General features: G+C 65.5%; 46 protein-coding genes (2 of these 46 running past the window's edge). 25 read left to right on the top strand and 21 right to left on the bottom strand.

All coding sequences use genetic code 11. From position 1 onward, the window contains the following. From KVF90_RS09380 to KVF90_RS09370, 3 genes are all read right to left on the bottom strand, one after another. Positions 1 to 269, bottom strand: the 5' end (the start) of a protein-coding gene (locus KVF90_RS09380; RefSeq protein ID WP_264391328.1) for an SDR family NAD(P)-dependent oxidoreductase. 553 nt of this gene lie to the left of the window's left edge; only the first 269 of its 822 coding nucleotides appear in the window; the start codon lies at positions 267 to 269; the stop codon falls past the left edge of the window. Between the two features lie 141 nt (positions 270 to 410). Beyond that, positions 411 to 7250, bottom strand: coding sequence for an autotransporter-associated beta strand repeat-containing protein (locus tag KVF90_RS09375; RefSeq protein WP_264391327.1), 6840 nt, complete (start codon positions 7248 to 7250; stop codon positions 411 to 413). Positions 7251 to 7354: 104 nt separating this feature from the next. Further along, on the bottom strand, positions 7355 to 8389 hold the full coding sequence (locus KVF90_RS09370; RefSeq protein ID WP_264391326.1) for a chemotaxis protein CheB: 1035 nt from the start codon (positions 8387 to 8389) through the stop codon (positions 7355 to 7357). A 231-nt stretch (positions 8390 to 8620) separates the two neighbouring features. On the opposite strand from KVF90_RS09370, the gene KVF90_RS09365 reads away from it, so the two are divergent. Further along, entirely contained in the window at positions 8621 to 10525 is a 1905-nt protein-coding gene (locus KVF90_RS09365) for a methyl-accepting chemotaxis protein (RefSeq protein WP_264391325.1), read from the top strand. Positions 10526 to 10633: 108 nt separating this feature from the next. Further along, the gene (locus KVF90_RS09360) at positions 10634 to 11905 is read left to right on the top strand and encodes an HD-GYP domain-containing protein (RefSeq protein WP_264391324.1); all 1272 of its coding nucleotides are present in this window, start codon (positions 10634 to 10636) and stop codon (positions 11903 to 11905) included. A gap of 14 nt (positions 11906 to 11919) precedes the next feature. Here the strand turns inward: KVF90_RS09360 and KVF90_RS09355 are convergent, their stop codons facing one another. Then, entirely contained in the window at positions 11920 to 12951 is a 1032-nt protein-coding gene (locus tag KVF90_RS09355) for a DUF2332 family protein (RefSeq protein WP_264391323.1), read from the bottom strand. Positions 12952 to 13242: 291 nt separating this feature from the next. Here KVF90_RS09355 and KVF90_RS09350 point away from each other — a divergent pair, with 291 nt between their 5' ends. The 11 genes from KVF90_RS09350 to KVF90_RS09300 all read left to right on the top strand — a co-directional run bounded on the left by KVF90_RS09350 (position 13243) and on the right by KVF90_RS09300 (position 25259). After that, on the top strand, positions 13243 to 15744 hold the full coding sequence (locus tag KVF90_RS09350; protein WP_264391322.1) for a TonB-dependent receptor domain-containing protein: 2502 nt from the start codon (positions 13243 to 13245) through the stop codon (positions 15742 to 15744). A gap of 42 nt (positions 15745 to 15786) precedes the next feature. Then, the gene (locus tag KVF90_RS09345) at positions 15787 to 17565 is read left to right on the top strand and encodes a methyl-accepting chemotaxis protein (RefSeq protein ID WP_264391321.1); all 1779 of its coding nucleotides are present in this window, start codon (positions 15787 to 15789) and stop codon (positions 17563 to 17565) included. Positions 17566 to 17656: 91 nt separating this feature from the next. Further along, entirely contained in the window at positions 17657 to 19138 is a 1482-nt protein-coding gene (locus KVF90_RS09340; RefSeq protein WP_264391320.1) for a methyl-accepting chemotaxis protein, read from the top strand. A gap of 49 nt (positions 19139 to 19187) precedes the next feature. Then, positions 19188 to 19445, top strand: coding sequence for an STAS domain-containing protein (locus tag KVF90_RS09335; RefSeq protein ID WP_264391319.1), 258 nt, complete (start codon positions 19188 to 19190; stop codon positions 19443 to 19445). Then, positions 19442 to 21568: a chemotaxis protein CheA gene (locus KVF90_RS09330; protein WP_264391318.1), complete on the top strand. Its 2127-nt coding sequence runs from the start codon at positions 19442 to 19444 to the stop codon at positions 21566 to 21568. The genes KVF90_RS09335 and KVF90_RS09330 overlap by 4 nt, the downstream gene beginning before the upstream one ends. A gap of 2 nt (positions 21569 to 21570) precedes the next feature. Continuing rightward, the gene (locus KVF90_RS09325; protein WP_264391317.1) at positions 21571 to 22464 is read left to right on the top strand and encodes a CheR family methyltransferase; all 894 of its coding nucleotides are present in this window, start codon (positions 21571 to 21573) and stop codon (positions 22462 to 22464) included. Continuing rightward, positions 22461 to 23522 (top strand): chemotaxis-specific protein-glutamate methyltransferase CheB, encoded by a 1062-nt coding sequence (gene cheB / locus KVF90_RS09320; protein WP_264391316.1) that lies wholly within the window; start codon positions 22461 to 22463, stop codon positions 23520 to 23522. Before KVF90_RS09325 ends, cheB begins: the two co-directional genes overlap by 4 nt. A 5-nt stretch (positions 23523 to 23527) precedes the next feature. Then, positions 23528 to 24088 (top strand): chemotaxis protein CheD, encoded by a 561-nt coding sequence (locus KVF90_RS09315; RefSeq protein WP_413677027.1) that lies wholly within the window; start codon positions 23528 to 23530, stop codon positions 24086 to 24088. Positions 24089 to 24106: 18 nt separating this feature from the next. Beyond that, positions 24107 to 24490 carry a response regulator gene (locus tag KVF90_RS09310; RefSeq protein WP_264391314.1) on the top strand — a complete coding sequence of 128 codons (384 nt, stop codon included), beginning with the start codon at positions 24107 to 24109 and terminating at the stop codon, positions 24488 to 24490. A 22-nt stretch (positions 24491 to 24512) separates the two neighbouring features. Next, complete coding sequence (locus KVF90_RS09305; RefSeq protein ID WP_264391313.1) at positions 24513 to 24953, top strand: chemotaxis protein CheW; 441 nt, start codon at positions 24513 to 24515, stop codon at positions 24951 to 24953. Positions 24954 to 24956: 3 nt separating this feature from the next. After that, a complete protein-coding gene (locus KVF90_RS09300; protein WP_264391312.1) occupies positions 24957 to 25259 on the top strand; it encodes a hypothetical protein in 303 nt (100 codons plus the stop codon). A 9-nt stretch (positions 25260 to 25268) separates the two neighbouring features. On the opposite strand, the gene KVF90_RS09295 is transcribed toward KVF90_RS09300, so the two are convergent. Continuing rightward, complete coding sequence (locus tag KVF90_RS09295) at positions 25269 to 26687, bottom strand: M20/M25/M40 family metallo-hydrolase (RefSeq protein ID WP_264391311.1); 1419 nt, start codon at positions 26685 to 26687, stop codon at positions 25269 to 25271. Positions 26688 to 26807: 120 nt separating this feature from the next. Between KVF90_RS09295 and ettA the strand changes: the two genes are divergently transcribed. Together ettA and KVF90_RS09285 are read left to right on the top strand one after the other, a co-directional pair. Continuing rightward, positions 26808 to 28481: an energy-dependent translational throttle protein EttA gene (gene ettA, locus KVF90_RS09290; RefSeq protein ID WP_264391310.1), complete on the top strand. Its 1674-nt coding sequence runs from the start codon at positions 26808 to 26810 to the stop codon at positions 28479 to 28481. A 135-nt stretch (positions 28482 to 28616) separates the two neighbouring features. Continuing rightward, a complete protein-coding gene (locus tag KVF90_RS09285; protein WP_264391309.1) occupies positions 28617 to 29273 on the top strand; it encodes a GGDEF domain-containing protein in 657 nt (218 codons plus the stop codon). A gap of 8 nt (positions 29274 to 29281) precedes the next feature. On the opposite strand, the gene KVF90_RS09280 is transcribed toward KVF90_RS09285, so the two are convergent. Next, positions 29282 to 29872 (bottom strand): pyridoxamine 5'-phosphate oxidase family protein, encoded by a 591-nt coding sequence (locus KVF90_RS09280; protein ID WP_264391308.1) that lies wholly within the window; start codon positions 29870 to 29872, stop codon positions 29282 to 29284. Positions 29873 to 30047: 175 nt separating this feature from the next. Between KVF90_RS09280 and KVF90_RS09275 the strand changes: the two genes are divergently transcribed. Beyond that, complete coding sequence (locus tag KVF90_RS09275; protein ID WP_264391307.1) at positions 30048 to 31343, top strand: RcnB family protein; 1296 nt, start codon at positions 30048 to 30050, stop codon at positions 31341 to 31343. Between the two features lie 66 nt (positions 31344 to 31409). Here KVF90_RS09275 and KVF90_RS09270 read toward each other — a convergent pair whose 3' ends face one another. Then, positions 31410 to 31967 carry a cytochrome b gene (locus KVF90_RS09270; protein ID WP_264391306.1) on the bottom strand — a complete coding sequence of 186 codons (558 nt, stop codon included), beginning with the start codon at positions 31965 to 31967 and terminating at the stop codon, positions 31410 to 31412. 108 nt (positions 31968 to 32075) lie between these two features. Here KVF90_RS09270 and KVF90_RS09265 point away from each other — a divergent pair, with 108 nt between their 5' ends. After that, positions 32076 to 32744, top strand: coding sequence for a prolyl hydroxylase family protein (locus KVF90_RS09265; RefSeq protein ID WP_264391305.1), 669 nt, complete (start codon positions 32076 to 32078; stop codon positions 32742 to 32744). Positions 32745 to 32750: 6 nt separating this feature from the next. Here KVF90_RS09265 and KVF90_RS09260 read toward each other — a convergent pair whose 3' ends face one another. The 3 genes from KVF90_RS09260 to KVF90_RS09250 all read right to left on the bottom strand — a co-directional run bounded on the left by KVF90_RS09260 (position 32751) and on the right by KVF90_RS09250 (position 35657). Next, entirely contained in the window at positions 32751 to 33284 is a 534-nt protein-coding gene (locus tag KVF90_RS09260) for a DUF1003 domain-containing protein (protein ID WP_264391304.1), read from the bottom strand. 8 nt (positions 33285 to 33292) lie between these two features. Next, positions 33293 to 34909, bottom strand: coding sequence for a lysine--tRNA ligase (locus tag KVF90_RS09255; protein WP_264391303.1), 1617 nt, complete (start codon positions 34907 to 34909; stop codon positions 33293 to 33295). Positions 34910 to 35132: 223 nt separating this feature from the next. After that, positions 35133 to 35657, bottom strand: coding sequence for an NINE protein (locus tag KVF90_RS09250; protein ID WP_264391302.1), 525 nt, complete (start codon positions 35655 to 35657; stop codon positions 35133 to 35135). A gap of 217 nt (positions 35658 to 35874) precedes the next feature. On the opposite strand from KVF90_RS09250, the gene KVF90_RS09245 reads away from it, so the two are divergent. Then, positions 35875 to 38514 carry an ATP-dependent DNA helicase gene (locus KVF90_RS09245; protein WP_264394468.1) on the top strand — a complete coding sequence of 880 codons (2640 nt, stop codon included), beginning with the start codon at positions 35875 to 35877 and terminating at the stop codon, positions 38512 to 38514. Continuing rightward, on the top strand, positions 38511 to 39050 hold the full coding sequence (locus KVF90_RS09240) for a SixA phosphatase family protein (RefSeq protein WP_264391301.1): 540 nt from the start codon (positions 38511 to 38513) through the stop codon (positions 39048 to 39050). The genes KVF90_RS09245 and KVF90_RS09240 overlap by 4 nt, the downstream gene beginning before the upstream one ends. 149 nt (positions 39051 to 39199) lie before the next feature. Here the strand turns inward: KVF90_RS09240 and KVF90_RS09235 are convergent, their stop codons facing one another. The 3 genes from KVF90_RS09235 to soxR form a co-directional block, all read right to left on the bottom strand. Then, on the bottom strand, positions 39200 to 42796 hold the full coding sequence (locus tag KVF90_RS09235; RefSeq protein ID WP_264391300.1) for an ABC transporter permease/M1 family aminopeptidase: 3597 nt from the start codon (positions 42794 to 42796) through the stop codon (positions 39200 to 39202). A 12-nt stretch (positions 42797 to 42808) separates the two neighbouring features. Further along, positions 42809 to 43708, bottom strand: a complete 900-nt coding sequence (locus tag KVF90_RS09230; RefSeq protein ID WP_264391299.1) for an ABC transporter ATP-binding protein — start codon at positions 43706 to 43708, stop codon at positions 42809 to 42811. Positions 43709 to 43863: 155 nt separating this feature from the next. Then, on the bottom strand, positions 43864 to 44319 hold the full coding sequence (gene soxR / locus KVF90_RS09225; protein WP_264391298.1) for a redox-sensitive transcriptional activator SoxR: 456 nt from the start codon (positions 44317 to 44319) through the stop codon (positions 43864 to 43866). 121 nt (positions 44320 to 44440) lie between these two features. Here soxR and KVF90_RS09220 point away from each other — a divergent pair, with 121 nt between their 5' ends. Beyond that, positions 44441 to 44824 (top strand): VOC family protein, encoded by a 384-nt coding sequence (locus KVF90_RS09220; protein WP_264391297.1) that lies wholly within the window; start codon positions 44441 to 44443, stop codon positions 44822 to 44824. Between the two features lie 61 nt (positions 44825 to 44885). Here the strand turns inward: KVF90_RS09220 and KVF90_RS09215 are convergent, their stop codons facing one another. From KVF90_RS09215 to KVF90_RS09205, 3 genes are read right to left on the bottom strand one after another with little or no spacing between them, the layout of a single operon-like run. Continuing rightward, positions 44886 to 45515 (bottom strand): SOS response-associated peptidase, encoded by a 630-nt coding sequence (locus KVF90_RS09215; protein ID WP_264391296.1) that lies wholly within the window; start codon positions 45513 to 45515, stop codon positions 44886 to 44888. 1 nt (position 45516) lies between these two features. Continuing rightward, on the bottom strand, positions 45517 to 46419 hold the full coding sequence (ubiA, locus tag KVF90_RS09210; RefSeq protein ID WP_264391295.1) for a 4-hydroxybenzoate octaprenyltransferase: 903 nt from the start codon (positions 46417 to 46419) through the stop codon (positions 45517 to 45519). Continuing rightward, a complete protein-coding gene (locus KVF90_RS09205) occupies positions 46416 to 46802 on the bottom strand; it encodes a hypothetical protein (protein WP_264391294.1) in 387 nt (128 codons plus the stop codon). Before KVF90_RS09205 ends, ubiA begins: the two co-directional genes overlap by 4 nt. Before the next feature lie 39 nt (positions 46803 to 46841). Between KVF90_RS09205 and KVF90_RS09200 the strand changes: the two genes are divergently transcribed. The 3 genes from KVF90_RS09200 to KVF90_RS09190 all read left to right on the top strand — a co-directional run bounded on the left by KVF90_RS09200 (position 46842) and on the right by KVF90_RS09190 (position 49395). Further along, positions 46842 to 47588 (top strand): 16S rRNA (uracil(1498)-N(3))-methyltransferase, encoded by a 747-nt coding sequence (locus KVF90_RS09200; protein WP_264391293.1) that lies wholly within the window; start codon positions 46842 to 46844, stop codon positions 47586 to 47588. A 118-nt stretch (positions 47589 to 47706) separates the two neighbouring features. After that, complete coding sequence (locus tag KVF90_RS09195) at positions 47707 to 49077, top strand: glutamate--cysteine ligase (RefSeq protein ID WP_264391292.1); 1371 nt, start codon at positions 47707 to 47709, stop codon at positions 49075 to 49077. A gap of 15 nt (positions 49078 to 49092) precedes the next feature. Then, a complete protein-coding gene (locus KVF90_RS09190) occupies positions 49093 to 49395 on the top strand; it encodes a putative quinol monooxygenase (RefSeq protein ID WP_264391291.1) in 303 nt (100 codons plus the stop codon). Between the two features lie 2 nt (positions 49396 to 49397). Here the strand turns inward: KVF90_RS09190 and KVF90_RS09185 are convergent, their stop codons facing one another. From KVF90_RS09185 to KVF90_RS09165, 5 genes are all read right to left on the bottom strand, one after another. After that, positions 49398 to 50822 (bottom strand): methyltransferase family protein, encoded by a 1425-nt coding sequence (locus KVF90_RS09185; protein WP_264391290.1) that lies wholly within the window; start codon positions 50820 to 50822, stop codon positions 49398 to 49400. Positions 50823 to 50960: 138 nt separating this feature from the next. Further along, positions 50961 to 52307, bottom strand: coding sequence for a PQQ-binding-like beta-propeller repeat protein (locus KVF90_RS09180; protein WP_264391289.1), 1347 nt, complete (start codon positions 52305 to 52307; stop codon positions 50961 to 50963). Between the two features lie 24 nt (positions 52308 to 52331). Continuing rightward, a complete protein-coding gene (locus KVF90_RS09175) occupies positions 52332 to 53117 on the bottom strand; it encodes a tetratricopeptide repeat protein (RefSeq protein WP_264391288.1) in 786 nt (261 codons plus the stop codon). Between the two features lie 158 nt (positions 53118 to 53275). Beyond that, positions 53276 to 54418, bottom strand: a complete 1143-nt coding sequence (locus KVF90_RS09170) for a glycosyltransferase (RefSeq protein WP_264391287.1) — start codon at positions 54416 to 54418, stop codon at positions 53276 to 53278. After that, the gene (locus KVF90_RS09165) at positions 54415 to 55281 is read right to left on the bottom strand and encodes an alpha/beta fold hydrolase (protein WP_264391286.1); all 867 of its coding nucleotides are present in this window, start codon (positions 55279 to 55281) and stop codon (positions 54415 to 54417) included. Before KVF90_RS09165 ends, KVF90_RS09170 begins: the two co-directional genes overlap by 4 nt. 74 nt (positions 55282 to 55355) lie before the next feature. On the opposite strand from KVF90_RS09165, the gene KVF90_RS09160 reads away from it, so the two are divergent. Together KVF90_RS09160 and astD are read left to right on the top strand one after the other, a co-directional pair. After that, on the top strand, positions 55356 to 56768 hold the full coding sequence (locus KVF90_RS09160) for a protein adenylyltransferase SelO family protein (protein WP_264391285.1): 1413 nt from the start codon (positions 55356 to 55358) through the stop codon (positions 56766 to 56768). Positions 56769 to 56867: 99 nt separating this feature from the next. Next, positions 56868 to 57671 carry the 5' portion of a succinylglutamate-semialdehyde dehydrogenase gene (gene astD / locus KVF90_RS09155; protein WP_413676983.1) on the top strand. It continues 609 nt past the right edge of the window, so only the first 804 of its 1413 coding nucleotides appear in the window; it begins with the start codon at positions 56868 to 56870; the stop codon falls past the right edge of the window.

Below are 57671 nucleotides of genomic sequence, written 5' to 3'. Positions count from 1 at the left end.
AGCGTCGCGGCCATGAAGGCATCGATCTGCGATTGATCGCGCACGTCACAGGCCATCGCCACTGCCTTGCGACCCTGCGCTTCGATCGCCTGCGCGACTTCACCGAGCGATCCGCCGAGCGCATAGCCGACGGTTTCGACAGCCGCCGCACCGACATCGCAGATCGCGACATCCGCGCCCGCCTCGGCCAGCGCGAGCGCGAACGCACGCCCCTGACCGCGCCCTGCACCCGTAACCAGCGCCGCCTTGCCTGCAAGTGATCCTGTCATGGCCTCTCCCCTCCGATCCGGAAGAGAGACTATCGCAACCGGCGCGTTTCCCAAGCGGCTGAAATGCTAGTCTCCGGATACACGAAGCCCGCCCTTGCCATGGGCAAGAGCGGGCTTGTGTTTGTGTGGCAATGAGGCGCTTTAGAACCGCACTTGTACCGTTGCGCGAGCGCCGTGGTCGGTTTGGGTGGAGCCGATCAGGCCGGTGTATCCGACCGAGATCATGAGGTTCTCCTCCAGTTCCAGCACGGCGTCGAAGCGTCCGGCGAAGGCCACTTCGTCGAGCTGCGCGGCGTCGATGGCGAAGGCCTGCTGCGGAGCGGCGGCCAGCGCGATCAGGGCCTGCGGATCGCGGTCGCCCAGCTGGGCACGCGCACCGAGCGAACCGCCCAGACGCAGGACCTTGCCGACCTTGACCGATCCGTCGATCCCGCCGGTCACCGTGCCGGTCGAGTAGCTCTGGCGGGCGACATCAAGCGCCGCAGCGCCGCCTGTCTCGCGCAGACCATCCAGCTTGAAGGTGCCGATCGAACCGGCCACGAAGGGACGGATCAGCGCCTTGCCGGCCTCGATCGTGTAGGACAGCTCGGCAAAGGCCTGACGCCCCTTGCCCTCGGTCACGCCGACATTGGTCTCGGCAAAGCCGGGCAGGTTGATGTTGCGGAAGGCCCGCAGATCAACCTCGGTCAGATAACCGCCCAGCGTCACGCCGAACCCGCCGGTGGTGAGCGATGCGTAAGCACCAGCACCCGACTGCTCGACCTCGCTCGCCGATCCGCGTGCGTCGATGGTGACATCGCTCTGGATCTGCATCCCGAACACACCCGCGCGCCAGCTGCCGTTCTCGTTCGCCTTGCCGTAATCAAGGCCGGTGACGAAGCCCATACGGTCGGTGTCGAAGGCGGCGGCATTGCCGTCGCTATCGCCATCGCCCCAACCGCCGAACAGCTGGCCCCAGGCGCCCACGCCCGAACCCGCACCGGGCGTCGTGCGTGCCGCCATCGCCGCCGAGGCAGCACGGCCCAGCACCGCTTCACGCAGCAGACGCTCCTGCTCGATCCCGACGCCGGCCGCGGTCGCATAGACCTCGCCCGAGAGCTGGTCGAAGGCACCCGGCAGCTGCGCGGTCGGCAGGGCATAGATGTTGAACAGCGGTTGCGGGTTGTAACCCGCGGCCACCGCGCCATCGATGCGGTTCACCACCGAACGCTGGTTGGCGGTAAGCGCCGTGTTGCCGACGATGTTGCCAAGCGTGTTGGCTGCCATGCGCAGACGGACCTGGTTGGCGGTGTAGACCAGTTCGGGCCGGTAAAGGATGCCGAACCCGGCCGTGCCGGTGGTGGCGCTGAAGGTCCCGGTGCGCCCGCCATCAGCCTGCAACAGCACGATCTCGCTATTGAAGGCGTAGGTGCCGCCGAGGTTGGTGAGCGCGGCCGTACCGCCAAGCGCCGCCGTGCCGGTCGCGAGGATCCGGTCGGAGGGGCCAGTGGCACTGACTTCGAACTGCACCGTGCTGCCCGCCTGGAGCGTGACGTTGCCATTGACGTTGAGCGTGCCCGGGCTGGTGCCGGGTGCAACCGTGCTGCCGCTTTGTGCGATCAGACCGCCGATCACGCCGGTGCCCGACAGGGTCGTGCCCGTCTGCACCGTGACAACCGAACGCGACAGGTTGCCGTTCACGCGCAGCTCGCCGCCGCGAACGAAGGTGCCGCCGGTGAAGCCGCTGCTGTTGCCCGTGAGCGTCAGCAGCCCAACGCCGGTCTTGTCGAACAGGCCCGCACCCGCAATCGATCCGGCGTAAGTGCCGGCCGTGGTTTGCGCGAATTCGAGCGCTGCGTTGTTCTGGATCGCGCCCTGCAGCGAAGTGGTGTTGCCCACCAGACGCCCGCGGCTGATCAGAGTGCCGCCGCTGTAGGTGTTGGTCCCGGTCAGCGTGGTGGTACCGGTGCCATCCTGCACGAACATCCCTGTGCCGCTGATGTTGCCGGCAAAGGTGTAGGCATCGGAACGGTTCACCAACAACGTGCCGTTGTTGATCACCGGACCGATGATCGAACCCGTGGTCCCGCCACCGCCCAGCTGCAACACACCGCCACTGATCGTTGTGCCGCCGGTGTAGGTGTTGGTGCCGGTCAGAACGAGGCCGCCAGTGCCGACCTTCACAAGGCCGCCGGTGCCGCCAATCACACCGCTGAACTGCGAATTGACCGCATCGCGACCCGTAGTGAGGGTGCCAGCACCCAGGTTCATCTGGCCCGCACCCGACAGCACGCCGATCGTGGTGTTGAACCCGCCAAGGTTGAACACACCGGACGTAGTCTGTTCGAGGATGCCGATCCCCGTGGTGGTGCCGGTCAGCGTGATAGTACCGGCGTTGTTGATGTTACCGTTCATCACACCGGCCAGCTGGGCGATCGCGGTGCCCGCCTGATTGGACAGCAATCCGTTGACCGTCCCGGTCGAGATAAAGGTGCCCGAGTTGCCCACGGTTGCAGTGATCGCGCCAGCGTTGGTGACTTGGGCGCCGCTCGAGATGAACAGCGCTTGCCCTGCGTTGAGCGCGATAGTCCCGCCCGCGCGGTTTATCAGCCGCGCGTTCGTCCCGTTCAGACTGACTGCGAGCCCGCTCAATGTGCCCGAGTTGTCGAACAGCCCGTTGGTGATGAGCGAGGAGTTGGCCGACCCGTTGCTCCACACACCGGTGTTGGTGATCGTTCCACCGCCATTGATAACGAAGGCACCATTCCACGTGCCCGCATTGCTAAGCGTGGCAAAGCTGAATCCGTTGCCGTTGACCGTGCCGCCCACCTGATTGGTGAAGGTGCCCCCGGTTTCCGCGCGCACGTCCCCATTGATCGTGCCGGAGTTGGTTGCCGTGCCGAAGGTCTGCAACGATCCATTGACCGTGCCAGCATTGGTGAAGATCGCAGCATTGCGCACCGGACCGGCAATCACGCCGCTCGCAGCAAGCGCCAGCGTACCGGCGTTGACGAAGGTCGTTCCGGTATAGGTGTTCACGCCGGTCAGCGTGAAGGTGCCGGTGCCGACCTTGGTCAGGGTGCCCGCACCGGAGATCACACCGCCGAAGGTGGTCGAGGTGTTGTCTGTCCCGGTGGTCAGCGCGCCGCCGCCCAGGGTGACTGTGCCTGCTCCGGCAAGGCTGCCGAGCGAGGCCGCAAAGCCTTGCAAACGCAAGCTGCCGGTGCTGGTCTGATTGAAGGCCCCGCTGGCGGTCAGCGGGCCGATAACGCGGACGGTGCCAGCGTTGGTGATCCCGCCGTTTACAGTACCAGCAAGGCTGGCCGTTGCGCCCGCATTGTTGATCAGACCTCCATCGAGGGTCCCCGCCGAGCCCAAATCACCATTATTGGTGACCAGGCCGTTTACCGTGCCTGCGTTGAGGAAGATTGCATTGTTAAGGACCGCACCCGCCAGTGTACCAGCGGAATCAAGGAGCAGTCCACCGTCTGAAACGGTGGTCAGGCCTGTGAAGGTGTTCGCTCCATTCAGGGTCAGCGTGCCGCTGCCCACCTTGGTCAATGCGCCCGAGCCCGAGATCACGCCGCTAAAGGTGCTAGAGGCGTTGCTGCCGCCAGTGGTCAGCGTCGCCGAGCCCAGCTGCACCTGACCGGCGCCCGAAAGGCGGCCGATCGTGGTGTCAAATCCGGCGAGGTTGAAGATACCCGTGCCGGTCTGATCAAAGCCCATGATGCCAGTGGTGGTTCCGGTGAGCGTCACCGTCCCCGAGTTGACAATGAAACCGTCGAACACACCCGCAAGGTTGGCAGTGCCACCCGCATTATTGGCGAGCGCACCGGTGAAGAAGCCGGTCGAAATCAGGGTGCCGTCATTGACGAAGTCACTCGACAAGCTGCCCGCGTTCGTGATCGTGCCCGTATTCAAGATGTCGGCGGTGAGGCTGCCGTTGTTGAGCATCGTACCGTGGTTGGTGAGGAAGCTCGTGCTCACGATGCCGCTGCCGGCGATGTTGAATGTCGCACCGGCGCGGTTGGTGATGGTGCCGACGTTCACCAACTCGCCTGCGACGGTAAAGCCGGGATTGACGGTGCTGGTGTTGTCGATGCCGGTCAGGCCCGTCCAACGCGTCCCAGCCAGCACCTGCACAGAGCCGCTGCCGCTGTTGGTGAGGAAGCCGTCGCTCGACAGATCGCCGTTGACGATCAGCGTGCCGCCGCTGTTGATTGCGCCGTTAAGGACGCCGGAGACGATCGCATTGGTGCCAGTAAACTGGGTAAGCCCGCCAAGGATCGTACCGGTCGAAGTAAGGTTGCCGGAGTTCAGGAACCCGCCATTGACGGCCCCCGCATTGATGAAGGTGGCGTTGTTGCGGACAAGACCTGAAATCTGCCCGCTGGCAGCCAGCACCATCGTGCCTTCGTCCACCTGCGTCACGCCGGAAGAGGAGTTCACGCCGGACAGCGTGAAGGTGCCGGTACCCATCTTGATCAGGTCACCGCCGCCCGCAATCGTGCCACTGAAGGCCGAAGACGTGTTGTCGGTGCCGATTGTCAGGTTGCCCAACCCGAGCAGGATCGAGCCAGCGCCGTCGAGGCTGCCAAGGGTCGCGTCAAAGCCATCGAGGTCGAAGGTCGCACCCGCGGCCTGGGTGAAGCGGTCGATAAAGACGCTGTCCCCGATGCTCTCGATCGTTGCGTTGTTGAAGATTGCGCCATCGATCCGGCCGGAAAGCAGTGCCAGACCATTATTGGTGAGGCCACCGAACACGCGGCTGCCACCGTCCATGGTAAAGGTCGCGTTGTTCAGGACCGATCCGGCAAGGCTGCCGCCGAACAGGACCAGATTGCCGCCCCGCACTTCGGTGAGGCCGGTATAGGTCTGCGCACCGGCGAAGACCTGCGTGCCGGCGCCCTCCTTGATGACCCCGCCGCTGCCCGAAATCTGGCCGAAGAAGCCGATCGCGCCGCTGTCGTTGTTGATCGTCAGCGTGCCCGCGCCCAGTTGCACGGTGCCGCCGCCGCCAAGGCCGCCGACGCTGGCATCGAAATCGTTGAGTTCGAGGCTGGAGCCCGAAATGCTCTGCGTGAACGATCCGACAAAGGTGCTGTCGTCGAGCAGAATAACGCGGCCATTGTTGACGGTGTTCCCGTCAACCCGGCCATCGATTTCCGCAATGTTGTTGTTGGTGAAGTCACCGAACACGCGACCATCGAGGATGAAGCGCGAATTGTTGAGCACCGATCCGGCAAGGCTGCCGCCCGCCACCACGAGAAAGCCGCCATCAATCTGGGTGAGCCCCGTATAGGTCTGGTCGCCGACGAAGACCTGCGTGCTGTCACCAACCTTGGTCACGCCGCCGCTGCCCGAAATCTGGCCCGAGAAGCCGGTCGCGCCGCTCGTCGTGCCGATTGTCAGCGTCCCCGAACCCAGCTGCACTGTGCCGCCGCCCGCAAGTGCGCCCATGCTGACGTCAAAGTTGTTGAGTTCGAACTGCCCGCCGACAGCCTGCGTGACCGTCCCGAGATAGGTGCTGTTGCCGAGAGTGGTGATCCGGCCATTGTTCTGAACCGCGCCATCAACCTGACCGAAAATCTCGGCAAAGCTATTGTTGGTCAGATCGCCGAACAGGCGGCTACCGGTGACACCGCCGACCGAGAAGCCGGCGTTGTTGATGACCGGTCCGGCAAGGCTGCCGTCGTACAGAACGAGGAAACCGCCATCGATGGTGGTGGTCCCGGTGTAGGTGTTGTCGCCGAGCAGCACCTGCGTGCTGCTGCTGGTCTTGAGCAGGTTGGCATTGCCCGAGATCGCGCCACTGAAAGCCGTCGGAGGCGCGCTGGAATTGCCGATGATCAGCGTGCCCGAGGTGACCTGAAGATCACCGAAGCCCGACAGGCTGTCGATGCTGAAGAAGCCCGCGCCGGGGTTGAAGGTCGTCGTACCCGAAGCGATGTCGATACCGCCGATCGTGATGCCGATGGCATTAACGGTGTTCGTGCCCGCAAAGCGAATCGCGGGCGCACGCGACGAAAAGTCGCCCGACTGGCCACCGATAATGGTGCCCGTATTGTTGAGCGTGATGTTTGTGCCGATCAGACCAACGCCGCCCCGGCCCGCGACCGAACCTGCGCCGCCATTGCCACCAATAAGGGTGCCGGCGTTGTTGAGCGTGCCGCCGATTTGGATCGCGCCAGCGCCGCCGTTACCGCCAAAACCTGCAACGACTCCGGCGCCGCCATTTCCGCCCGCACCGCCCCTCACCAACAAGCCTGCGCCCGTGTTCGTGGTGCTGGTTTGGATCAGGAGCATGCCGGGTCCAGCATCGCCGCCATTGCCGCCATTTCCTGTCGCGCCACCAGCGCCACCATTGCCACCAGCGCCGCCTCGGATATTCGTAGTGCCAGAAAGGCCAAGGTTATAGACCGCATTGAACGTGAGGCGGCGCGCACCCCCGGCCCCGCCGCCGCCGCCCGATCCTGACCCATCGCCCGCGCCGCCGTTACCGCCGCCCGACCAATTGGTTGTAAAGTTCGTTTCAGAAACGGTGGCATTGAAGGTGTTGGAACGCGTGAATGTGGCGCCACCACCACCACCACCACCGCCATTTGGTGTGGTCGCATTCTGGCCGTTCTGGCCGGGGCCGGAAAAGTTGCCAACGCCGCCCGCACCGCCGGCCGCTCCACCTTCGCCGGCGCCGCCCGCGCCAGCTGGGCTACCAGCGCCACCTCCTCCGCCGCCCGCTCCGGCAGCTACGCCACCGGCACCCGGGCCACCGGCACCCGTCGAACTTGAAACGCCGCCCGCACCGCCGCCGCCGCCGCCCGCGCCACCCGCGCCGAGATCCTGCGCATGGGCTGCACCCGGCGCGAGCATCAGACCGGCCGCAGCGACTGCGCTGATCGCCGGGAGAAGCGCCGTGGAGCTCAAAAGCCCCGAAGCCGCCAGCTTGCCAAATGAAACAACCTTACCAGCAGCAGGCTTACGCGAACGCACTTCGACCATGTCGATTCCCCCTCAAATCTTGAAGGGCTGCCCTATCCCAACATGTTAGTCAGGCAAAGGCAAAAAAGCGCCCGATACGGTGGTTTTATGCGACTAACCCCAAATTAACTATCCGCGTTGGTCGCCTCCAAAATCCAATCGGGGACAGCCTCTTGCCGCAGATCGGCAAGATCAAGGCCTTGCGCACGTACAGCATCATAGCGGTCACGGGGGGCGTAGTCGGCCGGACGCTGCACGAACACCTTGCCCTTGGTCTCGGAAAGGATGCCAAGGCCGCGCACACCATCCGTGCCGCTGCCGGTCAGCAGACCGCCAAGTGCTGGAAGTCCGGTGCGCGCGAGCGAGCCGAACAACAGGTCGGCAGAGGGGCGACAGCCATTGACCGGATCGCGCTCGACCAGTCGCAGGCGCGGCGGCTCGCCCGGCTCGACGATAACGTGGCGAGTCGGGTCGTGCGCGAGCCAGACCTTGCCCGGCTCCAGCGTCACGCCGTCGACCGCATCGCCCAACTGGCAGGGGAGCGAATGACGCATCGCGCGCACTGCGTTCTCGACTGCTGCAGGTTCGGCATCGAACAGCACGATCGTGGGCGGGCAAGCCGCATCATAGGCAGCCAGCACCTGCCGTGCAGTCTCGATCCCCGCGGCCCCGCAAGCGAGCGCGACGATCCGCCCATCGCTGCGATAGCGCGCGCCGCCGCCCGAGCCTGCCCCTGCGCTCTCGCCGCCGGGCTGCAACTCTCCCGCGGCGGCCTTCAGAACGATATCGCCCAGCTGCCGCACGGTCGCATCAAACTCCTCGCGCGAAGTGTGGAGCGGCTTGGGAAAACAATGCACCGCCCCCAGCTCGATCGCGCGCCGCGCGGTGCCGGTTCCGGCCTGGGTGATACTGGAGAGCATGATGACCGGCATCGGCCGGGTCGTCATCACCTCTTCGAGGAACTCCATCCCGCTCATGCCCGGCATCTCGACATCAAGCGTCAGCACGTCGGGTTTCAGCTTGTCGAGCTGGTCGCGTGCTTCATCGGCGTTCTTGGCCGTGCCGCACACATCCACGCCCTTGGCATTGTCGAGGATGTCGCAGAACAATGCACGCATTGCTGCGGAATCGTCGACTACCAGTACTCTCACATTGGCCATGTTCGCTCAGCCTCTCGCTTTCGATCCTGAACCGGCCGCTGCTGGCCGGGCACACCTTTCGGCGCGCTTTGAACGGCTGCGTTAGCGTGCGAGCCGCGAACAAATTCGCGCGCTTCGCTTAGGGGCTTGCGCATAGGCGCATGGCAAAAACACCTTACCAGAACCGCATGTAAGCCGGACCCTGTAATTCGCCCGTGTCGGCGCAGGTCCGCGGGCCCAACAGGGCAAAGCATGATGACGATCGAGAGATATTCGCGGGTCGGCGCAATGACGCTCGGCGGGTTCGTGGCGGCAATCCTGCTGGCCGCGGGCATCGGAATGAACCAGATACGGAATGGCGGCGCGCTCGATAACGAGGAGGAAATGCTCTCCGATTTCCGCGCCGATATTCTGCCCCCGCCGATGTTTCTCGTCGAAGCCTTCAGCAACGCCAGCATCATGGCGATCCACCGGGATGCCTATGCCATCAACGAGGAGCGTCTGAGGAAGCTGGAAGAGGAGTACTGGGCAGCCGAACGCCGCTGGGCGCAGAGACCGCTTTCAGACAAGCTCAAGGCGGATCTGGACAAGTATGCGCAGGAGACCAGCAAGGCCTTCTGGGACGAGATCAACACCTCACTGAAACCCGCCGCCAAGCGCTGGGACGAACCGGCCATGAAAGCCTCGCATCGCAGGCTTCTGCTGATCTATCGCGCGCACCGCAGCGCCAATGGCGATCTGGTGGCGCAAAGCGAAAGCCTGACGGCTGCGGCAAAGGAACAGAATGCAGTCATCCAGATGCTGGTGATTGCCGGTGGCTTTGTGGCCGTGCTGCTCGTGCTGGGTGTTCTGGCAGGCGCTTACCTTGCGTTCCGGCGCAAGGTGCTCTGGCCGATCTACATCACCGCCGAAACCATGCACGACATGGCCGCGGGCGACCATGATGCAGGGGTGACCACGATCCACCGCGAGGACGAGATCGGCACGATGAGCCGCGCGATCGAGACATTCCGCGCCGCGCTCAAATCGGACAAGGCGCGTTCTGAGGAACAGGGTGAAGTTGTCGAAACTCTCTCCGGCGCGCTGGACCGCCTTGCCGAGGGTGATCTGACTCACCGGATCAGCGGCATGCCGCCGGGCGAGCATCAGCGGTTGCAGGATGCGTTCAACACCTCGGTCGGCAAGCTTGAGGCGATGATCGGTGCGGTGCGCTCCACCGCCAGCGGCGTGCGCACCAGTTCCGACGAGATCCGCGCCGCATCCGAAGACCTCGCCCTGCGCAACGAACAGCAGGCCGCCAGCCTTGAAGAGACCGCCGCATCGGTCGGAACCACCGTCAGCCTCACCCGCCAGTCCGCCGACAACGCCATCGCCGCCAAGACCGCCATCGCCAAGACCCACACCCGCGCCACCGAAGGCGGGGCCGTGGTCGGCAAGGCGGTCGCCGCAATGGGCGCGATCGAGCACTCCGCGCGCGAGATCACCCAGATCATCGACGTGATCGACGGCATCGCGTTCCAGACCAACCTGCTCGCGCTTAACGCAGGTGTCGAAGCAGCGCGTGCCGGCGAGGCGGGCAAGGGCTTTGCCGTGGTCGCCAACGAGGTCCGCGCCCTCGCCCAGCGCTCTGCCGAGGCCGCGCGCGACATCAAGGCGCTGATCGACAAGTCCACCGCCCATGTCGGCGACGGGGTGAGCCTTGTCGGCGAGACCGGCACGCTGCTCGCCGAGATCGTCGCGCAGGTCGGATCGGTCACCGAGCAGGTCGGCGCGATCGCCGAGACCACCGCCGCGCAGGCCAGCAACCTCGAGCAGGTGAACGTCGCAGTCGGCACCATCGACCGCATGACCCAGCAGAACGCTGCCATGGTCGAACAATCCACCGCTGCGACCCGCAGCCTGTCCTCCGAGGCGCAGCGTCTCAGCGAGCTGGTCGCCCAGTTCCGGGTGAGCGGCGCAGAACAGGCAGCACCTGCAAGCTACGTCGCACCCGCACCCGCCCGCGCTCCGGCTCCAGCCGCGCGCATAGCCCCCGCCCCCCGCAAGCCCGCACAGCCCGCACAGCCCGCACCGCCGCCAGTCACCGGCAACCTCGCCCGCAAACCCGCACCAGCCCTCACAACCGACTTAGACGAGGACGACTGGAGCGAATTCTGATCAGCCCCTTGCCCGTAGCTAGGTAATTTGCCGGGGACCGTGCCAGCCAATTGCAAAGAACAAATCTCTAAAAACCCGAACGCAATCCCCGGAAGTAGGGCAAACTCCATGTTGAAGCAGATCGCAGTTTCCGAACTTCAGTTGGGCATGTTCGTCCACAAGTTCGAGGGCGGTTGGTTCGACCATCCGTTCTGGAAAGCAAAGTTCCTGATCGAGGACACGGAAAAGCTCGCCGCGATCAAGGAGAGCCGCTTGCGCGCGGTCGTGATCGACACGGCGAAGGGCAAGGACATGTCCTCGCCCGCCCATACGAAGGCACCCGCGGCACCGCAACCGGACTCACCCGCAACGTCGCGGATCAAGAGCATCAGGCAGCGCAGTGCAGTGCAGCAGTCAGCCACGCAGCCGGTCTCGATGACGCAGGAACTCGAAAGCGCCGCCGCGATTGCCGATCAGGCAAGGGAGAAGCTCAACAAGGCCTTTATCGCCGCACGGCTGGGCAAGGCGCTTGATGTGCGCAAGGTGGAGCCGGTTGTCAGCGATATTCTCGCCTCGGTCCGGCGCAACCCGCAGGCCTTCAGCGGGCTCATGCGGTGCAAGCTCAAGAACGAGCAGATTTTCCGCCATGCCCTGTCGGTCAGCGCGTTGATGGTGGCGCTGGCGGACCGCATGAAACTGCCCGCGCAGGACATCCACAATTGCGGGCTCGCGGGACTGCTGCTGGACATCGGCGTGATCTATCTGCCGGTCGCTGGCGATCCGCCCGGCGGCAATTATCGCAATCTTGATGAGCGCGTCTGGCAAAGCCATGTCCTTCTGGGCCACCGTGCGCTTGAGAACGACGGCGGCCTGCCGCAGCTGGTGCTTGACGGCTGCCTCCTCCACCACGAGCGGATGGACGGCCGGGGCTATCCCAAGCGCCTTGCAGGAACCGACATCCCGGTCGTCGCCCGCATGGCCGCCATTTGCGACACCTTCGAATTCCTGATGGCCGGCACCGACAAGATCCCCAAGCTTGATCCGGCCGCCGCCGTGGAGGCAATGCGCGCACAGAAAGGCGCCTTCGACGAAGACATCCTGCGCCAGTTCATCGAAACCGTCGGATTCTACCCGGTCGGCGCCTTTGTGGTGCTGAGCAGCCGCAAGCTGGCGATGGTGATCGACGAGGATCGCAAAGATCCGATGCGGCCGGTGGTGCAGGCCTTTTACTCGCTGGAATCGGGCGAGCGCATCCTGCCGCACCGCATCGCTCTTGCCCAAGGCAATGACGACGAGCGGATCGTCAGCATTGCCGATTTGTCCGGGCTCGACCTCCCCGAAGATTCCCAACTGCGCGAACTGGTGTTCCTCAGCGCCTACCGCAGCCAAGCGCGGGCCTGATCGCAAACGCGCGCTCAGGTGAGCCCGCGCCACTCGATCCATTCGCCATAGGGGTGGCAGATCGCCGCGAGCCGCGCCTCGCCCTGCTGCGCGCCGCCATCCCACTGCGCAATCCGCAGCTCCACCGCTTTGCGGTCAGGGCGCCATTCGATGCTGACCCGTGCGAGGGGACGATCGGGGTCGTCACGTCGGCCCGCGTCGGCAAAGGCAGCATCAATCGCAGCCCGCTCGGCCGCGTCGGCATATTGCAAAACCATCGAGTGGAACACGACCCGTCGCACGCCCGCCGCTTGCGGAACGGCAAGCTGGCGCGCGAGCCATTCGCTCGCAAGGCCCGTTGCCACTTTCGGGGGATGGCGCAAGGCGATCCCGATGGCCGCGTCGAGCCGGGCCGCGCGGGCGGCCTCGCCGGGCCAGACATAGGCCTTGAGGTTATGGCGATGCGCATCATCTGAAACATCGAGCGGATGGAGATCGACGCCGCGCGCCTGCGTGATGACCAGCGGCCCGCCAGGCACATCTTTCCCGCGCCAGCCCGGGGTCAAGGTCACCGCGCTCGACGGGGCGCAGACATTACAGCCGCCGAGACGTACAGCATAATGCGGAAAATTGAGATTGAGACCGGCACTCGCGCCCAGCTCCAGCACCTCGCAGGGCAGCGAACGGTTTCTCCCCAGTTCGAGCAGCGCAGCCACCAGTCCGGCAACCCGGGCGACTTCGTTGGTCTGGGTCGGATGCGCGAGCCAGCCGAGGAGATCGGAAGCATGGCTGTCCAGCATGTACGCCAGCGCATCATCAAGCTGCGCGGGCGCAGGTAAGTCACCCGCGCCATAAAGCCGTCCAAGCGCGCCTCCTTGTCCGGACAGGGCAAGCGCGTGCAAGCCTGCATTCAGCCGGAAAATCACGCCGTCCGAAGCAAGGTCGCCCGGCCAGTGCTCGATCACAGCGTAAACCGCGCCTGTGTGAGGCAACACGCGTGCCAGTGCCTGCATCAACGCAGCCGCGCGGGGTTTGCCGAAGTCTTCGGCTTTGCGCGCTTCGATCATCAGCTGATGCACTGCGCGGTGTTGCGTACGCGCGGGCTCATGCGGGGAAACAGCAAGATCATCGGGATGAAAAAGAAGGGTCAAACACGCCGCCTTAGGTCACTCAAAAGAGGGTGCAGGTTAGCGGGTGAGCGACAACGTTATCACACGGAGAACTAAGGGAAATCGCGCAGAACAGGCGGCAACCTTCTGCCACGTAGCATTACCGATCCGGCCAAAACGGCATGGTTAAAGCGTCCGGCCCTATTGCCACGCTCATCACTTTTCCCATGAAACCGGAGTTTTAGACGCATGCGCGCTCGCACCGTTTTTACTGTCGCCCTGCTTGCTTCCACCGCCGCCGTGCCCGCCTATGCAGGGGACGATGCCGCTGCCAAATCCGATCAGGGGGGTGAGGCCCAAGCGCCCGCGCCTGCTCCGGCTGCAAAGACCTTCACGACCGGCGTCGCCAAGGGCCGCGACCTGCTGGATTCCGCGATTTCAGCAAGTGTGCTTGACGATGAGGACCTTGCCCAGCTGTCGGTCAGCTCGATTGCCGGGATCATGCAGAACATCCCCGGTGTCCGCTCGGAAACCTCCGACATCGACGGCTTCTCGGCAATCACCATCCGCGGGTTGCCGCTGGCGGCAGAGGGATCGAAATTCCTGCAGCTTCAGGAAGATGGCCTGCCGGTGCTCGAGTTCGGCGACATCCAGTTTGCCGGGATCGACCAGTTCCTGCGCGCTGACCTTACCCTTTCGCAGGTGCAGGCGATCCGCGGCGGTTCGGCCTCGACGTTCGCTTCCAACTCGCCCGGCGGGCTCATCAACTTCATCTCCCGCACCGGCGAGACCGAGGGCGGCATGATGCAGGTATCGACCGGCGTCGGCTTCGACCTGAAGCGCATCGACTTTGCCTATGGCAGCCCGCTTGGCGATGGCTGGCGCTTCCATGTTGGCGGCTTTTACCGCACCGGCGAGGGGCCCCGCGACATCGGCTACAACGGCTTCAAGGGCGGCCAAATCAAGGCCAATATCACCAAGGAATTCGAAGGCGGCTACATCCGGTTCTACGGCAAGTATCTGGACGATCAGCAGCCCAATTACGGTAACCAGCCGATCACTGTCAGCGGCACCAATGCCAATCCTGAATTCGGCTTCCTCCCCGGCTACGACATTCGCGAGCAGGGCTACGCTTCGCCGTTGACCTCCAGCTATGCCGAGGTTGACCGCAACAATAACCGCACCGTGCTCGACACCCGCGACGGGCTGGCCGCGCAGGTCAAGTCGATCGGGCTGGAAGCCCAGTTTGATGTGGCCGGATGGACGGTGACCAACCGCTTCCGCTTCTCCGACATCAGCGGCGCATATAACGACAACACACCGTTCCTGACCGCCCCTGCGCCGTTCTTCTCGGCCTTTGGCGGGCCGGGTGCACGGCTCAGCTACGCCGCGGGACCGCTCAACGGTCAGGCCATCACCGATGCAAGGCTGCTTGCGCTGTCGGCGCGGATTTATGCCGATCTCGAAAGCCTCGACAACGTCACCAATGACCTGCGCGCCAGCCGTGTCTGGGATGTGGGCGAAGGCAAGCTGACCACCACGGCGGGCGTTTACAACTCGCGGCAGGACGTGCGGATGTTCTGGAACTTCACCAGCACTTTGCAGGACCTTGCCGGCGGCGGGCGCAACGCGCCGGTCAACATCACCACTGCGACCGGCGTTCCGGTGACGGATAGCGGCACGCTTGCCTATGGCTTCGCGGTGGGCCTGCCCTTCGGCATCTACCACAACCGCTACGACGTCGATTACGACATTCTCGCGCCCTATGGCTCGGTCAATTACCAGATCGGCAAGCTTGCGATCGGTGCCTCGATCCGCTGGGACAGAGGCAATGTGAACGGGCAGGTGTTCTCGGCCAATTTCGGCGATGGTCGCGTTGGCACGGTGCCTTTCGACGTCAATGGAGACGGGCAGGTCTCGGTCGCGGAAAGCCGCGTCGCCGTGCTGCCGCTGACCCGCCCCGCACCTGTTGATTACGATTACGACTATCTCTCCTACTCGGCCGGGCTGAACTACCGCTTTGCCGACAGCCTTTCGGCCTTTGCCCGCTACAGCCGCGGCGGGCGCGCGAGCGCGGAGAATGCGATCGGTACCGAGACACTCAACCCGCTTACCGGAATGCCGCGCGATCCCGGTGTTACGGTTTCGATCGTCAAGCAGGCCGAAGTCGGCGTGAAGTTCCGCAAGGATGGCCTGTCCGCCTTCCTCACCGGTTTCTGGGCCTCGACCGACGAGCGCAATTTCCAGATTACAGCCAATGCCAGCGGTCAGGCCTTTGTCGCCCCGGTCAACCGCACCTACAGCGCCAAGGGCGTGGAATTCGAAGGCGAATGGCGCAAGGGCCCGTTCGCAATAGTGGTCGGCGCGACTTACACCGATGCGAGCATCGACAAGGATGCGATCGACCCCGCTTTCGACGGGCTAACCCCCCGCCATATCCCCGATTTTGCCTTCTTTGCACGCCCTGAAGTGGCTTTGGACAAGGTGACTGTCGGCGCTGTTATCAATGGCACGACGGAAAGCTTTGCCCAGGACGTCAATCAGCTTGTGCAGCCCGGCTATGTTCTGGTCAGCCCCTTCGTGCAGTACCGCCCGACCGATGGCCTGACCGTCGCGCTCAACGCGTTTAACGTCTTTGACGAACTGGCCTTCGTGGCCATCCAGGCGCCGGCCATTCCCGCCTCCGGGATCACCAATGCCCAGGTGATGAACGGCCGCACCGTCACGGCTTCGCTGCGCTACGCATTCTGATCGCTTCGCCACCGCAATTCTCGACGAGAGGAATCCTGATCCGTGCTTGACCGCATGAATATTCCGCGCCGCCTCGGCTTTGCCTTCGTGGTTCTCAACGTGGTGGCTGCGGCCGTGATGATTGCCTGCGGGGTCAGCCTGGCGATGATCTCCTCGGTCACGGCGCGTAACACGCAGAGCCAGGAAATCCTCGCCGATGTGCTAGCGCTGGAAACCGCATTGCTGCGCCAGAACAGCCAGCTTCGCGGCTTTCTGGTGACGGCAGATCAAAGCTATCTCAAATCCTATTACGAAGGCCGCGACGATTACGACAAAGCCTCGCGCGAACTTGAGGAAATCCTGACTGTTCCGGCATTGCAGGAACTGGTGCGGGTGTCGCGTGCGGAAACGCTCAAGTGGCGGCGTGACTGGGGCGACAAATATGTCGCCGTGGTCAAATCGGGGCAGCGCGATGCGGCGCAGGCGGCGATCCGCATGGCGGGCAAGCGGGTGCTGGTCAGCGATGCCGTCAACCCCTTGCGCGAAATCCGCGATGCCCAGCACGCCGCCATCGCAGCGGAAAGTGAACGGCAGGCCAGTGTCATCATGCTGGCGTGGATTGCCCTTGGCCTTGGTTCTGCCATCCTCATCGGACTGGCGCTCGTGCTGGCGCGCGGGCTGACCCGGTCCATCGCGCAGCCCATCGTCGCGCTCACGAAGGCTGTGACGGATCTGTCGCAGGGCGCGAACGACATCGCCATTCCCGGCACCGAGCGCGCCGACGAACTGGGCGCAATGGCGCAGGCGATGCTGGTGTTCCGCGACGCCGCCATCGAGCGCCAGCGCGCGGTTGCCGAGCGTGAGGACGCAGTGGCGCGGATCGGCCAGCACCTTTCGGCGGTCGCCCATTCCGACCTGACCGTGCGTCTGACCGATATGCCGCCCGCGTTCCAGTCACTCGCCAGCGACTTCAACGGCGCGATGGAGCGATTGTGTCAGGCGATGGGCGCGGTCAATGAAAGCATCGGCTCGATCAACCTGACCTCGGGCGAGATCGAACACGCGATGACCGATCTGGCCAGCCGCAGCGAGGATCAGGCCGCACGCCTGCAACTTTCATCGAGCACGATGGCGAGCCTCACCGCGAATATCGAAGCGAACGCGGGTCTCGCGGTGGGTGTCAGCGGATCGATGCAGGATGCGCGAGATGAGGCGACAAACGGCGGCGAAGTGGTGGGCCGCGCCATCCAGGCGATGGGCCAGATAGAAACTGCGTCCGTCGAGATTTCTGAAATTACCGCGATGATCGACACCATCGCCTTCCAGACCAACTTGCTCGCGCTGAACGCAGGGGTCGAAGCGGCGCGCGCTGGCGAGGCTGGTAAAGGCTTCTCGGTGGTCGCCTCCGAAGTGCGTGCCCTGTCGATGCGCGCGACCGAAGCCGCGAGCGAGATCAAGAAGCGCGTCGATGCTGTGAACGGACATGTCCAGACCGGCGTCTCGCTGGTCAATGAAACCGGCTCGGCGCTGCAAACCATCATCGCCCGGGTCGGTGAGGTAACCGAGGCGGTTACCACGATCGCCGAAGCGGTCAGCGAACAGAGCGTCGCGCTGCGCAAGGTCAACGAAACCATCGGCGCGATGGACAAGATGACCCAGCAGAACGCCGCGATGGTCGAAGAAACCAACGCCGCAACCAAGAACCTTAACCACGAGGCGAGGCAGTTGGCAGCGACCTTTGCGGGGTTCCGGATCGGAGATGGATCGATTGGCGAAGACGATCATCTTCGCGCGGTCATCATGCCCGGAGATCGGCACGGACGCAGCATCCTTGCCGCATGAGCCGCTAGGGGATTGCTCCTAATTCCCGCGACAAGACCTCTTTAACCCGACGACATAAAGCGACTTCTGAAAAATCCCGAAGGGCAGACTCATGATTAGCTGGTTCAAGAAGCATGCACCGATCCGTCGCAAGTTCACACTGCTGATCGCGGCGACCGGGGCGCTGGGAATGGTGAACCTGCTGACCGCTGTGCTGGTCATGCAAGGTGCAACCGGTCATCTGGGCGCTGTCCTCCTGACGCTTGCCACATCGCTCGGTGCGTTTGTGATGATGGTCGTTGCCAAGGAGCTGATTTGTGCCCCCTATGTGGACACGGTCGTGCGCATGGAAGCGCTGGCTGCAGGCGATTTGATCACGCCATTTCCCCATGCCGACCATACGGACTGCGTCGGTAGAATGAGCGTGGCGATGAGCGTTTTCCGCGAGACTGCCGAGCAGAGCCAGACAGCAACTGGACAGGCCGAACAACTCGTCGAGACTCTCTCCGGTGCGTTGGACCGCCTTGCCGAGGGTGATCTGACTCACCGGATCATCGGCATGCCGCCGGGCGAGCATCAGCGGTTGCAGGATGCCTTCAACGCCTCAGTCGGCAAGCTTGAGGCGATGATCGGTGCGGTGCGCTCCACCGCCAGCGGCGTGCGCACCAGTTCCGACGAAATCCGCGCCGCGTCCGAAGACCTCGCCCTGCGCAACGAACAACAGGCCGCCAGCCTCGAAGAGACCGCCGCGTCGGTCGGCACCACCGTCAGCCTCACCCGCCAGTCCGCCGACAACGCCATCGCCGCCAAGACCGCCATCGCCAAGACCCACACCCGCGCCACCGAGGGCGGGGCCGTGGTCGGCAAGGCCGTCGCCGCAATGGGCGCGATCGAGCACTCCGCGCGCGAGATCACCCAGATCATCGACGTAATCGACGGCATCGCCTTCCAGACCAACCTGCTCGCGCTCAACGCCGGCGTCGAAGCCGCGCGCGCCGGCGAGGCGGGCAAGGGCTTTGCCGTGGTCGCCAACGAGGTCCGCGCCCTCGCCCAGCGCTCTGCCGAGGCCGCGCGCGACATCAAGGCCCTGATCGACAAGTCCACCGCCCATGTCGGCGACGGAGTGAGCCTGGTCGGCGAGACCGGCACGCTGCTCGCCGAGATCGTCGCGCAGGTCGGATCGGTCACCGAGCAGGTCGGCGCGATCGCCGAGACCACCACCGCGCAGGCCAGCAACCTCGAGCAGGTGAACGTTGCGGTCGGCACCATCGACCGCATGACCCAGCAAAACGCAGCGATGGTCGAACAATCGACCGCCGCCACCCGCAGCCTGTCCTCCGAAGCCCAGCGCCTCAGCGAGCTGGTCGCCCAGTTCCGGGTGAGCGGCGCAGGACAGGCAGCACCTGCAAGCTTCGTCGCCCCCATCCCCGCCCGCACACCGGCTCCGGCTCCAGCCGCGCGCATGGCCCCCGCACCCCGCAAGCCCGCACAGCCCGCACAGCCCGCACCGCCGCCAGTCACCGGCAACCTCGCCCGCAAACCCGCACCAGCCCTCACAACCGCCTTCGACGAGGACGACTGGAGCGAGTTCTGATACCGCCAACGCCGCCCGCCTGCTTTCTGCCTGCAAAAGGTCCGCCCCGATGATCACCCTTCCCCCCGTCTGCGACCGGGGCGCCGCCGCGGCGCTTTATCCTGAATTCGCGGAATCGCTCGGGCCGGCGCCGCTTGTCGTTGATGCTGCCCGCGTCGAGCGGATCGGTCAGGCGATGCTGCAATTGCTGGTATCGGCCGCGCGCAGCGAAGGCGGGATCGCGATCCGCGAGCCTAGCGCTGCCTTTACCGCGGCGCTGCATCTCACCCGGCTTGAACATGTGGTGCTGGAAGGAGTGGCGGCATGACCGAAGACGACATCCAGCAGATCTTCTTCGTCGAATGCGAAGAAGCGCTCGAAGCCACCGAGGCGGGCCTTGCCGCCTGCCGCGAAGGCACCCATGACAGCGAGACGATCAATGCGATCTTTCGCGGGGTGCACTCGATCAAGGGCGGCGCAGGGGCTTTCGGCCACTTGCCGCTGCAAGCCTTCACCCACGGCTTCGAAACCCTGCTTGCCGACGTCCGCGAGGGCAAGGTGCCGGTGGAACCCGTGCTGGTCGATCTGCTGCTGCAGGCGCTGGATTGCCTGCGCGATCATGTCGAAGCGGCGCGCGGCGGGACCGCTCCGCCTGAGGATGCCGACCTGCTCGAACGGCTTGAGGCCGCACAGGCAGGCGGTGCCGGCTTGGCCAGCCCTGCCCCGGCCCCCACGCCTACGCCGGCGCCTGCGCCCGTTCCCACGCCTGCGCCTGCTTTCGATGATCTCGACGCGCTGCTTGATGAGCTCGCCGCGCCTGCCCCTGCGCCTGCCGTGCCCGAGACCTGGCTCGTCCATATCCGCCCCCACGCCGGGGCGATGACCAAGGGCAGCGAGCCACTGCTGTGGCTGCGCGAACTTACCGATCTCGGCGGTACTTGCGAGGCTTGCGATTTCTCTGCAGTCCCGACTTTTGAACGCCTGGCTGTCGGGGAAGGCTATCTCGGCTGGACGTTCAGGATGCCCGGCAATGTCACCCGCGAGGCGGTGGCGGAAATCTTCGACTTCGTGGGCGACGAGGTCGCGCTTTCCTATGGTGCTGACAGCGCGATGCCGCCGCCGCGTGTTGCCGTGCAGGTCGCCTCGGCTGCGGCCGTGGCACATCACATCGGAGGTGAGCCGCCGCAAGCCCCTGCCAAGTCCGATCCCGGCACCAGCGGACCCGCTGCCCCGCCCAACCCCGCAGCAGCGCCGCCCGCCGCGAACCAGTCCGTCCGGATCGACCTCAAGAAGCTCGACATGCTGATCGACGGCGTGGGCGAGCTGGTGATCGCGCAGGCCATGCTCGCCCAGCGCCTCACCAACGAGAACCTCGCCCATATCGAGGAACTGGCGCTGATCGAGACGCTGGTGCGCGACATCCAGGAACACGCCATGGCGTTCCGCGCGCAGCCGATCAGCTCGGTGTTCGGGCGCGTGCCGCGCCTGCTGCGAGAGCTCGGCAGCAGCACCGGCAAGCACGTGAAGCTGGAGGTCGCGGGCGAGACCACCGAGCTCGACAAGACCGTGATCGAGCGGCTGAGCGAACCGATGACGCACCTCATCCGCAATGCGGTCGACCACGGGATCGAACCGCCGGAAGAACGCCGCGCGGCGGGCAAGGACCCGGAAGGCACGCTTACTCTTTCCGCCGAACAAAAGGCCGGGCGCATCATCATTCGCATCAGCGACGACGGGCGCGGGATCGACCGTGACCGCGTGCTGGCCAAGGCGATCGCCAATGACCTCGTTGCGCCAGAGGCGCTGCTGTCGGACGATGAAATCAACCAGCTGATCTTCGCCCCCGGCTTCTCCACCGCCGCGCAGGTCTCGAACATCTCGGGCCGCGGCGTGGGCATGGATGTGGTCAAGCAAAACGTGAAGGAGCTGGGCGGGCGCATCACCATCGAAAGCACGCCCGGAAAGGGCACCACTTTCTCTCTCGCCCTGCCGCTGACTCTGGCGATTTCGGACGGCATGATTGTGCAGGTCGGCGACCAATCGCTGGTGATCCCGCTCACCCACGTGATCGAAAGCCTCCGCCCCACCCCTGCCGACGTCAAGGGAATGGGGACCTCCGCGCAAATGCTGAACGCGCGGGGAAGCTTTGTGCCGATCGTGCCGCTCGGATTGCTGACCGGCGCAAACAAGGCGGTCAGCAATCCGTGCGAAGGTGTGCTGGTGCTGGTCGAGACCGAAGGTCACGGCCGCGCCGCCTTGTTGGTCGACACGATCACCGATCAACGCCAATTCGTGATCAAGGCGCTCGACGCGCATTACCGCCAGATCGATTCTGTGGCGGGGGCGACGATCCTCGGCAACGGCAAGGTCGCGCTGATCGTCGATGTCGACTTCATCGCCAGCAAGGCTGCCCGGTCCATCGGTAGTCCCGCGCTGGCCGCAGCTGCCTGACCATGCACGTCTCATCTGCCACCGCGGCCGCCGATAGCATGGTTCCCGGCGTCAGCCCCGCCATCTACAGCGAGGCCGACTTCCGCCGCATCGCCGATCTGATCCATGCCGAAACAGGGATCGTGCTGACCGAGCGCAAGAAAATGCTCGCCTATTCGCGGCTGGCCCCGCTGGTGCGGCGCAGCGGGCTGACGAGCTTTGGTGCGTTTCTCGACGCATTGCAGGGCGACGCGCGGACGATGACAGAGGTGGTTGCCGCGCTGACCACCAACCACACCTATTTCCACCGCGAGCCGCACCATTTCGATCACTTCGAAACCGTTTTGCGCCCCGATCTGGTGCGCCGCGCACAGGCGAATGAGGAAGTGCGGATCTGGTCGGCGGGGTGTTCGACAGGCGAGGAAATCTGGACGCTGTTGATGGTGCTGCTCGGACCCGATCGCTCGGCAGGTCTCAAGATCGCGCGCAGCAAACTACTGGCGCTCGCCAGCGACATTTCGGTCAACGCGCTGGCGGGTGCACGAGTAGCGAGTTACCCGGCGAGTGCGCTGGAAGCCCTGCCGGACAATCTGCGCCGCATCTGGTGCATGGCGGAACAGGGCAAGAGCGAGCCACGTCTTGCCATCGATCCCGCCGTGCAGGCGATGGTGCGCTTCCGCGAGCTTAACCTGATGGGTGACTGGCCGATGCAGCGCCCGTTCGATGTGATCTTCTGCCGCAATGTGATGATCTATTTCGACGTGCCCACCAAGGAGCGGCTGGTCGAGCGTTTCGCCCGCCAGTTGGTGCCCGGCGGCTATCTTTACATCGGCCACTCCGAACGTGTCAGCGGCCCGGCCACGGCGCTGCTCGATCCGGTCGGGCCAACAATTTACCGGCGGAAAGGCGTGGCATGAGCATCCGGGTTCTGATTGTCGATGATAGCCCGCTGATGCGTGCGCTGCTCCAGCACCGGCTTGAGCGCGAAAGCGACATCACCGTTGCCGGTACTGCCGCCGATGCCGCAGAAGCGCGCCAGCTGATGAAGTCGCTCGATCCCGATGTGGTCACGCTTGATATCGAGATGCCGGGAATGGACGGCCTGTCTTTCCTCGAAAAGATCATGGCCTTGCGCCCCACCCCGGTGATCCTCGTTTCCGGCGCGACCGAGGCGGGGGCGAGCGCGACCGCGCGGGGCCTGCAACTCGGCGCGGTCGGCTGCATCGCCAAATCGCAGCTGCGGGTGCGTCCCGGCGAGAGCGACGACGGCGCATTGGTGGACATGGTGCGAGAGGCGGCGAAGGTGCGCCTCGCCCCCCATCCCATCCGCCCCGCACCGCGCGCCGCTGCGCCTGCAGCCGCCCCAGCTTCGGCCTTGCTACCCGAGATCATCGTCATCGGTGCATCGACCGGCGGGGTGGAGGCACTCCACACCGTACTTGCCGATTTTCCCGAGGATTGCCCGCCGACGCTGATCGTACAGCACATCAACGGCTGCTTTGCCGGAGCGATCGCGCAGTCCTTCAACCGCGCGGTGCGCCCGCGGGTGATGCTGGCGGAAAGCGACATGCCCCTGGAACGGGGCACGGTGCTGCTTGCACCGGGCAATGACCGCCATCTGCAAGTCGCCAACGCCGGAGCGCTGGGGCTTCGCTGTGTCCTGCGCGAGGGCGATCCGGTGTCCGGCCACCGCCCCAGCGTCGACCGGCTGTTCGCCTCTCTCGCCACCACCATCGGTGCAGCGCAAGGCGCGCGCGCACTGGGTATCCTGCTGACCGGCATGGGCCAGGACGGTGCGCAGGGCATGGCCCAGCTCGCGAGCATCGGCGCGCGCACCATCGCACAGGATCAGGCGAGCTGCGTCGTCTTCGGCATGCCGCGCGCCGCCATCGAGCTGGGCGCCGCGCGCGAAGTGCTCCCGCTCGAACGGATCGCTCCGGCGATCTTCACCCTCGCAAAGGTCAGTCTGTCATGACCGCCATGAGCCCGCCTCCCCCCGGCTTCGGCACTCTGCCCGAGGCGATCCGCGTCACCATCGTGCAGGGCGAGGCCAAAGCCAGCACCGATCCCCGCGTCGAGATGAGCACCATCCTGGGCAGCTGCGTTGCCACCTGCCTGTTCGATCCGCTCGCGCGGGTCGGGGGCATGAACCACTTCCTGCTCGCCGAGCCGCCCGCCCATGTCCACAATCAGGCTTTCGACAGCGATTACGGGCTCTATCTCATGGAGCTGCTGATCAACGAGATGCTGGGCATGGGCGCGCACAAGAGCCGGATGCGCGCGCGGCTTTACGGCGGCGCCAATCTCAACCCCGATCTCAGCCCGATCGGTACGGCCAATGCCGCTTTCGCCCGCCAATTCCTCGAACGCGAGAACATTCCCAAGGTGTTCGAGGATCTCGAAGGCACACTGGCGCGCCGGATCCAGTTCCGTCCTGCCAGCGGGCAGGTGCGTGCGCGGCTCGTGCCGGCAGAGACCGCTCCTACGCAGAAACCACTGGGGCGGCCGCAATCGGCACTTGGGACGGTCGAGCTATTCTAGGACCAAATGGAGCACATCATGGAATTCAGCAACCCGGCCACCATCCGTGTTCTCACGGTCGACGACAGCGCATCCATGCGCGCGCTGCTGCTTGGCGCCCTGACGTCCCGCGGCTTCGCAGTCGAGCAATGCGAGGACGGTCAGGAAGCGCTTGAGTGGCTCGCGTCGAACGAGGTCGATGTGATCATCACCGATATCAACATGCCGCGCCTGGACGGGTTCGGGCTCATCGAGAAATTGCGCACCAGCGCGCTGCATGCAGAACGCCCGATCCTGGTGCTGACGACCGAAAGCTCCGACGAGAAAAAGCAGCGCGCCCGCAATGCAGGCGCGACAGGCTGGATCGTCAAGCCGTTCGATGCTGACAAGCTCACCGCCGCGCTGCGCCGCGTGATCCACTGATCCCGCCCAAGGAACCGCACCCATGCGCCACGAACTCATCACCTTCGGCATCGCCAGCCAGCGCTTCGGCATCGACATCATGACTGTGCGCGAAATCCGCGCATGGTCGCCCGTCACCCGTCTGCCGCGCGTGCCCGACTATGTCGCGGGCGTCGTCAACCTGCGCGGCGCGGTGCTGCCGGTGATCGACCTTGCCGCACGGCTCGGCTGGACGCCGACCGATGCCACCCCCCGCAACCCGATCATCGTGATCGAACACGAAGGCCAGATGCGCGGGCTGATTGTCCATGATGTTGCCGACATTGTCTCGATCGAGGCGGGCACGCTCCAGCAGCCCGACGCAATGGGGCATGAAACGATCACCCACTTCCTCGAAGGTATTGCCCCGCTGGGCGACGACATGGTCATGGTGCTCGATCTGGCACGGCTGATGGCGGACGAACCGATCGAGCTGGCGGCCTGACGGATGAACGGCCCGCTTGTCGATACACCGCCGCTGGCGGGCGCACCGCATTCCCCGGCGCTGCTCAGCGGAATTGCAGACCGGCTGTCTGATCTGGCAGAGGGGGCCGAGACTTTCGGCATCGCGCTGTGCAGCGATGCCGACGTCGCCGGCCGCTATCTGGTGCAATTGCAGCAAATCGACCGTCTGGCGCAAAGCCTGCGCGAGATGGCGAGCGTTCTTGCCGCGCCAGACCCTGTCACGGCAGTCGCCGGCATACGGCTTGGCGAACTGCGCCTCGCGCTGGAAGCATCAAGCAAGGTTTGATCTTCGGGGCTACTTGCCCTGCATGATCGGCGGGGCCGACGGGATTGGACCGCCAGTCAGGATCGAGTTTGCCTCGTTGGCAAGAATGCCGACCACCTGCGTCCATACCGCCACGTTCTGACGCAGCTGGACAAGATCGATCTTGTCCAGCGTGTCATCCGGCGTGTGGTGCAGATCGAAATAACGCATCCCGTCCTGCTGGAGATCGATCAGCGCGCCTTTCTGGTCGCGCACGATGTTGAGATCGGCCCCGCCCCCGGCGACTTCGGTGCCGCTCGATACGCCAAGGCGTGCAACGGCGGCTGCAATGCGCTTGTGCAGGGCCGGATTGCTTTCGCGGAAGTTGGAATCGAAACGCCACACCCGGTCCGCGCCGAAATCGCTCTCGATGCCGACCGCAATGGCCTCGTCGATATGCGCGTCGCTATAGGCCTGGCTGCCCCACAATCCGGTCTCTTCGGCGCCAGCCATCAGCACGCGAATGGTGCGCAAAGGCTGACCGGCCTTGGCCGCATTCAAGGCGGCAGCGGCCACGATCGCGCAGCCAGCCCCGTCGTCGAAGGCACCGGGCGAGTTCCACCAGCTGTCGATGTGGCAAGCCAGCAGCACCGGCGGAAGTGACGGATTGCGCCCGACGATCTCGCCCACCACATTGCCGCTTTCGGTCTTGCCGAGCTGGCGCGGGTTCATTTCGAGCTTCAGCGTGACCGGACGCCCCGCCGCGCGCGCGAACATCCGTTCAAGGTTCTCGGCATCAGGCAGGCTCAGCGCGCCCGCAGGGATCGGATCGATGCCAGCCGGGAAACTGGTGCCGCCCGTGTGGGGGTTGCGGTGGTGATCGGTGCCCACCGATTTGATGACGACACCCACCGCGCCCTTGCTCGCCGCAAGGCCGGGGCCGACCCAGCGCACCGGTCCGGCAAAGCCATAATGCGATCCGTCCTGCGCCGGGCGCATCTGGTGGCTGATATAGGCGAACTTGCCCGTCAGGCTCCCCGCGGGGGCGGCGCGCAGATCGTCGACCGTGCGGAAGAACACCACCTCGCCCTCGATCCCGCCCGCAGGCGTCGCACCGGAATTGCCGAGCGGGAGCACCTCCAGATCCTGTGCGAAGGGCGCGGTGACGCGGGCGCGGGCGATGTCGCCGGGCACCCAGGTGTCCATCATGAACGGTTCGACGGCAACGTTCTGGAAGCCGCGTTGCTTCAGCCACTGCGCCGCCCAGGCGCGGCCGCGCGCCTCGGCCTCGGTCCCGGCCTGTCGCGGGCCGACCTCTGTGGTGATTCCTTCGACGAAATCCCATGCGTGCATATCGGTGCTCAGCGCACGATCAGCCGCCTGCTCCAGCGTAGGCGGCGGCGCGGGCGTGGTAGCGAGCGCGGGGACGGCGAGAACGAGTGCGACAAGCGCGGTCATGGTGCGGTTCATGGCGCAAGGTGCTATCGGTCGGGCGGTCCCAAGTCTAGCCGCTTGCCCTTGGCCATCCCCTTCCCTATCTGCGCAGCCAAACCTCCCCACCTGAATTTTCGATCCCGAAGGACTGAACCGATGGCCGCGCAATATGCCTATGTCATGAAGGACATGACCAAGACCTTCCCCGGTGCCCAGAAGCCGGTGCTGAGCAACATCTCGCTGCAATTCTACCAAGGCGCCAAGATCGGCATCGTCGGTCCCAACGGCGCGGGCAAATCGACGCTGATCAAGATCATGGCCGGGATCGACAAGGATTTCACCGGTGAGGCTTGGCCGGGCGAGAACATCACTGTCGGCTACCTTGAACAGGAGCCGGAACTCGACCCCAGCAAGACCGTGCTCGAAAACGTCAAGGACGGCGCGCGCGGGATTGCCGACATGGTCGACCGGTTCAACGAAATCTCTGCCTTGATGTGCGAGCCGGACGCCGATTTCGACGTCCTCGGCGCGGAAATGGGCGAGCTTCAGGACAAGATCGACGCGGTTGATGGCTGGACGCTCGACAACCAGCTCGAAGTGGCCATGGAAGCCCTGCGCTGCCCGCCGGGTGACTGGGCCGTGGACAGCCTGTCGGGCGGCGAAAAGCGCCGTGTGGCGCTGACCCGCCTGCTGATCCAGAAGCCTTCGATCCTGCTGCTGGACGAACCGACCAACCACCTCGACGCGGAGAGCGTCCAATGGCTGGAAAACCACCTCAAGGAATATGCCGGCGCGGTGCTGATGATCACCCACGACCGTTACTTCCTTGATAACGTTGTGGAATGGATCCTCGAACTCGATCGCGGTTCCTACTATCCTTACGAAGGCAACTATTCGACCTACCTCGAAAAGAAGGCCAAGCGGATGGAGCAGGAAAGCCGCGAGGAAAGCGGCAAGCAGAAGGCGCTGCAACGCGAACTCGAGTGGATCCGCCAGACGCCCGCCGCCCGCCAGACCAAGTCCAAGGCGCGTATCCGCAAGTTCGAGGAGTTGCAGAACGCGCAGGATAGCCGTTCGCTCGGCAAGGCGCAGATCGTCATCCAGGTGCCTGAACGGCTCGGTGGCAAGGTGATCGAAGCCAAGAACATCACCAAGGCTTACGGCGACAAGCTGCTCTTTGAAAACCTCAGCTTCATCCTGCCCCCGGGCGGGATCGTCGGCGTGATCGGGCCGAACGGCGCGGGCAAATCGACTTTGTTCAAGATCCTGACCGGCAAGGAACAGCCCGACAGCGGCACGATCGAGATCGGCTCGACCGTGCACCTCGGCTTCGTCGACCAGAGCCGCGATCACCTGAATCCGGCCAACAACGTGTGGCAGGAAATCAGCGACGGCCTGGATTACATGACGGTCAACAAGCAGGAAACCTCGACCCGTGCATACGTGGGCGCGTTCAACTTCAAGGGCGCGGACCAGCAGAAGAACGTCGGCAAGCTTTCAGGCGGTGAACGCAACCGCGTGCACATGGCCAAGATGCTGAAGACGGGCGGCAACGTGCTGCTGCTGGACGAACCGACCAACGATCTCGACGTCGAAACGCTAGCCGCGCTGGAAGACGCGATCGAAAACTTCGCAGGCTGCGCCGTGGTCATCAGCCACGACCGCTTCTTCCTCGACCGTCTGGCCACCCACATCCTCGCCTTTGAAGGCAACAGCCATGTCGAATGGTTCGAAGGCAACTTCGAAGCTTACGAGGAAGACAAGCGCCGCCGGTTGGGTGACGCGGCGGATCGTCCGACCCGGCTTGCCTACAAGAAACTGACGCGCTGATCCGGCGGGCGGCGGGAAAGGCCTTCTTGGCCATGGACCGCCGCCGTCCGTTCGATCTTGCAATTTAACCACGCTTTAATCACCCGTAGGTCACTCTACTTAACGACGCGAAATGTCGATAAGGGGCAACGGGGCGTGATCACGGGGATTGAAGTGCCGCTGGAGCTGGCCACGTTGCTGTGCGCGGCCTGCATTGCGGCCGGTGCATGGGCCGGACACATCCGCGCCAATCGGCGGCTTGACCCGCGGCTCAATCCGCTGCGCGATCTGATGAAGGCCGAAAATCTGGCAGAGGCGGTCGATCTGGCTGCGCGGCGCAATGCGCGGCGTGCGGTTTCGCACGCTGTGCTGCATGGCCGGATCGACCAGCTCGCCGCCTTCCGCTCGGTCTGGAATGCCGACACCAACAACCAAGTGCGAGAGCATGTTGCAGCGGTGATGCGGGCTGGCCTGCGCCGGGGCGACAGCATGGCGCTGGCAGAGGGCGAAGGCTTCACCATCATCATTCCGGGCGCCGACGAGCGCTCAGCGGTGCACGTGGCTGACCGGCTGCGCCGTTCGCTCGCCAATCTGCGCCTTCCGCACCTTGGCAGTGATGCACGGCTTACTGCCAGCTTCGGGGTCGCCGCAGACCGTTTCGGCGATAGCGATTTCGGACTGAACACCCGGGCCCGGCGCGCGCTTGATGCGGCGCTGGCCAAGGGCATGGATCACATCGTTCCGGCAAGCGAGATCGAAGAAGTGATGCTGCTGCCCGCGCCCACGCCGTCACACGTGGCCTCGGCCGCCTGAGCACCCGCTCAGGGCGAGACCCAGCGCCCCTGCCAATCCGCGCGCTCAGCATCGCCGCGCGCAAACTGCGCCCGCACATGGCCGGTATGCGCGAGGTAGAGCCAGTCGAACGCGGTCAGCGTAATCCGCAGCAGGGCGAAATTCTCGCGCGCGGGGATCAATTGCGCGTCGTCGGGCTCCACGCCCTCGAACTCGGGTGGCAGGCCTGACGTCGGCGAATCCGAACCCGCACCCGGCCCCTCGCCCAGATAGCAGCGACGCGCAAAATTGGTGCTGGCCGCCCAAGCCCTATCGACTTGCTCCCCATCGCGCAGGATCTCGCCAACACCGCGCGCGCGGATCTGCACTTTTGCGCCCTTATCATAGAACAGCACCGCCACCCGCGGATCAGCGTCGATCACCTGTGCTTTGGGCGCGCGCGAATCTGTGTGGAACCGCAGCCGCCAAGCGGTGCTATCGAATTCGCGCAGCACCATCACCCGCGCATCGACATCACCGGTCACGATCACCGGCGTGTGCATCGGCGCCTTGCGATCACGCGGCGCGCGAATCAGCCGGTTGCGGCAATCGGTGAGCACATCTTCAAGCGTTTCGATCATCGGTCAGGCCTTTGGCGGCAAACCCTCACCCGTCAAGCAGGAGCAGAAATGTTCATGTCAGGCCCAATTTTTATGAACATCGACAAGCCGGTTCATCGCTGCGACAGTCTGTGACGCGTAGTCGGGATCATCTCAACAGGCCTGTGGTGGGCTGGCGATACCGGAGGCAGTTACAATGATGACCTTCTTTGCACGGGGTGGTTCGCTCGCAGCGCTTGCCGCAGCCCTGGCCTTCGCCGCACCCGCCGCGGCACAGCCCACGCCCGATTACCAGCCGGACGTTTCGGAACCGGCACCCATGCGGGTCGCCCCGCGCGCCGAAAACCGCAGCGCCCCTGCTCGCGCCGAATTCGTCCAGCCGCGTGCCGAACGCGTCGCTGCCCCCCGCCGGGAAAGGCCCGCCGCTCCCCGCGCTGAACGCGCTGTAGCAGCACCTGCTGCGGCTCCGTACGAGCGTGTTGACGGACAGCGCCGCGGCGCCCCTGTCGCGACTCAGGCAGAAGCCCGGCCGGCTCGCCCTGCACCGCGCGGCTTCGGCGGTGAAGTGCTCGCCCGCACGCAGGCCGCCCAGCGCGCCGAGCGCCGCGGCGACGTCCGCGCCGACCAGATTGACCGTCGCAGCGAGCAGCGCGCCGAACGCGTTGACCGCCGCGGTGAACAGCGCGCCGGGCAGATTGACCGTCGTAGCGAGCAGCAGGCCGACCGTGTCGAACGGCGCGGGGATGTCCGCGCTGACCGGCTCGACTGGCGCGGCCGCGATGCCGCAGCCGACCGGGTCGACCGCCGGACCGACCGTCAGGCCGACCGTATCGAGGATCGCGGTGACCGGCGTGCCGACCGTGTGGAGGACCGCGGCGACCGCCGCGCCGACCGCATCGAGGACCGTGGTGATCGCAGGGCCGATCGCGTCGATGGTCGCCGCGATGACTGGCGGGGCGAACGCCGCGATGGTCGCGGCGGTGGTTTCGGCGAGCGCGTTGGTGACGTCGCCCGCGATGCGCGCCGCATCGACGACCGCCGTGATGGCTGGCGCGACGGACGCCGGGACGAGTGGCGGGGCGACCGCCGCGACGGCTGGCGCGATGACCGCCGCGGCTGGCGGCGTGATGACTGGCGCCACGGCTGGAACGGCCGTCCGGGCTGGGACAACCGGGACTTCCGCCGCTGGAACCGTGGCTGGCACCGCGACCGGAACTACAACTGGTTCGATTATCGTCGCAGCAACCACTTCGCGTTCCGGCCCGGCCCCTACTATGCGCCGTTCCGCAGCCACCGTTACAGCCGCCTGGATATCGGGTTCTTCCTCGACAGCCTGTTCTTCCAGCCGCGCTTCTTTATCAACGACCCCTTCGCCTACCGCCTGCCCCCGGCCTATGGCCCGTACCAGTGGGTTAGGTATTATGACGATGTCGTGCTGGTCGATATCTACACCGGTGAGGTCGTAGATGTGATTCACGACTTCTTCTGGTAGGTCTCCACAAGAAGAGAAAGCCCCGTCGGAGCGATCCGGCGGGGCTTTTTTCGTGCCGACTTGGTCTCAGCACTGCGCCCTGCCGAAGGGCAGCATCCGGAACAGCGTGCCGTCCTTGTCGATGATCGTGTGCTTGAGCGCAGCAAGGGCATGGAAGGCGGCCAGCACCAGCAAGGCGATGCCGGAGGCACCATGAAGTTCGAAGATCTGTTCGCCCAGCGCCGGGTTCTGCGGCACCGGCAGGGCAGGCAGCTGGAACAGGCCCCACACGCTGATCGGCTCTCCGAATGATGACATCGCGATCCAGCCTGCAACCGGCATGACCAGCAGCAGCGCATAGAAGCTGAGGTGGACGATCCGCGACAAGGTGCGCTCCCACCCCGCATGGCTTGCCATGGGCGGGGGCGGCGGATTGACCAGCCGCCACACCAGCCGGACTGCGACGACCGCGAAGATCACCAGGCCCAGCGCGAAGTGGTTGGCCATGATGGCGCCGCCTGCTTCGCGGGTCGGCGCAGCTTCGGCTGTGGAGCTGATCTGCCATTGCACGATCACAAGCACCGCGATCAGCCAATGCAAAAGCATCGCGAAGCCGGAATATTTGGTCTTGGCGTTAAGGCTCATTGTCTGTCCCTCCCGTGATCCCCTGATAGCCTGAGCCTAGCACTGCTGTAGAGCGGCGCAATGGGACCGCTTGCACGCAAGGGCCGGCTGGGTAATCGTGGGCTACTCATGACTGCGACCGACCCCGTACCTGACAGGCAAGCGCTGGCCCACATCGGCGCGGCGGTGCGTGCCCGGCTGGAAGCCAATGCGGATATCTACCGCGTGCAGGACGATCGGATTGAGCTCTTCGCCGTGGGCGGCTTTCTCTCCGAAGCGGAATGCACCGGCCTGTGCGCAATGATCGATGCGGTGGCGCGGCCTTCGGCGCTGCATGAACTCGATTACGAGAGCGGGTTCCGCACCTCCTATTCGGGCGATCTTGATCCGCACGATCCCTTTGTGGCGGGCATTTCGCAGCGGATCGACGCGCTGCTGGGCGTGGACGCGGCCATCGGCGAGCCGGTGCAGGGCCAGCGCTACCTGCCGGGACAGCAATTCAAGCCGCATAATGACTGGTTCTACGTGACCGAAGGCTACTGGCCGCAGGAGGAAGCGCGCGGCGGACAGCGTAGCTGGACGGCGATGGCCTATTGCAACACGGTCGAAGCCGGCGGCGCGACCGCCTTCACGCTGCTCGGGCTGGAGATCGAACCAAAGCCCGGCGTGCTGCTGTTGTGGAACAATGCCCTGCCCGATGGGCGGCCCAACGAAGCGACGCTCCACGCGGGTCTGCCGGTGGAACGCGGCGCGAAATATGTCATCACCAAGTGGTATCGCACCCGCGAATGGCGCTAGGCCCGTTCAGGCCTCGGGCGGGGTGTGCCTTGCTTCATTGCGCTCCAGATGCGCCGCCCTCGCCAGCTTCTCGACCCGGTGCGCAAGGCGCAGGATTTCCAGCTGGGTGCGCAGGTTTACTTCATAATCGTGGCGCGCAGTGATGCGGTCTTTGCGCGCCTGCCGGTTCTGGCTCATGAGAATGATCGGCGCCTGCACCGCGGCGAGCATCGAGAGGATCAGGTTGAGGAAGATGAAGGGATAGGCATCGAACGGCCGCACCCCCATCAGCTCCAGCACACCGCTGTTGAGCGTCGTCCACACCACCAGCACCACGCCGAAGCCGATGATGAAGCCCCAACTCCCCCCGATTTCGGCAACGCGGTCGGCCAGCCGGTCGCTCCATGTCTCGTGGCCTTGCGCCAGTTCATCGGCATCGCGGCCGGTGAAGCTGCCCGAAGCCACCCGCTTCAGCACGCGCTGTTCGTCCGCCTCGAGATCATCGAATTCGCGGCCCAGAAGGTCGCGGGCGAGCTTATGCGGATCGACGTCGCGGATCATGCCATGTCTTACGCTTTCGCCAGCGCCTCGGCAATCAACGTGCGGGTCGGCGCGATGCCGTAGAGCGCGATGAAGCTGCCCATGCGCGGGCCTTGCTCGCTGCCGAGCAGGGTTTCGTAGAGCGCCTTGAACCAGTCCCGCAGGCTCTCGAACCCGAATTCCTCGATCTTGCCGATTTCGTAGACGATGGTCTGAAGGTCTTCGGCACTGGTGGCGGGATCAGCTTCAGCAAGCGCCGCGTCGAGCGCCTGGAGTGCACCAACTTCGCCCCCGGCAGGCGCGCGCTTGGCGAGCGTCGGGGCGACGAAATCGCGGTTATAGGCGAGCGCCTTGCCCACCAGCGTATCGAGCGCCGGGTGCACAGCGGGATCGGCATCGGGGACATAATTGCCGAGATAGGACCACACCGCCTCGCGCGTTGCGCCCGCGCCGAGCACGCCGACAAGGTTCAGCAGCAGGCTGAACGGCACGGGCAGCGTTTCGCCCTCGCCCGGGGCCCCGGCCCCCGCATGGCTCTCGTTCGCGCGCAGCAGATGCCACACCGGATTGCCGAGCCGCTTGTCGATGTCCTGACCCGGAATCGCCGCGCGGAACTGCCAGTAATCGTCCACCGCCTTGGGGATGACCCCGGCGTGAAGCTGCTTGGCGCTCTTGGGATTGGCGAAGATGTAGAAGCCGAGGCTTTCTTCGCTGCCATATTGCAGCCAGTCCTCGATCGACAGGCCATTGCCCTTCGACTTGGAGATCTTCTCGCCCTTGGCATCCAGGAACAGCTCGTAGATCAGGCCTTCGGGCTTGTTCCCACCGAGCACGCGGGCGATCTTGCCCGACTGGATGCCGCTATCGGTCAGGTCCTTGCCGTACATCTCATAATCGACGCCCAGCGCCACCCAGCGCATCGCCCAGTCGACCTTCCACTGGCACTTGGCCATGCCGCCCAAGGCGGATTGTTCGACGACGCTGCCGTCCTCGTCGGTGAAGCGAATGATTCCTGCAGCTGGATCAACGACTTCGACCGGCACCTGCAACACCGCGCCGGTCGTCGGGCTGACCGGCATGACGGGGGAGTAGGTGCGGCGACGCTCCTCGCCCAGGGTCGGCAGCATGATGTCGAGGATCGCGCCGAAGTTCGCCAACACGCCCTTCAGCGCCGCATCGAACTTGCCGCCGTTGTAACAATCGGAGGAGCTGACGAATTCATACTCGAACCCGAACTGGTCGAGGAACGCGCGCAGCATGGCGTTGTTATGCGCGGCGAAGCTTTCGTAGGGCGTGCCGAAAGGATTGGGTATCCGGCTTAACGGCTTACCCATGTGCTGCGCCAGCATGTCGCGGTTCGGCACATTGTCGGGCACCTTGCGCAGCCCGTCCATGTCGTCGCTGAACGCCACCAGCCGGGTCGGTTGACCGGTCAGCGCCTCATAGGCCCGCCGCACCAGCGAGGTGCGCAGAACCTCTTGAAATGTCCCGATATGCGGCAGGCCCGAGGGGCCATAGCCGGTTTCGAACAGCACACCGCCCGGCTTGCCTTCAGGCAGCCGCTTGGCAAGGCGCTGCGCCTCCTGAAACGGCCAGGCCTTGGAGTTCTGCGCAGCGGCGATGAGGGCATCTTGGGTTATCGTCATAGCGGCCCGGCTATTAGGCAAGCAAAGCGGGCTTGCAAGCGTCAATGGCCGCGCAGGTCAAGCCGCTTTGCCTGTTTCTGCTTTGCCGACCTTCGGTTCCACGTGAAACATTGCCCCGATGCGCGGCTGGAGGGGGTCTAAGGGGGGTCTAGAGGGGGTCTAGAAGGGGTCTGGAGCCGGTCTGGAGAAGGCCAGAACCGGGCTGGCAACACCTCCTCGCGCGTCAGGCGAAGACTTCGCCGTAGTCCGGCCGGTGCTCCGCCTTGAAGCGCCGCATCAGGCCAGGGATCAGGAACAGGTCGACAATGATCCATACGAACCACGCCCCCAGCGACAACAATCCGAGCGGCGGCCAGATCAGCATGATCGCCAACCCGCCGAGGAACAGCGCCATCTGGTAGTAGCCGGTCTCCTTCGCCCCGCAATAAAACCGGTGGACCCCCAGCGGCGAGCAGAAATACCAATACACATAAGCGAGCATCAGCGTCCGCTTTGCCGGATCGCCGAACAGGCCATACCCGCCCGACGGTGCCTGCCGACGCGGATAGGGTATGTTCATCTGCTCCTGCTCCTCTCCGGAGGAAGCCCGGCGCGCGCGTTCTGCGGCGAGGAAGGCTTCGCGCTGCGCAGCATGGGGGTCTGGCGCAGCGGGGCGAATGGGCGCGGCGGGCCTTGGCCCCGCAACGCGGACGGTCGGCGACATGGCGCCACTCTGGCCGGGCACGACGCCCTTCTTGCCGAAACTCATCACCGTCCTCCGCCTGTCGAATACTCGGTCATTCGTGCAGAGTATTGCCAGCCAATCGTTTACTTTGGGTTGCCCAGACCCCATCCTTGGCTGCGTGACCTCGCCCGACACCCTGCCCGATCCCCTGCCCCTCCCCGCGCTGCACGCCAGCCACGGGGGGCACTGGCTGCGCGCCGCGAACGGCACCACCAACGCGGTGTCCAAGGGCGATGCGATCATGGCCGCCGCCGATACGCCGGTGCTGATGATCAACGCGCCGCTGGTGGCGAGCCGGTTGGGCTATCCCGACCTGTCGGGGCTCGATCTGCTGGAGGCCTTCGCCTTCATCCACCCCGCGCGCTTCTGCGTGCCGACCCCGCGCGGGCTGGCAGAAGCGCTGGGGCTACCCCCGCCAGAGAATGACGCGGCCGTGCCGGACATGCTCCAGCGCGCGGCGGGCGCCCTGATTGCGGCATGCCAGGATCCCGAATGGTTCGAGCGTGAGGGCGCGTGGAGCGCGGTGCAGTCGCTGGAACGCCTGCGCTGGCCCTGGGCGCAGGTGCTGCGCGCCCATATCGCCAAGCCCGAAAAGGCCGAACGCTGGCTGTTCGCGAAGCTGCCCGAATGGGAGGAAACCGGCGAGCGCCCCGCCCCGCGCCAGATCGAACTCGCACCCGAAGCCGTGCGCGATCAGCTCGCCCGCCTGACCGGCGAAGGCGCGGAGCAGCGTGAAGGCCAGCGCGCCTTTGCGCAGGATGTGGCGCGCATCTTCGCCCCCCGCCACCGCGAAGGCCGCCCGCATCTGGCGCTGGCGCAGGCGGGAACCGGGATCGGCAAGACGCTGGGCTACCTTGCGCCTGCCTCGCTATGGGCGGCAGGGTCAGGCGGCACGGTGTGGGTTTCGACTTTCACCAAGAACCTGCAACGCCAGCTGCGCGCCGAAAGCCGCCGCGCATGGCCCGCCCGCCGCGCCGATGGCTCGCCCCCGGTGGTGGTGCGCAAGGGCCGCGAGAATTACCTCTGCCTGCTCAATCTGGAAGATGCGCTGCAAGGCGGCTTTGCGGGGCGTGCGGCGATCCTTGCGCAGTTGGTCGCGCGCTGGGGGGCCTATACTCGCGATGGCGACATGATCGGCGGCGATCTGCCGGGCTGGCTCGGCACGCTGTTTCGCAAGCGCGGGATCGCAGCGCTCACCGACCAGCGCGGCGAGTGCATCTATGCCGGCTGCCCGCATTACCGGAAGTGCTTCATCGAGCGCGCGGCGCGGGATAGCGCGCAGGCCGATCTGGTGATCGCCAATCACGCGCTGGTGATGGTCAATGCGGCGCGGGCGCGCGACCCGAACCAGCGCCCGACACGGCTGATCTTCGACGAAGGCCACCATGTGTTCGACGCGGCGGATTCCACCTTTGCCGCCACGCTCAGCGGGCAGGAAACGATCGAGCTGCGGCGCTGGATCATCGGCCCGGAAAAGGAATCGCGCGGCCGCCGCCGGGGGCTTTCGGCGCGGCTTGCCGACATCGCCAGCTATGACGAAGCGGGCGCGGAAGCCATCGCGGCCGCCTGCAAGGCCGGACAGTTGCTCCCGTCTGATGGCTGGCTTCAGCGCCTCGGCGAAAACGCCCCCTTCGGCCCCGTCGAAGCCCTGCTCGCAGCCGTGCGCACCGCCACCTATGCCCGCGACGAAAGCGGGGGGATCGACGCGGGCTACGGAATCGAGACCGAGGCGGCGGGCCTGCCCGGCGAAGTGATCGAAGCCGCCAGCGCCGCTGCCGAGGCGCTCGCCTCTATCAGGGTGCCGCTGATCCGGCTGGGCGGGAGGCTGGAGGCCATCCTTGCCGAGCCGCCAGACTGGCTCGACGCACAGGGCCGCGCGCGGATCGAAGGGGCGCGGTTTTCGCTTGCATGGCGGATAGATCTGATCGCGGCATGGGAGGCGCTGCTCGTGCGGCTCGGCGGGCCAGCCGATCCTGATTTCGTCGACTGGCTGGCAGTCGACCGTTCGGACGCGCGCGAGTTCGATGTGGCGATCCACCGCCGCTGGCTCGATCCGATGAAGCCCTTCGCCCGCGTGGTGCTGGAGCCCGCGCATGGCGTGCTGCTGACCAGCGCGACCCTGACCGACCGCACCCCCAGCGATGACGTGTGGGCCAGCGCCATCCAGCGTTCGGGCGCGGCGCATATCGAAACCGCGCCGCTGCTCTCCGCGGCGGAAAGTCCCTTCGACTATGCCGCTCGCGCCGAGGTGCTGATCGTCACCGACGTTACCAAGGGCGATCTGCCTGCGCTGTCGGGCGCCTATGCGCGGATTATCGAGGCGAGCGGCGGGGGCGTGCTGGGGCTGTTCACCGCGATCCGGCGGCTGCGCGCGGTGCATGGCCGGATTGCCGACCGCCTCGCCCGGGCGGGCCTGCCGGTCTATGCCCAGCACGTCGATCCGATCGACACCGGCACGCTGGTCGACATCTTCCGCGATGATCCGCGCGCCAGCCTGATCGGCACCGACGCGCTGCGTGACGGGGTGGACGTGCCGGGCCATTCCCTGCGCTGCGTGGTGCTGGAACAGGTGCCCTGGCCGCGCCCCGATATCCTGCACAAGGCGCGCAGGCTGGCAGGCGGCGGTTCTGCCTATGACGACCGCATCATCCGCGCCAAGCTGGCGCAGGCGTTTGGCCGCCTGATCCGCAGCAAGGACGATGCCGGACATTTCATCATGCTCTCCCCCGCCTTCCCCTCGCGCCTGCTCAGCGCCTTCCCTCCCGGCACGCCGGTGCTGCGCGTAACGCTCGATGAGGCTTTACAACGCGTCGCCGCTGGTGTTGTGGGCAGCGCGGAGCAGCCGGTATCGGACGATGCCAAGGGAGCCTTGCAGCCATGAAGATTCTCGGCCTCCTGCGCCACGCCAAGTCCGATTGGGACGATACCAGCCAGCGCGATTTCGACCGCGGGCTGAACGCGCGCGGGCGCAAGGGTGCCGAGCTGATCGGCAAGCATATCCGCGACCACGGGGTAAAGTGGGACAAGGTGCTGGCATCGCCTGCGGTGCGGGTGAAGCTGACGCTCGACAGCGCGCTGCCCGATGTCACGCCGATTTATGACCAGCGGCTCTATCTCGCCAGTTTCGACACCATCGTCGAGACGATCGAGGCCCATGCCGGTAGCGGCGATGACGAGGCGAAGACCATCCTGATTTCGGGCCACAATCCCGGTCTACAGGACGTGCTGCTGGAACTGGTCGCGCCGGGCAAGGAGAACGCGCTGTTCAAGGAAGCAGTCGTGAAATTCCCGACCGCCGCCTACGCCGTCCTCGAATGCGACATCGCGCATTGGAGCGAGCTCAAGCGCTATTGCGCCGAGCTCGTCCACTTCGCGCGGCCCCGAGACCTCGACCCGGACCTCGGCCCCGAAGGTTAGGCCAAGCGCCTCCCCTCCCCTTGCGGGAGGGGCTGGGGGAGGGGGCGAGGCCGTAAGGCCTCGTTTCATTACAAGAACAGATGAGCCGCTGGCGTAGAGCCCCCTCCCCCCAACCCCCTCCCGCAAGGGGAAAGGGAAAGAAGGGGAAATCAGGTCACGGGGACGAGGTTATCTTCCGAATCCCGGTCGATGTAGAAGTTGTAGGGATCGACCCCGGCAAAGGCGGGCTTCTTCGCCGTCACCACTTCCACCACCTGCTTGCCCGCCCGGATCGGCGAGCGCCGCATCGACAGCACCGCCGCCTTGTCGAACGCGCCGGAGCCGGGACGGTCGGTGAAGACGCCGACCTCGATACGCTCCGCAAGGCTGGCCGGGCGTTCATTGCCCTTGCCGTCAGCGGTAAACTTGCCCGCTTCGATGGTGATGCGGGTCACCCACTTGCCATCGGCCCGCTTGGTGCTGACCGCTTCCTTGGCCTTCAGATCATAGATCGTGATCTTTTCGAACAGGTCGGTGATCAGCGCCTGATCTTCGGGCGTCTTGGCCTCCTTGCGCAGTTCGGCGATCAGATCGAGGCTGCGCGGATAGGGCGCGGGTTTGAACTTGTAGCGCGCGATCAGCCTTGCCAGCGCGCGGTTGACCGCATCTTCGCCCAGACGGTGCTGGAGGAGATACATGACCAGACTGCCCTTGCGGTAATGGATGTGCTGCTGGTTTTCGACCCGGTAGAGCGGCTGTTCGGGCAAGGGATCGCCCTTGCGGCCGTCAAGATACCGATCCAGCTCGAACTTGAGGAAGCGGCGGATCTTGTCCTCGCCATAGAGCTGCTTCATCACCATCAGCGCCGAATACTGCGCCAGCGTTTCCGACAGCAGCGTCGATCCCTGCATATCCGCGCCGATCACCTGATGCGCCCAGTATTGGTGACCGAATTCATGCGCGGTGATGTAGGAGACATAGTCGATCGACTCCGGATCGCGCACGTCGGCAGCAAAGCCCATGCTTTCCGAATAGGGCATCGTCCCGGCAAAGGCCTGCGCGAAGTCGGCATAGCCCGGAAACTCGATGATCCGCGCATAGCCGAACTGGTAGGGCCCGAAATTGCGCTCGTAATAGCCGAGGCTGGTCTTCATCGCCTTAAGCATCGCGGGCACGTTCCAGGCGTGGCGCGGGTCGTGATAGACCGACAACAGCACATCGCCAGCCTGCTCCTCGGCCACGGCATAGCGGGCCGATTGCACCGAGAAGAAATTGAGGATTGGCGCCGGGCTCTGGAACACCGCGACGCGGCGGCCGCCCTTGACCTCGTCCGAAATCTTGTTGCCCGGCGCGATCGGCACTTGATCGGCCGCCGTGCTGATGGTGATGCGCGAATTGACCCAGTCCGAGCGGACGTAACTGTCGCCCTGAGCAGAGGTATCCTCAAGCCGCGGCATGCGCAGTTCATCAGGCAGCCCCTGCCGCCGCCGCACCGTGCGATCCTCCAACAATCCGCGCTGGTCCATGCCGATGATCGGCGCGAACACCCTGTTGTTCACGAAGGTGCCATTGTCGACAAGATCGGTCGCCGCCTCGCGATTGGCAAAGCCGCGCCGCCACACCTGAGAGGTGAAATCGAGCCGCGTCGTCGCCCCGAGCGCCAGCGGTGTCGCAAAGCGGTAGATGCGATAGGCGAGCCGCTTGTCGTGGTTTGCAAGGCTGGCGCCCGCGATATCGAGGCGGCTGAAAGCCACGGAGTCGTCACCCTGCCGCACGTGCAGTTCGGTGATCGGCACACCGCTGTCGTTGCGCAGGTCGTAATGGCCCTTCACCTCCATGCGGCGGTCGTCAGGGTAGATCGCGACGTCGAAGGCAACATCAGTCACCACCGGGCGCGGCAGGCTTTCATACTTGAGATATTTCCGCTCGTAATCGGCGGCCCATTCCTCGGCCTCGTCGGAGGTTTCGAAGCGGTTCAATTCCTTGATGTTGTGGTGGATCACGAGGCCGGTGCCGATCATGCCCGCCACCGCCGCGACCGCGACCCCGCCCGATGCGAGCGTCATACGCTGCCCGATGCCCTTGAGCCGCGGCACCACCGCAACCACCGTGCCGCGCGGCCAGGCCCAGTGCGCGAACACCAGCAGCAGCACGCCAAAGCAGCCCCAATAGGCGCGCGCGATCAGCCCCCCGACCCAGAAGCCGCCGGTGCCGTTCATGTCGCTCAGCGGCTCACCCGGCCCACCGCCGAACGAATAGAGCACGTTGGTATAGCCGAGGTTCGACATGAAGATGCGGCTGACAAACCACACCAGCATCAGCCCCCAGCCGAGATATTTGTTGGGGCTCAGCACCTGGAAAAACACCGCCAGCACCGCCAGCAGCAGCAGATCGATGCTCTGCGGCATCACGTAGGAGATGAAGTACAGCCCGAAATCGATGCTCGGCGCGCCCTTTGCGAGCTGGTAGACGACACCCGCCGCCATCCCGGTCAGCGACATCGCCAGCAGCACGGTGAAGATCGCAAGAATCTTCGGCACGAACATCGTCCACGCCGGGACCGGCGTTGCATCGATGATCTCGGCCATCTTCACATCACGCTCGCGCCAGACCAGCTCGCCGCCATAGAAAACGGCCACGATCAACGCGAACAGGGTCACGCTGCCGCTCACCGTGTCGACGACATTGGCGGTCAGCGGGTAGGACGCCGTGCCGAACATGGTCTGCGAAAAGACCAGGTTGAGCGTCGCAAAGCCGAGCGAAAGCAGCAGCAGCACGATCAGGCCGGGGCTCTTGACCACCAGCAGCACCTCGGTCTTAACCCGCACCCGGAAGCTGGCGAGCGCATGGCCGAAGCCGAAGCTGCGTTCGACGGGAGCGGTCAGCATGCGCGGCGCGATGCTGCCGGCCTTCGCGGCCTTTATCGCCTGCTTGGCCAGCCGCCGCTGCCGCCAGCGCGACGGCGCACGCTCGGTCATGCTGAAGCGCGCCCAGGAAAGTCCAAGGAACAGCGCCGACAGGCCGAGCACGAAGGCGCGGTTGAAGGCCAGGTTGCCTTCCAGCGGGATCAGGCGCGTGTTCATCTCTGCCGCGGTCCAATACCGCGACACCTCGGCAATCGCGCCAGTGCCCATCGGCTCGTAGCGGGCAATCGCGTCCTGATAGGACGGATCGGCCGACAGCACGATGCTCGTCGCGAGATAGCCCATCACCAGCACCAGCACGCCGATATAGCTCGCCAGCATGGAGCGGGTGAGCGTCGCCAGACTGAACAACAGGGCCGACGACAGAATCAGGTTGGGAATGGCAATCACCAGGAACGGCCAGGCATAGGTCGCAAAGCCGCCCGGTCCCACGGTCTCAGGATCGACCCACGGCATAATCGTGCCCAGCGCAATGCCGAGCGGCACGGCCATGTAGCCGAGGATCGCAATGGTCAGACCGCCAAGGAATCGCCCCGCCAGAAACTGCGTGCGGCCCACAGGCGTCGCCCGGATAATCGGGCCAAAGCCCGTCACATCATCGCGCACCACGGCGTTGGCGACGAATGACGTGATGACGAACAGATAGAACATGCCCAGCAATGCCAGCGCGAAGGTGACGGCATAGGGCGAGTTTTCATGCACCGATCCGGGCGTGCCGAAGCTGACATTGTCACTGGCGGAAAGTCCGAAGCCGAGCAGCAGGAAGATGGCGACCGAGACCCAGAACACCGGATTGCGGAGCTGGTAGCGGATTTCGAACGCGGCGAGGCTGGCGGTCAGCATGTCCGGGGCCCCTTACGCGGCTTGCGCGGCGGCGGGAGCGGGCGTGCGGCGGGTTTCGGCAAGGGTGGCGAAGTAGACATCCTCCAGCCCCCCGCTGACCGGAGTGAAGCCTTCGGGCTGCGTATCGCTGAGCACATGCACCACAATGTCGCCCGCAAAGAAGCGGTGCGAGATCACCTCATGCGCGGCCTGCATCGCGGCCAGATCGGTGTGCGGCACGGTGCGCTGCCACACGCGCCCTTGGGTGGAGGCGATCAGATCATGCGGTGCGCCTTCCAGCCGCACCTTGCCACCTGCCAGCACCGCCATGCGCGGGCACAGATCGGCCACATCATCGACGATATGGGTGGACAGGATCACCACAACATTCTCGCCAATCCCGGCGAGCAGGTTGAGGAAGCGGTTGCGTTCTTCGGGGTCGAGCCCGGCGGTGGGTTCATCGACGATGATGAGTTCAGGTTCGCCGATCAGCGCCTGCGCAATGCCGAACCGCTGGCGCATCCCGCCCGAAAAGCCTGCAATCGCCTTGCCGCGCACGCTCCACAGGTTGGTCTGGTTGAGCAGGTGTTCGACCATGACCTTGCGTTCGGAGCCGTTGTTGACGCCCTTCAGCACCGCCATGTGATCGAGCATCTGGTAAGCCGACACGCGCGGATAGACGCCGAAATCCTGCGGCAGATAACCCAGCGTGCGGCGCAGACGGTCAGGCTGCGCCAGCACGTCGATATCGCCGAAGCGGATCGTTCCGGCCGTGGGCGCCTGAAGCGAGGCGATGGTGCGCATGAGGGTCGATTTGCCCGCACCATTGGGGCCGAGCAGCCCGAACATCCCCTTGGGGATCGATAGCGTCACATTGTCGAGCGCGTGGGTGCCGTTGGGATAGACATGGCTGACGCCGCTAAGTTCGAGCATGGAAGTCCCCTGTTAAGTCGACTGCATCTTAACGGCGCGGGGTAAGCGTTAAAGGCGTATTGGTGGAGTAATACACGTCCTTGATCGACGCCCATGCCGTTGGTCGGCTGCGGTCAGCACTTGGCGGGTCGAGCAGGATCGCTCGACCTGCGCGTTCAGCCGATCAGCTTGCGCGCGCCCGGCCCTTCTTCACCCAGCCGGTCCTGCGGGTTCCAGATCGCGCAATGCGAGAGGCTGAGGCAGCCGCAACCGATGCACCCGTCCAGCCGTTCGCGGGTGCGGGTGAGATCGGCAATCTGGGCATCAAGCCGTGCACGGATCGCGGCGCTGATCGCCTCCCAATCGCGGGTGGTGGGCGTGCGGCCCTGCGGGAGCCTCGCCAGCTCCGCCTCGATCTCGCCGAGCGACAGGCCGAGCCGCTGGGCGATCAGGATGAAGCTGAGGCGGCGGATGTCGGACCGCAAGAACCGCCGCTGATTGCCGCCGGTGCGCACCGGCTCGATCAGGCGCTTGTCCTCGTAATAGCGGATCGCCGAGACGCTGAGGCCGGTGCGGCGCGCAATCTCGCCGATGGAGAGAAGGTCGGATGGTTTGAGGCGACGGGCGGGCATGACGAGAGGGATGTTCCGATAAAGCTTGACCTCAAGTTAGGTTGAGATTGCATCTAGGGCAAGTCGATTGATTCGCACCGCCTGAACGCGGCGGATCATCAACTTGCGAAAGGAACTGAACATGCCGAACGGCACACTCGAACACATCAACATCACGGTCAGTGATCCCGATCGCTCTGCACGCCTGTTGCAGCAACTCTGCGGCTGGCACGAACGCTGGCGCGGCCCGTCACAGCTGGGCGGATGGACGATCCATGTGGGCGGGGAACACGATTACATCGCGGTCTACACCCACTCCAGCCCGGTCCCGCGCTTCACCAAGGGACAGCCGCTCAACCATGTCGGGTTAGTGGTCGACGATCTCGACGCGGCCGAGGCGGTGGTCAAGGACGCGGGTCTGATCCCCTTCAACCACGCCGATTACGAACCGGGGAAGCGGTTCTATTTCTTCGACTGGGACGGGATCGAGTTCGAGATCGTGAGCTATGCAGTGGCGGCGAAATGAACGAACCAATGCCGCGCGAACCGATGTTCGGCCCGTCTCCGCCCGCCATTGGCAAGCGTGATCAAAGCAAGCCTTTTTGGCTAGCCGCTCCCTTCACCCAAGGATCATCGGTGCGGTCGATCATTACGGCGCCATTCCACGGCTTGCACAGGCTCTTCGCCTCATCGGGTGACCCCGACACCCACCGCGAATAATCGTCCAAGGCGAGCAGTACCGGCATCCGGCTGTGTACATTCTCGGCAGCGCTCCCGGCGCTGTCGGTCATCACCATCGAGTAGGCGGGACCGAATTCGTCGCTCTCCCGCCATACTCCGGCGCAGGCGAACAATTCACTGTCGGGGAGCGAGAGCCATGTGCGGGTCATCCGCCCCTTCGGCCCCTGCGCCTCGGCCCAGGCGGTCAGCGGGATCAGGCAGCGGCGGTTATGGAAGGCATGGCGCCAGAAGCCGGTATCCAGCTTGTCGGTCCGGGCATTGTTGACCGGCTTGGGCTTCAATGGCTGGCCCTTCGCGCCTTTCAGCACCAGCGGGAAGCCCCAGGTCATCGCCTTGACCGCCCCTTCGGCCACCACCAGCCCGGTGTAGCCCGGGTAGACCTCCGCCGCGAAGTTCGCGCCGCCTGCCTGCTCGACCGCCGCGAACCACGCCGCGACCTCGCTGGCCGGCTTCGTCATGCGGTAGAGGTTGCACATGTCAGGCGTTCCCGACCACAAAGCACGCCGCCGCCATCAGCGCGCCCGCCCAGCGGTTCGACCGGAAGCGGGCGAGCGGATTGGCGGGATCCTCCGCATCCAGCGTCGCCACCTGCCACGCCAGATGCCCCGCCACCGGCAGCAGCGCCAACAGCACCAGCGGATCGGGGCGGTAGAGCCAGAACCCCAGCGCCCAAAGACCGATCGCCGCAGCGTAGAACCCGCCGATCCCCGCCCTCACCCGCGACCCCATCGCCAGCGCCGATGACCGGATGCCGACCATCGCATCATCCTCGCGGTCTTGCAGGGCGTAGATCGTGTCGTATCCGATCACCCAGGCGATGCAGCCGGCATAGACGCAGCCGAGCGCATCCCAGTTGTCCCAGCGCAGCTCGCTCCAGCCGACCAGCAGCCCCCAGTTGAACACCATCCCCAGCCACGCCTGCGGCCACCAGGTGATGCGCTTCATGAAGGGATAGGCGGCAACAAGGGCAAGGCTGCCAAGCGCCACCAGCTGCGCCTGCCAGCGCAGTTGCAGCAGAACCACGAGGCCGACGAGGCACAACGCCAGCAACCAGCCCCACGCCAGTTTTTTCGAGACGCGCCCGCTCGCCACAGGCCGCAACGCGGTGCGCACCACTTGCCGGTCGAGATCGGCATCGACGATGTCGTTGTAAACGCATCCCGCCCCGCGCATCGCGATAGAGCCGAGCAGCAGCCAGCCGAGCAGCGCGAACTGCCACCCCGCCCCCGCCAGCCACACGCCGAACACACAGGGCCAGAACAGCAGCCACCAGCCAATCGGCCGGTCGAACCGCGCCAGCAGCGCCAGATCGCGCGGGAGCTGCGGCAGCCGCGCTACGACACCACGGTGTTCGCTATCGGGGACGATCTGTTCGCTCATCCCGCTTGCTCCGCCGTCCTGGCCGCACGCCAGCCCATGATCGCCAGCCCCAGCATCGTCACGTTTCCGGCAAAGTCGAGCATCCCGATGCTGGTCAGCACCGGCACCTCGTAGTGAAACCAGTAATTGAAGCCGAAGAACGGCAGCAGCAGCACGCCAAACACCGCAAAGCTGCGCGCGCTCCACCGCGTGACGAGCGCCATCAGCCCGAACAGCACCGCCTGCGCGCCGAAGCAGGCAATGGTGAAGCGGTTGATGAAGCTGCTGTCGCGGTAGCTTTCGGTAAAGGCGAGTTCGATCACGCTGGCAGGCCCCAACAGGCACCAGCCGCCAAGGATCAGGAACACGGCGGCGATCAGGAATTGTGCGGTTCGCGCGGACATGGCTTGCTCCCTAGCGGCGGACGCGCCTAGTGCAAAGCCATGCCTGCCACCCCCGCCTGGCCCCCGAAAAGCGCCCCGCGCCTGTTCGTCGCCGATGTCCTCTCGGCAGGGCTGGCTGTGCGGATCGAGGGCAACCCGGCGCACTACCTCGCCCGCGTGATGCGCGTCGCTCCCGGCGACGTTGTGATTTTGTGCGACGACGTAACGGGCGAGTGGGCGGCACGGGTCAGCGATGTGGGCAAGCGCGACGTGGTGGTCGAAATTGCAGAACTGCTCCGCCCGCGTGAGGCTGTGCCGGATCTGTGGCTGTGCCCCGCCCTGCTCAAGAAGGACCGCTTCGACCTGATCCTGGAAAAAGCGACCGAACTCGGCACCGCGCGCATCCAGCCGCTGATCACCCGCCGCTGCGTGGCGGACAAGCTCAACCTCGAACGCGCGCGCGCCATCACCACTGAAGCCGCCGAGCAATGCGCCCGCACCGCGCTGCCGGAGCTGAACGAGCCGGTGAAACTCGATGCGCTGCTGGCGGGTTGGCCTGAAGACCGCGCCCTGTTCTTTGCCGACGAGAACGGGGGCGAGCCTGCGGCGCAGGCATTCGCCGCCAGCAAGGGCTCCCCCGCCGCAATCCTCACCGGTCCCGAAGGCGGCTTCGACGATGCCGAGCGCGCCGCGATCCGCGCGCACCCGCAGGCGCGCCCTATCACCCTTGGCCCCCGCATCCTGCGCGGGGAGACCGCCGCCATCGCTGCCCTCGCTGCGTGGATGGCGATATCGGGCGACTGGTAGCGCGCTGCACCGGTCCAATTTGCAGCAAGACAATTCGGCTTGACCCCAGCAAACGCGAATTTGCCTTCCCACCGGCAAACCCGTTTTCTAAAGCAACCGGCCAGAGAGGGCCTCTTCGATGAGCACACGCGAAGCATCCACCGCCGACGATCCGGTGATCGAAAGCCTAGACCAACTGGTCGTGCCGATGATCGGCGGCGAAAAGCCGCCCGAGCGCTGGCGCATCGGCACCGAACACGAGAAGCTGGTCTACAAGACCAAGGACCACCGCGCCCCGTCCTATGACGAGCCCTGCGGCATCCGCGATCTGTTGGGCGGGCTCGAACAGTTCGGCTGGGAGCCGGTCGTGGAAGGCGGCAACGTTATCGCGCTGAAGGGCAGCGATGGCGCGGTGAGCCTCGAACCGGCGGGACAGCTCGAACTGTCGGGCGCGCCGCTGGAAAACCTGCACCAGACCTGCGCCGAAACCGGGCGACATCTCCAGCAGGTCAAGCAGGTCGGCGAGAAGTGCGGTGTGGGCTACCTCGGCCTCGGCATGTGGCCCGACAAGACCCGCGAAGAGCTGCCGATCATGCCCAAGGGCCGCTATGACATCATGCTGCGGCACATGCCGCGCGTCGGCACCATGGGTCTCGACATGATGCTGCGCACCTGCACGATCCAGGTCAATCTCGACTACCAGTCCGAAGCCGACATGGTGAAGAAATTCCGCGTCGGCCTCGCGCTGCAACCGCTGGCGACGGCGCTGTTTGCCAATTCGCCCTTCACCGAGGGCAAGCCCAACGGGTTCCTGTCCTACCGTTCGCATATCTGGTCGGATACCGATCCGCACCGCACCGGGATGCTGCCCTTCGTCTTCGAAGACGGCTTCGGTTACGAGCGCTGGGCGCGTTATATGCTTGATGTGCCGATGTATTTCGTCTTCCGCGACGGGAAATATATCGACGCTGCGGGGCTTTCGTTCCGCGACTTCCTCGACGGCAAGCTGTCGGTTCTCCCCGGCGAACGCCCGACGCAGAGCGACTGGTGGGACCACCTTTCGACCGCCTTCCCCGAGGTGCGGCTGAAGAGCTTCCTCGAAATGCGCGGAGCCGATGGCGGGCCGTGGAGCCGGATCTGTGCGCTGCCCGCCTTCTGGGTGGGGCTGCTCTATGACCAGACCGCGCTCGATGCGGCGTGGGATCTGGTCAAGGGCTGGACGATGGAAGAACGCGAGGCGCTGCGTTCGGCCGCGCCGAAGCTGGCGCTCGACGCGCCCGTCCCCGGCGGCGGCACCTTGCGCGATATCGGACGCGAGGCGCTGAAGATCGCGCATGGCGGGCTTGCCGCACGCGGCCGGCTCAATGCCAGCGGCGACAACGAAACCGGCTACCTCGAAACGCTCGACGAGATCGTCGCCAGCGGCAAGGTTCCGGCGCAGCGCCTGCTCGACGCCTATCACGGCGAGTGGAACGGGGATATCTCCCGCGTCTACGAACAATCATTCTGAGGAGGGGGCGCTAAAATGCTGATCGTATTGGCCAAAGCACAAGTCGGCGAAAGCGCAATGGACGCGGCGAAGGCGGCGATTGCCGACATGGTCGCGGCGTCGAATGCCGAGGAAGGCTGCATCGCCTACGCTTTCACGCAGGATGTCCTCCAGCCCGGCACCCTCCACATCGTCGAAAAGTGGCAGGACGAAGCGGCCCTCGCCGCGCATTTTGCCACGCCCCACATGGCCGCTTTCGGTGCGGCAATCGCGGGGCTCGATTTCAAGGTGATCGAGGCGCTGAAGTTCCACACCGATGAAGGATTGCCGGTGATGTAATCCTACTCGGCGGGGACTGCCTGTGCCTCTCCGGAGCGGGAGGCGCTGTTCCCGCCGAGCCGCCGCGTCAGCCGCGCGATCGGTGCGGTGATCAGCCCGTGCTGCTCCATCCACGCATGATATTCGCGGTATTTCGGGTCCTCGGCCAGCAGATGCGCCTCTTCGGTCCGTGCGCGCCAGTAGTATATGCCGCCCACCACCAGTAGGAAAATGCTGTTTCGCACAGCATCCAGCCACGATCCGCTCGTGACCAGAAAGGGCAGGACCGAGGCCCACCAGAACAGGTTCTTCGACAGATAGGCCGGGTGCCGGGTGAAGCGATACGGCCCGTGGGTCAGCACACCGCGGTAGGTGAGGTTCGAAAAGCGGATCCCGAACACCACCGTCGCCCAGGCGTAAACCCCTGTAAGAACAACCAGAAGCCCGCCCCAGCCCCACAGCAGCGTATCGTTCCCGGCAAACCAGTGCGCCCAGCCCGGCGTGCCGTATTCATAGCTGAGGATCTGGTCGTTGGGCCCGATAATCCCCCACACGAAGGGCGGATAGCACAGCAGCGCGGCGAGCCATCCGGCAAGGAAGGGGTTGCCCGAACGGATGTGCGAATCCAGCGGGCGCAGGGTGAGCAGGTAGCCCACAGTGCCGATCTGGACGTCGATCAGGAACAGCAGCGTCACCAGCAGCATCACAAAATCGACTGGATTGGCAAAGAGTTGCGCCGGGTTTGCCTCGACCACCTGAGCAAAACCGGGGGGCAGGATCGAGATCATGAAGGCCCCGAAGAAGCCCTTGATCGCCCATGCCCGCCAGTGCTTGGCGATGGCCGCGCCGTCCCATTGCTCGCGCCCGATGACCCCGCCGCCGACCACGAATGCTCCGAAGTGGAAGCACCCGTCGCGCGGCTCGACCAGATAGCGGTCAAGCCAGATTACATAGGGAACCGAGAGGGTTACGAGCGGCAGCACGGCGATGGTCAGCACCTCCATCGCGAACAGGTAATTGCCCGCCCAGTACCACCGCCCCAGCGCGTAGAACGCCGCCAGCAGCGCCCAGGTCGCCCACAATCCGACCAATTTGATGACCGATACCGGCAGCACCTCGGCCAGCGGACGCTTCAGGGACCAGTCGATTCCGGTCGAGGGGCGCAGGTGCACCTTGTCGACCAACACCGACCACAGGGCCATCGGCAGGGCGGTGAACAGCATCGCGGCGAGCGCGGCATAGGGGCCGGACAAAACGCCCCGTTCTCCTGAAAGCCCTCCGCCCAAACCGAACACACCGGCGATCTCCGGGTAGGATCGGCAGAAAGCAATCCATACAAACAGCCCCGCCAGTCCCGCCAGCCCCACGCCGGTCGAAACGTCGCTGACCGGCAGGCGCGCGGGCGACGGGGTTTGTGCATTTGGAGAGGGCGAGGACGGCGCAGTCATGGCCGCATCGCCCTACAGCATAAGGGTTAACAGCCCGGAAAACCGCCGCCAAAACCGCGCAAGGCGGGGTCTGGAGGGGGGCGGGGCGGGGTCTAACAGGGGTCTGGGGCCGGTCTGGCGCAAAACCCCTGTTGGAACCTATTTCCAGGCGTGGATCGTGCCGCTGTCATCCAACAGGTAGAGGTAGCCATCAGCCACCACCGGCGGGAGGCTGACCGGCTGGCCGACATCGGCAAACAGCGAGGCAGAGCCTTCGCCAGCGCTGATCTTCCACACTTCCCCGCGCGAGCTTGCCACCCACAGCTGGCCGCCCGCTAGCACCGGGCCGGTCCAGAAGATCGGGCCCTTCTTGTCTTCCTCGTCCTTGAAGCGTTGCAGCTGCGTGATCCAGCGCACCCGGCCCGACGAGCGGGCGATGGCGAGCAGGCGCGCGTCATCGGTCAGGGTGAAGATCCACTCGCCCGCAATCGCCGGGGTCGAGATGCCGGCAAGGTTCAGTTCCCAGATGCGCTGGCCGGTAACCAGTTCATAGGCGGCCATGCGCCCGCCCTGACCCAGAGCATAGACGCGGCCCGAATCGATGATCGGATCGGCGTCGATATCGGTGATGGTGCCGACCGTGGTCGAGATATTGGTGCGCGCCAGCGCATCCGACCACAACGTACGGCCGTTCTCGTAGCGATAGGCGGACAGCTCGCCGCTCGAATACCCGGCGACAATGGTGCCCTGCCCGGCAGCGGGCGCAGCCACGCCGAACACGCCCGACTGGGTGTTCGATCCGCTTTCGTCCCACGCCAAGGCGCCATCATTGATGCCGAGCGAGATGAGCTGGTTATCCTGCGTCATCACGAACAGCTGGCCAAAGGCGATGGTCGGCGATCCGCGCAGCGGGCCTGCGGGCTTCACCTTCCACAGCACCTCACCGGTATCGGCGTTTACGGCCTTCACGTCGCCCACGCCGTTGGTGGCGTAGAGCTTGCCCGCTTCGTAGCTGACCCCGCCGCCGAAAGCGGAGGGTTCCTGATCCTTGGTCATGTCACCATCACCGCGGGTCCACACCTGCGCGCCGGTGGCCTTGTCGAAGGCGACGATCACGCCGTCAGTGCCCTCGGCAAACAGCTTGTTGCCGCCGATAACCGGGGCTGCGGCCAGGCGCATACGGTTGGTCGAACCGGCAACCTTTGCGGTCCACACCTTGGTGGGGTTTTCAGCCAAAACGAGGTGACCGTAAGACTTGCTGGCCGCGCCGCCAGCCTGCGCCCATTCGGGATTGGCGCGCTGCGGCGGCAGCACGACCGAAATCCCGGCCAGCGCGGGATCGACTTCGGCCCCGCTTTCGATGCGCGACAGGATCGGCACGCGGTTGCCCACGGTCGGCGTGGTCTTTTCATCATCGCCGCCGAACAGCCCGCCCTTGCAGCCGGTAAGTCCGGCCGCCATCAGCCCTGCCAGCAGAGCGGCGCGCGCAATTTTCCTATGTGTCATAAACGTCCGTTCCAATCCCGTGTCCTATTCGGTCGCAGCAGCGTTATCGCTGTCCCCCTCCGACCGTGAGACCCCTTCATCCTTGAGCAGTTTTTCAACGTCGACCACCGCGTCGACGCCCATCAATCCGGCCATCTGGCGCGCGCGGCTGCGCAGCGTTTCGGGCTGGTCTTCATCCTTGGCAATGTCGGCAAACAGCTTGCCCGCCGCGGCGCGATTGCCGCTTTCGAGATGCGCCATCGCCACCAATTCGCCCGCCGAGCCGAAATAGGCACTGCCGGGCTTTGCCAGCGTGCCGAGCTGCGCGATCACATCGGCAGGGTTCATCCGGTCAAAATTGACGCTGACGTCGCGGACCCGGGCGAGATCACGCAGCGCGGGCGGCGCGTCGTTATCGGCAATGATCTGCTTGTAGAGCCCGCTCGCCTTGGCCTGATCGCCCGCTTCCAGCGCCGCGCCTGCCTGAACAAAGCGTGCCGCCGCGCGGGCGGCGGGCGAATTGCCGTCAGCCAGCAGCGGGGCAACCTTTTCCGATGCGGTCGCAAAATCGCGCTGGTCGGCATAGTCGAGCGCCGCGATCAGCGCTTCGGACTGCTTTTCAAGCTCCAGTTCGGCGTAGTGATCCCAAACCAGCCAGCCGCCCAGCCCCGCGATCCCGAGCGTGATGACGCCCAGCACCTTCAGACCGTGGTTGCGCAGGAAATCGAGCGCAGCGTCCTCACGCACGGCCTCGTCGATTTCGCGGATCAGCACTTCATCCTCACGCGAGGTGTCGGGAGCTGAAGAGGTGGTCGTGGGAGTGCGCGCCATGGGGAGCCGGTGATCCTCGTCAATGTCATGCGCCGTCAGCCATGGCCGGGGCGTCCGCGCGCTCTTTAGGCAGGTGGAGCGCCGCGCGCAATGGTAGCGGCGTTACGGGCGGGGCATGGCGCGCCGCAATTGAACCGGGGATGAAGCACGCAAGCGGTCTAGAACGCGCGGCCCATCGCCTGCGCATAGACCGCTTCGTAGCGTGCGAGCATGGCGGCAGAATCGAATTCGGCGCGGGCGCGGGCGCGGTTGGCGGTGCCGATAGCCTCGCGCAGCGCAGGATCAGCGGCCAGACGGGCGAGTGCGGCGGCGAGCGCCGGGGTATCACCAGCGGGTGCGACAAAGGCGCGGTTCGGCTCGCTGAGGATGTGGCGGATATCCCCCACATCAGGCGCGGCAACGGGAACGCCAGCGGCCATCGCCTCGACCACTGACAGCGGGAACTGCTCGGAAGCGGAGGACAGCGCAAAGATATCGAACAGGCCCGCCACCCGCGCCGGATCGACCGCGCCGGGCAGGTGGACGCGCGCGCTCAGGCCCAGATGCGCGGCGGCGGCGAGGATCGCTCCGCGCTCCGGCCCCTCGCCGCAGATCACCAGATGCCACTCGGGCGGAAGGCCCGCGAACGCCTCGACCAGCACGGGGAGCTGTTTGACCGGGCGCAGGCCCGCCAGCGTGCCGACCCAGCGCTGGCCAGCGGGCTTGGGAAACGGCAGCGCGGCAGGATCGGGCGCGGCATCAAAGGCGGCGGTGTCGATCCCGTTGGCGATCCGCTCCACCTGCGCGCGTGGCTGGTGCCACACTTCCAGCGCGATCCGCTCCAGCCCGGTCGACGGCACGATCAGCCGCACCCCCCGTCCCAGCGCGGCGCGGCGGTAGAGGTTGCGCGGCGGTTTCAGCCGCTCGGCCTCGTCCTCGTTGAAGCCGTCCTCGTGATGCACCAGCGGCGGCAGGCCATAGGCGCTGGCGAACAGGCGATGCGCCAACACCGCGTCCATCGCGCCCCAGTTATAGGTGCAGACGAGGTCATGGCCCAGCATCGCCCGTGCAAGGCTCCGCAGCCGTCCGGGGGTGGGCTTGCCCTTCAGCGAGGGGAAATCGGCAGGAAAGCGGGCCGGCACACCCGCATCGATCAGCGCGGCGGCGGCCATCGCTGCGGGTTCGGCGGAGACGATGCTGTGCTCCAGCCGCGGCCCCCACGCGTTCATCAGCCGGGCGCAGCGCACCTCCTTGCCCCCGGCGCTGAAGGTCGAATGCAGGTGCAGGACGCGGGGGCGAGCGCGCCCCGGCGGCTGGCTCACTCCACCCCGCCCAGCAGCGCGTGGATCGCGGTGCGGACCTCCGGCTCGTCAAGCGTCGGCGCATGGCCGACGCGCGGCACGATGACGGTGGTCATGGCGGGATTGCGCGCGGCCATCTGCTTGAGCGTATCGGGGCTGAGCAGATCGGACAGCGCACCGCGCACCAGCAACATCGGCACGCCCGCCAGCGCTTCGAAGGCGAGCCACAGATTGGGCGGCGCGGCGTTGCCCGGCTTGGCGAAGGGCTCTGCGATGGCCATGTCGTAATCGAACACGATCCGCCCGTTCTGGCTGACCACCATCGTGCGCTTGGCCAGTTCAAGCCATTGGTCGAGATCGAAATCGGGGAAGGCGGCGCTGTGCGCTTCGGCCAGCCCGCGCGCGGCGTGGACCCAGGTGGGATAGCTGCGCCCCTGCCCGACATAGCCCGAAATACGCGCCAACCCTGCGCTTTCGACCTCGGGGCCGATATCGTTCATCACCACCGCTGCCATGCGCCCCGGCTGGGCGGCGGCCATCAGCATGGTCATGAGCCCGCCCATCGACGTGCCGATCGATACAAAGCGGGTAATGCCCTGTTCGGCGAGCAGCTTTTCCACATCGGCGACATAGGTGACCGGCGTGTAGGTATCGGAGTCCGGCGCATAGTCGCTCTGCCCGCGCCCGCGCATTTCGGGCACGATCACGCGGCGGGTGGCCGACAGAGCCTCGGCCAGAGGGCCGAAGTCGCGGGCGTTGCGGGTCAGGCCATGCATGCACAGCACCGGCAGCTTCGCGCTGTTCTCCGGCCCCGGATAGTTGCGGTAATGCAGGTTCAGCCCATCGCTGCTGGTCCAGAAGCGGTCTTCGTACGGTGCGGCCATGGGCGCGAAATATTCCCTTTGATCGGTCAGCCGCGCGACTTGCGCGCGCCGACGCTTGCCCCCACTATCGCGGGATGAGCGAGGCTGTGCAACACCCGGATTTGTCCCCCACCTATCACGGCGATCCCGCCATCCTTACGCTGGCCGACTGGCTGGGCGATCCGGTGGCCCCGGGGGACTTCCCCGAAACCACGATCCGCTTCCGCAATGATCGTGCTGCGACGAGCGTCGGGCTGGCGCAGCTCGACGATGCTGCATGGGCCGTGCATTTCGGGCGCTTTGCCCCGCTGCCCGCCAACCTCCCCCAGCCGCTCGCGCTGCGGTACCACGGGCACCAGTTCCGCGTGTACAACCCCGAGATCGGCGACGGGCGCGGGTTCCTCTATGCCCAGATGCGCGGGAGCGACGGGCGACTGATGGACCTCGGCACCAAGGGTTCGGGCACCACCCCGTGGAGCCGTTCGGGCGATGGCCGATTGACGCTGAAGGGCGGTGTGCGCGAAATTCTGGCGACCGAGATGCTCGAGGCGCTGGGCGTCAACACCTCCAAGACCTTCAGCATTATCGAGACGGGCGAGAACCTGTGGCGGGGTGACGAGCCCAGCCCCACCCGCTCGGCCGTGATGGTGCGGCTCAGCCATTCGCACATCCGCATCGGCACTTTCCAGCGGCTGCTGGCGCTGGAGGCGGCAGACGAGATGGCGGCGTTGATCGACTATTGCCTCACCCACTTCCCCGGCCCGCCCCCGCCCGAGGACGCGCCGGGCAGGGATGAGCCCGCGATCCGGCTGATGCACAACGTTGTCGAGCGCATGGCCGATCTGGCCGCCAGCTACATGGTCGCAGGCTTCGTCCACGGGGTGCTCAATACCGATAACATGAACGTGACGGGCGAAAGCTTCGATTACGGCCCGTGGCGCTGGCTGCCCGAATGGGAGCCGGGCTTCACCGCCGCCTATTTCGACCACGCGGGCCTGTATGCCTTTGGCCGCCAGCCCGAGGCGCTGCACTGGAATTGCGGGCAGCTGGCAGTGGCGCTGCGCCTGCATGCCGACACCGCCCCGCTGGTCGCCGCGCTGGAGCGCTTCGGGCCGCTTTACATGGCAGCGGTTGCGCGGCGCTGGTGCTGGCGGTTGGGCGTAGTGCCGCAGGGGATCGAGGCTGACACGCAGCTCGTCGCCACCTGCGAGGCAGCCATGCGCGAGGGGAAGGCGCAGCCCGATTCCTTCTTCTTCCGCCATCGCGGCGGGCGCGGCGCGGCGGAAGGCGCGCTCGGCGAGGCGCTGGCCGCCTATCAGCCGGTCGAAGACACGCACCCCTATTGGTCGGACCCGGAACCCCAATCCATGCTGATCGACGAGGTCGAGACGATCTGGGCCGCCATCGCCGAGGGCGACGATTGGGCCCCGCTCCACGCCAAGGTCGCCGCGCTGCGCCGCATGGGCGAAGCCCACGGTACCGCGCCCACCCCTGCGGGTCATGCGTAGTCCGCGTGCCCCTATCTTTTTGCGCCTTGTCACTATAGGGCGCGCAAAGGGTTGCGGGGGCAACAATAACAGGCGGATACAAGTCCGATGACGGAAGGCGTGACCGACAATATCCTGATATCCTGCGCACCGGCGAGCGGTGAGGAGATCTGGCGTGGGCCGATCAGCGATGTCGATACGGCCGTTTCCGCCGCGCGCCGTGCCTGGGCGGCATGGGCCGCGCTGCCGCTCACCAGCCGCATCGGGATGATGCGCGACTTTTCCAACGGCGTCCGCCGCGATGCCGATACCCTGGCCGATCTGATCGCGCGCGAGGTGGGCAAGCCGCTGTGGGAAGCCCGCGCCGAAGTCGACGCGGTGGTGAACAAGATCGACATTTCGGTGCAGGCCTATGCCGAACGCACCGGCAAGAAGAAGTTCGATGCCGGGATCAACGGCAGCGCCGCGCTGCGCCACAAGCCGCACGGGGTGATGGCGGTGCTCGGTCCGTTCAATTTCCCCGCGCACCTGCCCAACGGCCACATCCTCCCCGCGCTGCTTGCAGGCAATGCCGTGCTGTTCAAGCCTTCGGAAAAAGCTCCGGCGGTGGGCGAGGCGCTGGTCGCCGCCTTCCACCGCGCCGGGGTGCCCGAAGCTGTGATCCAGTGCATCATCGGCGGGCCGGAAGAAGGCAAGGCGCTGGTCGCCCATCCGGGGATTGACGGGGTGCTGTTCACCGGATCGGCCAATGCCGGGATCGCGATCAACCGCAAACTCGCCGCCAATCCGGGCAAGATCGTCGCGCTGGAAATGGGCGGCAACAACCCGATCGTGGTGATCGACACGCCCAAGCTGGCCGATGCCGCCGCGCTGATCGTGCAGAGCGCCTTTGCCACGGCCGGGCAGCGCTGCACCTCGGCACGG

The organism is Porphyrobacter sp. ULC335, from assembly GCF_025917005.1.
In the GTDB taxonomy this organism is placed as follows: Bacteria; Pseudomonadota; Alphaproteobacteria; order Sphingomonadales; family Sphingomonadaceae; genus Erythrobacter.
This window is presented reverse-complemented; position numbering and strand designations above follow the sequence as displayed.

Coding starts and splice junctions, on each gene's coding strand:
- KVF90_RS09375 (WP_264391327.1), bottom strand. CDS start 7,250: ATGGTCGAAGTGCGTTCGCGTAAGCCTGCTGCTGGTAAGGTTGTTTCA.
- KVF90_RS09370 (WP_264391326.1), bottom strand. CDS start 8,389: ATGGCCAATGTGAGAGTACTGGTAGTCGACGATTCCGCAGCAATGCGT.
- KVF90_RS09365 (WP_264391325.1), top strand. CDS start 8,621: ATGATGACGATCGAGAGATATTCGCGGGTCGGCGCAATGACGCTCGGC.
- KVF90_RS09360 (WP_264391324.1), top strand. CDS start 10,634: ATGTTGAAGCAGATCGCAGTTTCCGAACTTCAGTTGGGCATGTTCGTC.
- KVF90_RS09355 (WP_264391323.1), bottom strand. CDS start 12,951: ATGATCGAAGCGCGCAAAGCCGAAGACTTCGGCAAACCCCGCGCGGCT.
- KVF90_RS09350 (WP_264391322.1), top strand. CDS start 13,243: ATGCGCGCTCGCACCGTTTTTACTGTCGCCCTGCTTGCTTCCACCGCC.
- KVF90_RS09340 (WP_264391320.1), top strand. CDS start 17,657: ATGATTAGCTGGTTCAAGAAGCATGCACCGATCCGTCGCAAGTTCACA.
- KVF90_RS09335 (WP_264391319.1), top strand. CDS start 19,188: ATGATCACCCTTCCCCCCGTCTGCGACCGGGGCGCCGCCGCGGCGCTT.
- KVF90_RS09330 (WP_264391318.1), top strand. CDS start 19,442: ATGACCGAAGACGACATCCAGCAGATCTTCTTCGTCGAATGCGAAGAA.
- KVF90_RS09325 (WP_264391317.1), top strand. CDS start 21,571: ATGCACGTCTCATCTGCCACCGCGGCCGCCGATAGCATGGTTCCCGGC.
- cheB (WP_264391316.1), top strand. CDS start 22,461: ATGAGCATCCGGGTTCTGATTGTCGATGATAGCCCGCTGATGCGTGCG.
- KVF90_RS09315 (WP_413677027.1), top strand. CDS start 23,528: ATGAGCCCGCCTCCCCCCGGCTTCGGCACTCTGCCCGAGGCGATCCGC.
- KVF90_RS09310 (WP_264391314.1), top strand. CDS start 24,107: ATGGAATTCAGCAACCCGGCCACCATCCGTGTTCTCACGGTCGACGAC.
- KVF90_RS09305 (WP_264391313.1), top strand. CDS start 24,513: ATGCGCCACGAACTCATCACCTTCGGCATCGCCAGCCAGCGCTTCGGC.
- KVF90_RS09300 (WP_264391312.1), top strand. CDS start 24,957: ATGAACGGCCCGCTTGTCGATACACCGCCGCTGGCGGGCGCACCGCAT.
- KVF90_RS09295 (WP_264391311.1), bottom strand. CDS start 26,687: ATGAACCGCACCATGACCGCGCTTGTCGCACTCGTTCTCGCCGTCCCC.
- ettA (WP_264391310.1), top strand. CDS start 26,808: ATGGCCGCGCAATATGCCTATGTCATGAAGGACATGACCAAGACCTTC.
- KVF90_RS09280 (WP_264391308.1), bottom strand. CDS start 29,872: ATGATCGAAACGCTTGAAGATGTGCTCACCGATTGCCGCAACCGGCTG.
- KVF90_RS09275 (WP_264391307.1), top strand. CDS start 30,048: ATGATGACCTTCTTTGCACGGGGTGGTTCGCTCGCAGCGCTTGCCGCA.
- KVF90_RS09270 (WP_264391306.1), bottom strand. CDS start 31,967: ATGAGCCTTAACGCCAAGACCAAATATTCCGGCTTCGCGATGCTTTTG.
- KVF90_RS09265 (WP_264391305.1), top strand. CDS start 32,076: ATGACTGCGACCGACCCCGTACCTGACAGGCAAGCGCTGGCCCACATC.
- KVF90_RS09260 (WP_264391304.1), bottom strand. CDS start 33,284: ATGATCCGCGACGTCGATCCGCATAAGCTCGCCCGCGACCTTCTGGGC.
- KVF90_RS09255 (WP_264391303.1), bottom strand. CDS start 34,909: ATGACGATAACCCAAGATGCCCTCATCGCCGCTGCGCAGAACTCCAAG.
- KVF90_RS09250 (WP_264391302.1), bottom strand. CDS start 35,657: ATGAGTTTCGGCAAGAAGGGCGTCGTGCCCGGCCAGAGTGGCGCCATG.
- KVF90_RS09245 (WP_264394468.1), top strand. CDS start 35,875: ATGGCCGCCGCCGATACGCCGGTGCTGATGATCAACGCGCCGCTGGTG.
- KVF90_RS09240 (WP_264391301.1), top strand. CDS start 38,511: ATGAAGATTCTCGGCCTCCTGCGCCACGCCAAGTCCGATTGGGACGAT.
- KVF90_RS09235 (WP_264391300.1), bottom strand. CDS start 42,796: ATGCTGACCGCCAGCCTCGCCGCGTTCGAAATCCGCTACCAGCTCCGC.
- KVF90_RS09230 (WP_264391299.1), bottom strand. CDS start 43,708: ATGCTCGAACTTAGCGGCGTCAGCCATGTCTATCCCAACGGCACCCAC.
- soxR (WP_264391298.1), bottom strand. CDS start 44,319: ATGCCCGCCCGTCGCCTCAAACCATCCGACCTTCTCTCCATCGGCGAG.
- KVF90_RS09220 (WP_264391297.1), top strand. CDS start 44,441: ATGCCGAACGGCACACTCGAACACATCAACATCACGGTCAGTGATCCC.
- KVF90_RS09215 (WP_264391296.1), bottom strand. CDS start 45,515: ATGTGCAACCTCTACCGCATGACGAAGCCGGCCAGCGAGGTCGCGGCG.
- ubiA (WP_264391295.1), bottom strand. CDS start 46,419: ATGAGCGAACAGATCGTCCCCGATAGCGAACACCGTGGTGTCGTAGCG.
- KVF90_RS09205 (WP_264391294.1), bottom strand. CDS start 46,802: ATGTCCGCGCGAACCGCACAATTCCTGATCGCCGCCGTGTTCCTGATC.
- KVF90_RS09200 (WP_264391293.1), top strand. CDS start 46,842: ATGCCTGCCACCCCCGCCTGGCCCCCGAAAAGCGCCCCGCGCCTGTTC.
- KVF90_RS09195 (WP_264391292.1), top strand. CDS start 47,707: ATGAGCACACGCGAAGCATCCACCGCCGACGATCCGGTGATCGAAAGC.
- KVF90_RS09190 (WP_264391291.1), top strand. CDS start 49,093: ATGCTGATCGTATTGGCCAAAGCACAAGTCGGCGAAAGCGCAATGGAC.
- KVF90_RS09185 (WP_264391290.1), bottom strand. CDS start 50,822: ATGACTGCGCCGTCCTCGCCCTCTCCAAATGCACAAACCCCGTCGCCC.
- KVF90_RS09180 (WP_264391289.1), bottom strand. CDS start 52,307: ATGACACATAGGAAAATTGCGCGCGCCGCTCTGCTGGCAGGGCTGATG.
- KVF90_RS09175 (WP_264391288.1), bottom strand. CDS start 53,117: ATGGCGCGCACTCCCACGACCACCTCTTCAGCTCCCGACACCTCGCGT.
- KVF90_RS09165 (WP_264391286.1), bottom strand. CDS start 55,281: ATGGCCGCACCGTACGAAGACCGCTTCTGGACCAGCAGCGATGGGCTG.
- KVF90_RS09160 (WP_264391285.1), top strand. CDS start 55,356: ATGAGCGAGGCTGTGCAACACCCGGATTTGTCCCCCACCTATCACGGC.